The following is a 57,671-nucleotide window of genomic DNA, read 5'->3' as shown; positions in this document are numbered from 1 at the left end:
AGAGAAGCGGCTGCATATAGCCCAGCTGTAGGAGCATATCACGCATCGGTACGTCATAGTCACGATACGCTAGTCGCTGTTCTTCGTATTCAGCCAAGAGAAAGGCATAGTTAGCTCGCTTGAGGTACTTCGTAAGCGATACACCAAGGCCCCACTGCTCTTTGCTGAAGATCTTCGCCCCCTTGATAAGGGGCACGGATGCGATGAGCTCAATCCCCTGTTGCCTCGGGATGAGTCGCTGTGCCTCTACAGAGAAGAACCCACAGACGGCACAAGCGAGGAGTAAACACAACTTCTTCATAGGGCTTACCACTTGAGCTTAAGATTGTCAATCTTCCTGGCAAGTAGAAGGTCTTCCTCATCGAGGTAAAAGGCCAGCGTGCGTCCGCCACCTCGTTCGTAAAGCCTTACCTCAAGCTGTTTGTCCTCCGAGAGGGTAAACTGCTCGAGCACGAAGACCGTGCGCTCGCTCCCTTCTGCACGCACCCGAGTCACCTCGTGGTAGGCTCGTAGCGGTTGCAGGACCTGCTCCTGGATGGCCGTACGTCGAGCCACCTTCTTATCGACGACCTTGAAGCTGATGAAGTCTACCGAGTAAGGGAGGTTCGTCTCATTGTCGATGCGGGTATGTAGGTAGAGCAAGCCATTGTGCGCATAGAGCCCACGCAGGAGGAAGCGGATCCCAAACTGGCGTACCCCGATGTGTTTGACCGTCCGCTCATCATTCTGATGGATGGTCTTCATCATCAGTTTCACGAGGATAGGCGACTCACTCCCCAGCTCCTTAAAGTAGATGTCGGCACGGTTGCTCGGTAGCCTACCCTCCGTGCTTGACAAGAAGTCCGCCATCTCGACGCTGAGCTTCTCGGGCTCTTCGGCATACTTCACATTGAAGGCATAGAAGGAGCCATCCTCACAGATGACACTCATATTCGTCTCCGTCTCAAAGTCACGCACGACGGCCTTGACACGTAGGACATTCTCCGCATCCTCCGCTTTCCCTGCGATGAGTTTGTTGCTCCCGAGATCTACGTAGCGGATAGCGGAGGGGAAGATCAGATGCGAGGTCTTGTCAAAGGTGACCTCAAGACCATAGGGTAAGACCACACGCCCCGAGGGGATGGTCTTGCTCATCCCTTGATAGAGATCACCCGTGGAAAGCGGACGATAGCCCGTCTGAGTCCTCAGACTATCGGTCGTAGTCTGAGCAAGGGCGGTAGTCATACTCGCCCCGAAAAGCAGGGCGGAAAGAATCCATTGCTTCATTGTTATAGTGCTTTTACGGTTTACTTACTGGAAACTAAAAAGAGACGATAGCCGCCTTTGAGGGTCACTTGAAGCGTGCGGAGCTTCTTCTGAAGGAGCTGGCTCGCTCCCTGCATCACGCCACGAGCTGCTTCAGAGATGATCTGATCTTTGGCCGAGCTAGCAAAGGTGAAGGAAGTACCTACCGAGCCCCCTATGTTAGCCCCTACCTCCTTCAGGGCAGAGACCTGCTCTGCCCCCGGGATATAGATCCCCTCCTGCCCATCAAGGTCATAGGCCGAGAGCTTGACGGGAATAATACGCCCACCGATCTCCATGCTCTTGACAAGGAGCTGCAAGCGATTCCCCCCGAGCTTAGCTTGAGCGATTAGCAAGCTCTGCCGTGGGATACGTAGCTCCCCAATACGAGCCGACTCTAAGAGGCGTAAGGCCACATAGTCTCCCTCTCGTAGTATCGTCGTATGATCGACCACCACGGGCAGGGTGTTACGCTGGATAGAAGAGGCTTGAGCAAGCGCCGAGTGAAAGCCTAGATGACGCACCTTACTCCCGTACTCCTGCATGAAGGTTGAATCGGCCATGGGCTGAGCTAGGCTAGAGACCAGGTGCTTGGGATCTGCAAGGACCTCCAGCCTGGGCTCTTGGGGAGTGCTCTCCGCGTCTGGCTCTACGATGGGCCTTTCTTCTGCTCGAAGAAAGGCTTTAGCGGGAAGCTCCCCACCCTTGGGTAGGTACTTGGAGGCCATCTGATAGCTTCGCTCCATCAGGCGAAGCTGCTTTTCCTCATCATCCTCTTCACTCTCCTTCTTACGCAGAGCTTCACGGAGACCTTCGTTCTCGGCTCGCAAAGCATCACGCTCTTCTGCATTTGGATCCGGGGCATAGAAGGAGCTCAAGAGACGCTTATTCTCCTCATAGCGCTGGAGCGAGCCTTCGATCTTCGTTGAGGAAGCCTGCCCCTGCCCTTGGGCCTCGAGGGAGGCGGGCTCTTCGGCAAAGTAATCCGAGAGGCGCCCAATCTCCGCTTGTGTCTCGCTCTCCGAAGCCGACTTGTCGCTGAGCTCATAGCTCTTGAGCTTGTTATCGGTGAGCTGGCGCACTGTTGCCTCAGGGATATCCTTATTGAGACCCTCTTGCTCTGCGGCTTTATCCTTATCTGAGGGGGCAAAGATGAACCAAAGGGAGAGGGCGCAGAGCAGCCCCAGCCCTCCGAAGACGAGCCCCTTACGGAGCTGTTCTTGCTGTTTCTTATCCATAGTGTGCTATCTTTTGATGAGTGATTCTCGAGAGTTCACGCCCGAGGCTATCCAGCTGAGACGGGCGGAGAGGTGCATCCAGATGCTGGCGTCTGGGAATAGGTAGCTGGCGTGCTTCCTGCCTGGGGAAGAAGACCTGGACCAGCATCATAAGGGAGCAGGCTAGGTAGAGCATACTGATACCGTAGACCACATATCGACGAGCCCTAGGACTAAGCCGATCACAGTAAGCCCGAAGCCAGTAGTGCAGCCTGAGATAGTAGCGATAGAGGGAAAAGCGAGTAGACATGGCCTTAGCGTTTATAGCTCCGTAGATCTTGGTTCTCACGTACAAGGAAGTGCTCCATCAGGAAGCCCTGAGGGTTGTCATCCGAGCGGACAGAATTCTGTAGCGTGCAGCTCGTCACCAGGCTTCGCTCGGTGACATTACTCTGCCTTAAGATGAACTGCCTGGCGTAGGTCGTTACCTCATAAGGATAGCTCTCGAAGTTGCAGCGAATCGAGTCAATCACAATACGCTGATTGACATTGCCCGAGATCGCCCTATTGTAGTAACCCTGCTCCGCTAGGTCCTTGTAGTAATCGAAGGCTGACTTATCACAGAGGGCAAAGGCTCGGGACATATTCTCCTCAATAGCATCCTTGTCGGGGGCGATACTGAAGAAGAGCTCATGAAAACGACGGACATGCTCCCTAGCCTCCACAGGGCGATTACGCGAGGCATCTTGGCTAAGGGCCAGCATCAGGGACTTGCCCTGATCTAAGACATAGATCTTCTCCCGCTGCTTCTCGGCAAAGCGGTAAGAGCTATAGAGGGCATAGCCACAGACTCCTGTACAGAGCAAGGCAAAGAGGAGGATGTAGAGACGGATCTGACGGAATGCCGTCTCGATATTCCTTAATGACTGAAATTCCATAGTGTATACTGCACTCTTATGTTACTTTCCTTTAATGAGAGCACCCTTGATACGTCCACCAAGGTTGCCTATACTGGCACCTGCTCCTGCAGCCGCAGCCTTACCTCCAGCATAAGCCCCCTGCATCCCGCGCTGAGCCACCTGATTGACATTACGCCCATAGGAACCAATACCGCCTCCAGCTTCAATAATCCACCCAGCAACAGTAGGCACACAGAAGTAGCCCACCATGCCAATGAGGAAGAAGACGATGTAATACCACGAGCCTGAATCAGGCAGGTAGTTGGGATCGCTCAAGGCAGAGATGTCCTTCTGAATCATCAAGACCTGAATCTTAGTAAGGAGAGCCGTAAGGATAGAACTGACGGGTAGCCAGAGGTAAACCGAGATGTAGCGAGAGAACCACGCCGTCAAAGAGCCCGACAAGCCATCCCACACGGCAATACCAAAGACCACAGGACCCAGGATGGAGAGGACGATCAAGATGAAGGTGCGTAGCGTATCGATGATCAAGCCGGCGGCATGAAAGAGTAGCTCCATCAGATCATGAATCAGGTTCATAAACCACTGCTTCGTCTGATACGCAGCCCGCTCAGCATACATCCCTGCGATAGTGATGGCATCCTCGGGCCCGATAATTCCCATCTCCTCGATCTTCTGATCGAACTTCTCATTGGAGACCAGGTAGGCAGTCTCGGGATTACGGAGATAGGCCTCTTCCTTGAGTTTATCCCGCTTGGCCGTAAGCTCGGCAAGCTGCCCTTCCTGCTTGTTGACCATGGCTTCCGTCCCCTGCACCACGGGAGATAGAACGGTATTCATCGTCCCAAGAACCACCATCGGGAAGAACATGATACAGAAGCCCAGAACAAAGGGACGAAGAAGCGGATAGACATCCACAGGCTCTGCTCGCGCTAGCGAAGACCATACCCGAAGAGCTACATAGAAGAGAGCTCCCAGTCCGGCAATGCCTTTGGCAATCCCCGTCATCTCCCCAGCTAGGGGTAGCATCTCCTGATAGGTCGAGCGGAGCAGCTCGTGCAAACTTGTAAAGTCCATAAGCCCCTCCCTACCAGTAGCGACTTACATCACTGCCATACAGACTACGAACAGCTGAGAGATCCCCCTTCGCTCGTGCACGCACATAGCTGACCGAGATGTTCTTCTGCGTGTAGTACGACACGAGCGAGCGGTACTCTCGGAGCGTCGTATAGATGCGATCGATCATCTGCATACGCTCGCTATCGTTCATCGAGAAGACATTGCTCCCTGCCACAGACTTGAGCTCCTTGAGACTCTCCCCGCTTTGCTCCAGAAGCTTCGTGTAGCCAGAGGCGATGGCAGCCAGCTCAGAGGGTCTGAAGTTCTTATCCTGCAGCATACGCTTGTAGGACTTAACATAGATCTCAGAGATATCACCCACCATCAAGACGCACTCCTTGACCTTGTAGGCATCGCCAATCAGGTTATTGACCTTCTTCAAGGCTTCGTAGTACTTCTTGGTGTCATTGTAGAGCTTCTCAATCTCTTTGAAGCCCGCCAGCGTGTTCTTGACGGTCTTGCCCGCCGTGGCAATCTCTTTGACCGTATTGGCAATATTGCCAGCAAAGTTCATGGGATCACTCACCACCCACTGAGCATGGGCTCGTTGCGTGAAAAGGCTCCCTCCTAAGAGAGCCATCAGAAGGTACTTCTTCATTGTCTCTGTTGTTTTAGCTGCTTATTTCTTCTGCCGTTTTTCTTGAGCAAGGAGCCGTATCGCTCCCTCCATATCACCCCCAAGAAGCTCGGCCCGCTGGAGTACCTCCAGCTTCTCGGTCTCCTCAGTTGTATAGGTGAGGTACTCCTCAAGGGAAACCTCCGTAGCATAGACTGCCGACTGCATCCCGCCTAGACCAATCCATACCTCCTTGTAGAGGCGTCGAGGGTCATTACTCTGATTGATAGAGAGGATTTGGCTCTTCTCCTTATCCGATAAGCCAAGCATCGCCTGTATGCCATCGAACTTGGTCATGTACTTGCGCTGATCCAAGAGGATCTTACAGTCCGAGTTATTGATGATGCTCTCCTTGACGATGGGCGACTGAATGATGTCATCCACCTCCTGCGTCACGACAATAGCCTCGCCAAAGAACTTTCTGACCGTCTTATAGAGGTACTTGATATAGTCCGCCATATTGGCCGAGGCAATCGCCTTCCACGCCTCCTCGATGAGGATCATCTTGCGAATCCCCTTCAAGCGACGCATCTTATTGATGAAGGCTTCCATAATGATGATGGTCACCACAGGGAAGAGATCTTTGTTGTCCTTCACCTGATCAATCTCAAAGACGATGAAGCGCTTAGACAGGAGATCGATGTTCTTATCCGAGTTCAGCAGGAAGTCATAGCGCCCTCCTCGGTAGTACTGCTTAAGCGTTGTAAGCAGGTTATTGATATTGAAGTCGGAGAGCGTGACCTGGATCTCCCGCTGCTGCATATCCTCCCGATACACATCACGCAGATACTCGTAAAAGGTATTGAAGCATGGAGTAATTGTGTGGTCGGCTCTAATCAGCTCGATATAGGCATTGACCGCCGAACCCAATTCACCAGCCTCCGTCTTAGTAATCCGCTCCTCAGAAGACTTCCAGAGGGTAAGCAGGAGCGTGCAGATGCTCTCGCGCTTCTCTACATCGAAGACATAGTCATCGGTATAGAATGGATTGAAAGAGATGGGGCGCTCATCCGAGTAAGTGAAGTACACCCCATCATCCCCCTTGGTCTTGCGGTGTATGAGTTCGCATAAGCCTTGGTATGAGTTACCCGTATCGACGAGCAAGACGTGGGCGCCCTGCTCGTAGTACTGCCGCACCATGTGATTTGTGAAAAAGCTCTTGCCACTACCCGAAGGGCCAAGGATGAATTTGTTGCGGTTGGTGATGATGCCCTTCTTCATCGGCAGGTCAGAGATATCTAGATGAATTGGCTTCCCCGACAGGCGGTCGGCCATCTTGATGCCAAAGGGAGAGAGCGAATCCTTGTAGTTCGTCTCAGCCGTGAAGAAGCAGAGCGCCGGCTCGATGAAGGTATAGAAACTCTCCTCTGAGGGGAAGTCTGCAGCATTCCCGGGAATGCCTGCCCAATAGAGCGTCGCCGTATCGATGGTATTATGCCGGGGCGTACACTCCATCAGGGCCAAAGCTGAGCCGACATCATTCTTGATCTGTCGGAGCTGATCGGCCTCACTGCTCCAGGCTAGCACATTGAAGTGGGCACGAATGGAGGTCAAGCCCTGAGAATGGGCCATATTGAGGTACTCCTGTATCCACTCCTCGTTGATCTGGTTGCTTCGGCTATAGCGTGCCAAAGAGTGCATGTTTCTCGCCTGCTTCTCAAAGCGCTCGAGCGTCGCATCACTATCCTCGATGAAGAGGTACTGATTGTAAATATGGTTGCAGGAAAGGAGTAAGCCCACTGGCGAGGCAAAGCTCAGACGACAGTCACTGCGATCAGTGGATAGCCGCTCATAGCGGCCATCGGTACTGACCCGTGTCGGAAGATCCTCCGTATCACTAAGCGTATGCAAGCAAAGCCGGTGATCCCCGACGCGGACAAGGTCCGCTCCGAGCTGAATATCTTCAAGCGAAGCATGCCCCTCTTCCGAGAGGCTGAAGTAGCGATCCAAAAGCCCAGGAGTGTCTTCCGTTCCCACAAGCTCATCTTCCGTCATCCGCTCCAGACGAAGGAGTAGCGTGTCATTGATGATGCGCTCAAACTGGTCCACCGCCTCCATGAACTTGATGACGGCATCTTTATCTTCGATCTCCTTCGGAACAAGACGCCCTCGGCAGAGCACTGAGAAGTTGCTCTGCTGAGCCATACGCTTCCTATTGCTCTTCGTAAGGAAGAGATAGACCGAGTGCTTGAGATAAGGACGCTCATTGAAGTGGCGCTCCGAGGAGCGTGCGAGAAAGCTAAGCTCTCCCTCAGAGAGCTTGCCCTGATACTCTTCGCTGATGAACCAGTCTTGCTTATGTACGATACTGAAGTTAGGAAGCACCTTGATGGCCTTATGCCAAGCCGAGTGCATCGCTTCATACTCCGCCGAGGTCACGGTGAAGAGCTCGGGTAGCTCCACCCGAAAGGCGACCGTGATATCGGCATCCTTACTGATCAAGCAAGCTTGTTCAACAGCAAGCAGAGGGAACTTGGCCTCCAAGCTACAGGTCTTGCTCTTGTGTCTCATCTTCTGGACGATTTGAGCCGGTAGAATAAGTGTAGGACGCTACGGCGATGAGCCAAGTACCGGGGATGAGAGCGTAGTGCCCCCCGCTTCATCAGTCCATGCTCGCCATACTTGCGGTTCATAGCGAAGGTTTGCCACACCAGAAGCGAGGCACCCAATACGCCTATGCCGAGGCAGAGCAGCTGGCTGACGCCAAGGAGGTAGAGCACGACCACCACGATGAAGGTCGCCAGCAAGCCTCCAGCGAAGAGGAAGAGGTACTGCGCTTTCAGCCCCTTAAACTCCACCGTGCGTCCTACGCCTTTATTGATTTCCCAGCTAGCCATTACTTACAAGAAGAAGGAACGCAGGATCGTAGCCGCCACGATGAGGAAGATACAGGCACCGAACCAAGAGGCCGCCGTCTTACTCGTATCCGGGTCACCCGAGGAGAACTTGTTGTAGACCTTGATGCCCCCGATGAGCCCTACCACAGCTCCGATGGCGTAAATCAGTTTCGTGCCGGGATCAAAGTAGCTCGTCACCATCTTCGTGGCTTCGTTAATCCCTGCCATACCATTGCCTTGGGCATCCGCTACGACGGGTACAAGCAAGAGGGCTAGTAGCAGGAAAGCAAGTTTCTTAGTGTTCATATTCTAGGATCATAAATGATTACTATACCGGAATCACAGGTAATAGTCGAGCCCTTGCATGCCGGCTCTGGCGTCTTGACTTGGAGGAAGAGGAGCTGCCTCTTCCGTCTCAGACTCCGCCTCGCGGATAGCCTGAAGGAGCTTCTTGTGCACAGCTTCCTGTCTCAGGAGCTCCGCTTGGTACTGCGCTAGGAGGTCCGTACCCCGAAGACTTCGGAGCGACAAGGAGACTGTATCGGGTGCTTCTTCATCAAGAAGATCATCCTTCTGGCTCCACTGACTTAGGCGAAGAAGGTCACGGGAAAGGACGCTCGTAGAAGTGAGCTCAGCGCTGCTATCAGCTTCCCACTCCAGCTCCTCCCGAAGGACTTCCTCCTCATCGATCGCCTCCATCGTGTAGTCCACATCCAGCTCTTCATCTTCTAGGCACTCAGCTTCGACGTTCGACATCGCTACCGGTTCTTTGCCTTCCTCCTCAGCGCTTTGCTCCGCAAAAGTAGACGCATTCAGCTTCGATTCTTCAGCCGCAGAAGACCCGGGAAAGGGAGGGATAACATGGGCAGTCAAGCCCTTGCTCCTAGCAACCAGCTCGTGTGCTTCTTCCTCACGCTGCCGGGGCTCTTGTCGCTGACCTATCCTTGGGCGGGATAAGTCTCTCCAGCGCTCGTAGCTGTAGGCAATACCAAGGATAAGCCACACGATGCCCAGCAAGAGGAGCACGCAGAGTAGTATCGTCGTCATCATAGGGGAATCGTCGTTTTACGCCGTTGCTTAGCGCTGGCTTGGTTGAGGAGCTCGCGATGGGCTCTGAGGTGCTCACGGATGATATTGTCGATATAGCTCACCATAGACACGCGCTCATGTAGGTCTTGCAAGACACTGCGAAGGATCTCCAGCGTCTCGGCATTCATCGTAAAGGAGGTCTTCTCGCGGATACGTAAGGGGACAAAGTACCTCGCACGGTATTCCTCGATCGTAAAGACCTCCCCTAAAGGTCTTAAAGCTGCTACTTGCTCCGGGGGCGCCGATAGCACCGTCCTCTCCGGCACACTCCGCTCCTCATCGATGGGATCAAAGTTCGCCGTAGCAGACGAAGGACTTTGAAGCACCCCATCCTCTGCCATCTCTTGGAGCTTAGCATCCAGGCGCCGGCGCTTCTCTTCAATCGTGGCCATCGGTCGTCAGTGTGGGGAGCTGGAGGGCACTGAGAACCCATCCAGCTAGTTCATCGATGTTCGTCCCTGCTCGGAGGGCTTTGTTCGGCGGGAGGTAAGTCGAGCGAAAGACCCCACGTGCCCCGTACATCGACAGCTCATGCGAGAAGCGATGCGTTCTATAAATCGGGAAGGGGACAAGCGTAAGCCCCTCCTCCTGGATATGCTGCGTGTAATGCGTGATAAGTGTATTGCGCACCCGACGATCCACCTTATTCCACAGAAGCCAGATATCCTTGATCCGAGCCGTCTGCATCGAGACACCCAAGTCCTGGATGCTCTTAGCATAGCTCAGGCAGGCGACCATCGACTGGATGTCAGGCTCCAAGGGCGAGAGGATATAATCCATCTCCAGCGAGAGCTCAAGAAGCTCCCTCGTCCCCGCATGACCAGGGAAGTCAAAGACGACCAACTGGTAGCCTTCTTCGGGATACTGCATCGCAAGCGCTTCTGCTCGAGCAACTGCCTCTTCTGGTCGAGCTTTGATGATGCGGTAGGAGCGACGCTCGAGCTGATGGAAGTAAGTCTGCATATAAGCCGTCAGAGCTGGATCCTCTCCTATCGTCCCCTTCTCTCGCTCACGGAGCTTGAAGAAGGAGTCCTGAGTCAAATCACAATCCACGACAAAGAGCGAGATACCCTCCTCATAGTAAAGCATACTGCTGAGGATCTCGGCTAGGGTACTCTTACCCACACCGCCCTTCTGTGAGGAGAAACCGAGATATAAAGGTCGAGGTCGAGAGCTTTGCATAGCAAGCAATTGAGAACTGAATTAATTACCATGATGAGCGAGACAATAAGCGGGAGATCACTTAAGCAATCGCAAGGACTGCATCTCGAGATGTCGAGATCTCGAGATCTCGAGGTCTCGAGAAATTAATTAATCGACATCTCGAGTGCTCTATCGCTCGCTCTGACTGCAAAGTAAGAGCTTAATTTTCCCCTTTCTGGGAGTCAAGGAAGAGACGGGAAAGGCAAGGGGAAAGTGGGCAGTGTGCTTATAGCAAGCCACTTACAATGAGGAAGTAACTTTGCAGCAGAATAGAAACATCGTCTAACACGACCGAAGGAGACAGCCCCCTAAAGGGCTGGATGCTTCATCGCAATCAACTCTTTCTACTGGCAAGGTGTGTCTTTGTCCGACAAACTATCGTTCTGCCGACAAAGACCCTTGCCCCAAGAGGGGAGCGAATCACTCCGAAGTCGTAATTACTACACCAAGAGCTATGTCTGAAAGGATAGAACGCTGGGACCGATGGGATACCCGACTGCCCAGCACCAAAGACCAGGAGAGAGTGATCGCCCTCTTCCATAAATCAGGAGCCAAAACGAAGTCAGACTTCGTGCGTGCTCGCCTCCTTGACGAGAGTTTTAAGGTCATCACCGTAGATAAATCCGCCATCGAATACTACCGGAAACTCTCCCAGCTGACGGCTCAAATACACAAGATAGGCGTCCTCTACAACCAAACAGTAAAGGCTATCAACAGCTATCACTCAGTCAAGGCAGCACAGGTAATGCTTCAACGCTTAGAGCAGTACTCCCAGCAAATAATCACCCTAGAGCAGCAAGCTATCAGCCTAACCCTAGACTACCGAAAGCGATGATTGCTAAGATCTCGAGCTCGGAAAATCTAGCTGGAGCCCTCGGCTACAACTTCAAAAAGGTAGTATCTGGGGACGCGAGCGTTCTCCTAGCTGAGGGCTTGTATGCCAATCCTGAAGGTGGCTATACCATGGAAGAAGTGCTTAGCGATATGCAGGCAGCTATTCCTAAGAAGTGTCGCACGAAGAATGTGGTCTTTCATTGCTCGCTTAATCCGCACCCAGACGAAAAGCTATCCGATGAACAGCTTACACAAATCGCCCAGGAGTATATGCAGGCACTCGGCTATGGCGAGCAGCCCTACATTGTCTTTAAGCATAACGACATCGCCCGTGAGCATATACACATCGTATCACTCCGTGTCAATAGCGCTGGAGAGAAGATTAACGACAAGTTTGAGAACAGACGCAGCAAACGAATCACCGATCTCTTGGAGCGTAAGTATGGACTCATCCCCAGTACACCTAGCAAGGAGCAGAGGACAAATGCCCCCGCCTCCCAAGAGCACTTGCCCCTAGATAATATCCGAAGCGAGATGGCCCAAACTCTTCGTGGGGTATTAATGCACTACCACTTCTGCTCCTTGGGTGAGTTTAATGCCGTTTTGAGGAGGTATAACCTCGCTGTCGAGGAGGTCAAAACCACTTACCTGGGCAAACAATACGATGGCTTGGTCTATGTATCGACCGATGATAAGGGCAACAAAGTGGGTATCCCCATACACGCCTCCAAGATTGGGCGGGGAGTGGGTTACGCTGCCGTTCAGCATAAGATGAAGCAGTCCAAACAAAGCATTAAACCCTTCATCGCTGGTATACGACAAAGAGTATTGGCTGTGATGCGGACTCCTCCCCATAGTGATGCGGATCTCTTAACTCGTTTACAGGAGCAAGGGCTACGTTGTATGATTCGCAAGAACGACAGTGGGCGTATCTATGGCATCACCTTCATCGATGACAACCTTGGTATAGCACTCAATGGCTCGCGCCTGGGAAAGGGCTATGCCGCCAAGCAGTTTGAAGCCTACTTCTCAGCCCCTGAGTCTAATCGCTTCCTAGACGAAAAGCTCTATGGAAACTTATCATCCCCCTGGGAGGCACCGAAGGGCCTCGCCCACAGTATTCCCCTCCTCGCGGAAGGAAGTGATAACCCCATGGAGTCGATATTAGACGAACTTATCGGAGATCTTCCCCTTACAACCGGTAACGACGATTGGAAGGAAGCAAGCTGGCAGCGCAAGCTCCGTAGACGACATCGGCTTAGGCTCAAGAGAAGAAAAGGCTGAACAAACCAACCTCCCTATTCTAACTTTAACAAGATTACAGCTATGGCACAAGAAGACGACCTCAGAGCCCTCGGGAAGATCATGGACTTCATGAGAGCGCTCTCCGTGATATTCCTCCTTATCAATGCGTATTGGTTCTGCTATGGAGCCTTCCTCACCTGGGGCTTCACTCTCGGTATCGTGGACAAGATCCTTATGAACTTCCAGCGAACAACCAGCCTCTTCTCATCCATCCTTTGGACGAAACTCTTCTGCCTCGTCTTCCTTGCGCTATCCTGTCTCGGAACCAAGGGTGTCAAAGAGGAGAGCATTACTTGGCCAAAGATTTGGGCAGTGCTCGCTGTGGGCTTTATTCTCTTCTTTCTCAACTGGTGGCTACTAGCTTTGCCCATCGGCAAGGTAGGTGCTGCCTCACTCTACATCTTTACCCTCTCCGTGGGGTATATCTGCCTCCTCATGGCTGGTGTGTGGATGAGTCGCCTGCTCAAGAACAATCTGATGGACGACGTCTTCAACCTCGAGAATGAGAGCTTCATGCAGGAGACACGCGTCTTGGAGAACGAATACTCCGTGAACCTACCCACCCGATTCTACTACAAGAAACAATGGCACAAGGGATGGATCAACATTGTCAATCCCTTCCGTGCATCCATGGTACTTGGAACCCCTGGCTCGGGGAAGTCCTTCGCCATAGTCAATAACTACATCAAACAGCAGATCGAGAAGGGATTCGCCATGTACATCTACGATTACAAGTTCCCAGACCTCTCGGAGATCGCCTACAACCATCTCTTGACACACCTCGATGCCTATGAGGTAAAGCCTCAGTTCTTCGTCATCAACTTCGACGACCCGCGCAAGTCGCATCGCTGTAATCCCATCAACCCCGCCTTCATGACGGACATCTCCGATGCCTACGAGTCCGCCTACACCATCATGCTCAACCTGAACCGGACATGGATACAGAAGCAGGGAGACTTCTTCGTCGAGTCGCCCATCATCTTACTGGCGGCCATCATCTGGTTCCTCAAGATCTACCAGGGAGGCAGGTACTGTACCTTCCCCCATGCCATCGAGTTCCTCAACCGCCCCTACGCCCAAATCTTCCCTATCCTCACCGCCTACGATGAGCTCGCCAACTACCTGTCCCCCTTCATGGATGCCTGGGAAGGTGGAGCACAAGACCAGCTACAAGGGCAGATCGCCTCGGCAAAGATTCCACTCTCTCGTATGATCTCCCCAGCACTCTACTGGGTAATGACTGGCGATGACTTCTCCCTCGACATCAATAACCCACGTGAGCCCAAGGTCCTCGTCGTGGGGAACAACCCCGACCGACAGAACATCTACTCTGCTGCCCTGGGACTATATAACAGCCGTATCGTCAAGCTCATCAACAAGAAGAAGCAGCTCAAGTCCTCCGTCATCATCGATGAGCTACCAACCATCTACTTCCGTGGCCTAGACAACCTCATCGCAACAGCTCGCTCCAACAAGGTAGCTGTATGTTTAGGTTTTCAGGACTTTTCACAGCTCACACGTGACTACGGAGACAAGGAGAGCAAGGTGATTCAAAACACTGTGGGGAATGTATTCTCAGGACAAGTTGTGGGCGAGACCGCCAAGACCCTCAGTGAACGCTTCGGTAAAGTCCTCCAACAACGGCAATCAATGACTATCAATCGCAACGATAAATCTACATCCATCTCCACGCAGATGGACTCGCTTATTCCAGCGAGCAAAATCAGCAACCTTACCCAAGGTATGTTTGTAGGTGCAGTCTCCGATAACTTCGATGAACGTATCGAGCAGAAAATCTTCCACGCTGAAATCGTTGTCGATGTAGCCAAAGTCTCTGCTGAGAGCAAAGCCTACCTGCCTATACCCACTATCGCCACTTTCCCAAACGAAGATGGCTCCGACAGTCTCACCGAGACCATCGAAACCAACTATAAGCGCGTCAAGCAAGAAATTCTATCCCTTGTAGAGTTAGAGATTGAGCGAATCAAGAGTGACCCTAACCTCGCACACTTATTGAAAGATAACTAGAAAAGATCTCCTAGCACCTTCTGCAAAATATTCCCTGAAGTTCGTACAATCGTAAAGTCCACTTCATGGTTTTGTAAAAGGGAAAGTTCACTTAATAGAAATAAACAGAAGGCTTCCTGCCTACCCAAGCTATCTCTCCATGATGATAGCTTAACGAGTTTACCCTCAACTTCTCCCATTGGAGTATGCAGTGTTATTGGTAGCTTTTCTGTAGGGGACAATGCAGGCCTTCTATCTGAGAACTTGATAAGTACGGCTGTGGGGGAGGCTTCTAATGAGTCAGGGAGCGCTCTAATAACAGCCGTACCGGTATATATCTGCTTGTAAGGAATAGAGTAGCTTACATACACAAGGATAACAAGTGCTGCAAGGATCGCTAGCGCTCCATAGCGAAGCAGCGAAGGAGGGACCTGACCAATGATACTGCGTACCTTCTCGCTACGAAGCTCTAAATCGTGAGCGCTCTTACCAATCTCCTTTTCATAGGTGCCCATATCAATTCCCTAATTCTAGCTGGTTCTTTACGAGCGTATAGTACTTACCTCTTTTAGCTGTGAGCTCCTCATGAGTCCCAACCTCAACGATTTTCCCTGCATCAAGGACTACAATCTGGTCTGCATAGCGTACCGTTGATAGGCGATGAGCTACCACAATAACTGTTTTCCCTTTATAGAAAGAGCTCAAATTTTCTGTTATTCCTCGCTCATTGTTTGCATCAAGTGCATTTGTTGCCTCATCAAGAAAGACAAATTGAGGATTTTTATAAACCACGCGAGCAATGAGAATCCGCTGTCGCTGTCCTTGGCTTACCCCTTGCCCATCCTGTCCTATCATGGTGTTATAGCCTAACGGAAGAGCCTCAATGTAGTCCGCAATATTGGCAACTCGTGCGGCGTGACGGATACGCTCTAGCTCAGGCTCCTCATCACTAACTGCGATGTTTCGGGCTATCGTGTCAGAGAAAAGGAAACTTTCCTGCATAACTGCTCCACACTCGCTGCGCCACCATGTGAGCTTATATTCCTGCAGAGGGACGCCTCCAAGGAGGATTGCGCCCTCAAGCGGAGGGTAATACCCAAGTAAAAGTTTGAGGAGTGTGGTCTTTCCACTTCCACTGGCTCCAACGATTGCTGTTACTTTATCTTGAGGGATAGTTAGCGTGATATGAGAGAGTATATCTTTTCCACTATAGCGATCATACTTAAAGCTTAAGTCCCTGATATGTAAGGATTGCGCTAAAGGAGCTTCTGTACCATATCCAGCTCGTGTACGCGCCTTATCCTCTTCATTCTTTGATTGATGGATCTCATTCATACGCTCCAGACTAATGCTTACCTCTTGCCATGAATACACGAAATGAATAAGCTTATCAACCGGACTATTGAGCTGCCCGATGATATACTGGACAGCAAGCATCATCCCAAGTGTCATCTCTCCATGGATGACAGCGGTAGCAGCAAGGACAGTTATAAGGATGTTTTTTATCTCGTTGATCGTGATACTACCTATTTGCTGGATTTGATCAAGATTCAGGCTCTCAAGGCTGACTTTAAATAAGTCAGCCTGTACATCTTCCCATTCCCAACGCTTACGCTGCTCGCAGCCCTGAAGCTTGATTTCCTGCATCCCAGCGATAAGCTGGTAGGTGACATTGCGATTGCGACCAGCTTGCTCAAAGTATTTATAATCAAGCACCCTGAGCTTTTTGAGGAAGAGTACAATCCAGCCAGCATAAAGTAGAGCCCCAAGAATGAAAATGAGGAAAATACCTAGATTATAGGACGCTAGGACTCCGCCAAAAACAAGAAAAGTGAAGAACGAGAATATGAGGCTCAGGCTATTCGATGTTAAGAAATGCTCTACCCGTCGGTGATCTTCGATACGCTGTAGCAAATCTCCCATAAGCTTTGTGTCAAAGAAAGACATGGGTAGCTTCATCAGCTTAATGAAGAAGTCCGAGATCAGGGAGATGTTAATCCGTGTGGAGATATGAAGTAGCAACTTGGAGCGTATGAAGTCTACGATGGTGCGGCTAAATAGAAGCATCAGCTGTGCCAGAAGTACAAGCCAGATAAAGCTAATCTCCTTGCCTCCAATCCCAGTGTCTACTATCGATTGTGTGAGAAATGGGAAGATGAGCTGCAGCAGAGAAGCCAGGAACAGCCCGAGCATAAGCTGAAAGAAATAGCGGTGGTACTTCTTTAGATAGCCCCAAAGAAAGCTAAGGCGAGAGGGCGTAGCTCCCTTCATTGTCCATCTGTCTATCTTTTGCGCTGCGACAAGGGTATGGAAGAGTGAGGTTGGCTCTAGAAGCAGTGCAATGCCTTTCTCTTCTCCCTGGCTTTGGGTGCTGATCCAATATGCTTGGAGCTCTCGCTTACTGTACTCAAGCAAGCCCATCCCTGGATCTGCAACGTAAAATATAGGATGATGCTTCTTCCTACGTACTTTATAAAGGACTACAAAGTGATTTTGCTTCCAGTGAAGGATGCAGGGTAGCTTAGCCTCTGTGATGAGTGAGTCTAAGGTAAGCCGACCTCCAATTGTATGGAAACCAATTTCTTCAGCAGCTTTACTTATGCCAAGGAGAGAAACGCCACCGATACCTAAAGCACAGGCCTTACGTAATGCCTCAACGTCAGGATGCAATCCATAATGCCCAGCTATCATTGCCAAGCATGAGGGGCCACAATCCATCGCATCTTGTTGTCTGATAAAATAAGTTTTCACATATTTTCTTCTTACCTTGTAAGATGAATGCTACAGATTCTAAAGACGCTGCAACTCACTGCTGGAGTCTTCGCCCTTGAAGCGATTTTTCTTCATGTTGAAGCTGTAGTTTAGCGTCAGCTTGAGTCTGCGACCATCTGGCCGCTGCGCATGGTGTATCTTAAGTTCTCGTGCGCGCAGCGTAACGGAACTATAGCCCGTATTAAAGGCATCATCAAGCGAGAGCGATAGGCGCAGTCGCTGATCGAAGAAGGTCTTATTAATAGATAAGTCCATCTGCCAATAAGCATCCACTTGGCTCAGCTCCTGACTGCCACCAGAGAAGTAACTTGCCTCCATGCTGAAGTTTAGGCCTTGCTTGCGAAAGAGAAAAAAGTTCCTCAGGCTTGCCATCAGACTGGCATCACTAAACTCCTCGCCCTCGAAGCGCAAAAAAGGCTTATGCACAAGCAGCTGCAGACTTGGGCGCCAGAGACCAAAGCGTGGGCTCCACGAAGCACTGAAGTCGAGCGCACCGGAGTGTGGGATGTTATAAGGCTTGGAGAGAGCTACGGCAAGCGCTGGATCATACTTCGTATAGAAATATATAGCATTGTGCAGATGCTGGTACTCCACGGCGGCCTGTAGATCCTGCCACTGTGCCCCAAGGGCGAGAACTTGCGTATTCTGGGGTAGAAGATAGCGGTTACCCCCTTCGTAGAGGTACTCATTATTGTACTGATGGCGGTCACTCAGGAGGTGATACGAGGGGCGCTTGGTCTTAGTCTGGTAGGAGAGGCTCAGAGCAACGGGGGCTTGTAGGGCTACTTGCACCGAGGGCATCAGGTAGTGATACGCCTTACTCTGCTCAGGCTGCAGCACACCCGCCTCATGATAGTCGTACTTATTGTATTCGTAGCGTAAGCCCAGCTCTGCCATAAGACTACCCCAAGCCCTTGTGTAGCTAGCAAAGGCGGCATAAAGCTGGTTCTCAATCTTCGAGTCAGCTTGTCGCAGGGTGCTGAGTGTCGCCACGTGCCGCTGCTTGTTCCTTGTCCATGCAGCCTCATTGCCTAAGGTTAGCTGCCCCTGCCCTAGTTGGATGAAGTGCTGCAGGCGTGCCGAGAGGAGCCGGGAGCGCTGCTCGAGGTCAGAGCGGTGGTGCTTAGGCGTTTGCCCTGCTTGCTCAAGGGAGAATTTATTCTCCGCCTCCTCTCGCTTGAAGAAAAGGTTCATATCATAGCGCAGCTGATAGCTGGGAGTAATTGTCCCCAGGTAATAGGCATTCAGACTATGGTAGTGATCCTTATTGGAGTAGTGCGAGTGCTGCGCCTCTTGTCGGGAGCTTCCTTTGGTCGAGATATGCGACTGTATGTCTGAGTCGATCTCCCACTTGGGCTTTTGTGTAAAGTCATACTGTAGCCCAAGACTATGCTCTTTACTGGGAGTGTAGTTAACCCCCGCAATAAGGTAGCGGGAGCAGCTTTTATCCTCCTGGTCGACTTCCATAGAGATCTTCGTCGCCTGAGCAGTAGGCAGCTCCATCAGGGTACTACTACCGTAGTGGCTGCGCTGCGAGCGGTTACTAAGCGTGAGGAAGTAGTCGAAGGCTCCTTGCTTGTAGACGAGTGAGGCAAACTCTCGCAAGCCGAAGCGCCTGCCCTGACTTGCCTGCAGAGAGACTCTACCGCCAAGCCCATCCTCGGGGTTGCGTGTCTTGATCTCAAGCACTGATCTTGTGGAGGCTCCATAGCGTACCCCTGGGTTAGTGATGATCTTCACAGAGACAATATCCTTACTATCGTAGCGAGAGAGCAGCGAGAGATCCGTCACCTCACGGCCGTTAACGTAGACAAGGGGCGTACCACGCCCGACGACACTGATCGCTTCACCACGAACTGAGAGGCCTGGGAGCATCCCCAAAAGGCTAAAGACGCCCTCGACCTCCTGCAGTCCGAGGAGCTTGACATTGATCACACGCCCATCGGGCACAAGGCGTATGGCCCGTGGAGCCCGAACCCATACCTCCTGCAGCAGGCGTGTCTGCTCACTGAGCTGCACTTGTAGCTGCTCAGGCAGTACTGGCGGGATATGGTGTACGGCGTAGCCTACGCTTCGGACTTCGAGGAAGCAGCGTGTGCGATCTGCCTCGTCGCCCAGCTGCAGTAGAAATTGCCCTGCCTCATCGCTCAGGGTGCCCCCCACATAGGAGCTATCGGAAACAGAGCGCAGGACAATGTTCGCAAAGGGGATATACCCCCCTTTCTCATTGATGACCGTTCCCCGTATTACCTGCCCAATTAATTGTGAGGGAACAAACAGTGAGACAAATAAACATAGGGCCCTCAGTGTTATTATTTTCATCTTTCTGACACCTTAAGTTTGATGTTCTTCAGTTCGCTATTGCCGGGAACAGGCACAAGATGGCACTCCGTAATAATCCCCGCTATGTAACAGTGCTCGGATCCGGCAACTCTGATTCCCACAGACCTTTCTAAAAGAGCAAGAGGGACACGTTGTGAGGTCTCTATAATGAGTCTTCCCTCGCATCATATCCCACTTTGTTGTCTCCCATGCCTTCTTGACTGTCATTTCGGTAATATTTCCAGAACAGAAACTATCCATTCCAAAAGCAAAGGCACACGGATAAATGTCCCCATTGGGGCTAATTGCTACGTGAGATACCGCCCCAGTACAGGATACAATACTATCCATCGAATAATCTACACATCTCTCAGACAATCCAGCCATGGGATCTAAATGATGTATAGCAATTTTTCCCCTATATTTATCTTTGAGTTCCTGGATACGTTTAGAAATATTTCTCCGCTCAAGGGATGTTATATGTAATTCTGGATTTAATGCTGCACGACCTGAATGATCCAAAAGGATAAATGCGATAGCTCTACAGCCAGTGCGAGCTGCATAGGCTGCTATTTCCTCAATCTCCGTGTGATTTTTGGCATGTACTGTTACGGATAGTCCAACTCTAACACCATGTCGTAAGAGCTTTTCTAATCCCTTTTCGAGGTGAAAAAATGCGCCTTTCCCTCTCAAAAAATCATGAGAGGTTGCTGTGACTCCATCCATAGATATTGAAGCGGCTATATTGGGACTACTTAACAACTCTGCTATTTGATCATTAACAAGCATTCCGTTGCTAAGTACATTACAGTGCATTTTTGTTTGGCGAAGAAGCGATAAGACCTCCTCTATCCCATCATATGTAAGGAGTTCCCCACCGGTAAGGGTAACGTTAAACACACGATTATAATCTAACTCTTGGAGGCATTGAATCCAGGAACTGGGCTCTATACATCTTGTTTTCTGTGAACTGTCGCAGGAAACTATACAGTGCTTACAGGCTAAATTGCACCTGTCGGTTATCTGGATTTCTACACTTTTAGGATATTGTAGCTGAAACTGATTGTAGGAATTCTGGAGGTTCACTCTGCTGTATGTAACCCCATTCCCCGTTGCACCTGGACTTATAAGTCCTTCCCAGGATGAGTTTAATCGATTAATTATTGAAAAGATGTCGTATTCTGGTATACCATTCCGAATAGCGATCTCTTCAATAGAAAGGCCATCCTCAATCTGGATCAGAAGTTGCATTATAGACTGGTTTATAGCACACTGCAGCCCTGTATATGCATCAGAGAGCAAATACTCATCCTCCAAAGCAGGCTCATAACGGTACTGCCACCGTTTGCCAATTGAATAGATATTATGATTTACCGTGTTCATATCTCGTTTTAGTGATTTATTTATAATCAGGAAGCAAGGGGGACGAAACACCTCATGGGGTGCACGCCCCCCTTTGCTAAAACCTGAGCTATGCAGGTGCAAGGCGGAGCTATTCAACTTTCCTGTTCATCATCCTTCTTCTTCTTCAAGCTCTCGTCTTTCTTCGAGCTCTCGTCTTTCTTGTGCACACAACCATCATTACAACAGTTGCTCAGACCAAAGCATCCAGATGACGGCTCTGTACCGGCAGCTCCACCTGTTATAGCCTGTAGAGCTTCTTCTGAGAATTCCTTAATATCCATGATCTAACCATAGTTTAGGAAGATTTTAGACAGTTTACCTCCAACCTCTCTATGGTTGGTACAGCAAGGACGACCATATCTCCCTTTGTTTGTCACAAAAGTAGAGCACACCTAATAGCCTCACAATACCCTATTAAGGGTACAAATTGATATGACTGTGTGATTACTAGGTGTTTATGTGTGTTTTCTTGACGAAGTTTTTCTTCTCTTCTTTCTTTCTAACTCCATCACATTATCTACGGTTATGATACCATGTACTTTACAATAAATGACTGCTTGAGGCATGCCATGAACCCCTAGCTTTTCGAATATTCTCTTCCGAATTGTTCCGATAGTCTGAACCTCGTCATTCAGGATAGAAGCGATCTCTTGGCTGGAGTAATTTTGAGAAGCAAGGATAACAACTTCTTGCTCTATAGGTGTAAGTTTGGGTTGCTTATGCCAGTCGCTCTCAGCTTTAATTTTTCCGTTTTTTAGATAGGTTAAGCAAATCTTTCGGCTTGATTTGTCCAAGATATAATTACTCTCAAGGGGAGTATCTTTGGCTGCGAGGTCTAAACGTATTAGGAGTGTTAGAATGTGTTCCTCTTTTACATGAAGGACGTTTGCTCTATAATTTATCGTATGTTCACCATAAGGTGACTTATTGTGTCTGATATTGAAGGAATAAAGGTAAGACTTGAGTGCACTCTTCTTCTCAAGAAAGGATATAAAAAATTTCAGATGAAAAACAATCCTATCTTGCAGCGCATGACATATCTTAGGAGTTCCAGAATTATATTTCTGGTGACATGGAGCATCACAAAACATGCAAGGGGCATCAAGCCGAGGATATGGACTATATGTTTCCAATATGTTAGTTTGGACGTAGTACACGTGATATACCTGCTGAGATATATCTGCAACTAGCTGTACTTGTTGTGCTATAGCATCATCCATAGTGCTATGGTAATAATGATTGGATTATAAAGGAGGAGCATAGATACGTCCCAACTTGCCAGAAAGATAAGGATATTTCTTGAGTTATCATTTTATCCCAGGGCAACCGCATCAAAATTGTCCTTAGCTTTGTCCTGTTAAGCATCACCCTCACTTCCAATGGCCCCCCCCCTTACTTCTCATCCGTCCACGACACACGTGTCGTCGGACGTTGCAAGCACAAACTCAGTGACATCCTCATGGTCGCCCTCATTGCTTATCTCTTTATTGGCGAGGATTATAGCGATATATATCAGCTGTGTCGCCACCGAGGAGAAGAGTTCAAACCTCTGCTCAAATTACCCAATGGTTGCCCCAGCGAAGACACCTTCGAGCGCGTTATGCAAGCCGTACATTCCGATGAGATTTCCGCTTGCCTGGAGGTGTACACTTCTCAGATTATCAAAGATTTATCTGGATTGCACATCGCCATCGATGGCAAGAAAATGCGTGGAACTAATCCTCGAGGGCACGGAGAAAGTAGCTACATCCTCTCCGCTTGGGTCAATGAGCACTCTTTGAGCATTGCGCAAGAAGCTGTAGGTGAGAAGAGTAATGAAATCACCTGTGTACCCAAGCTCCTTGATAAACTTGCCCTTGAGGGGGCGGTTGTTACGATGGATGCCATGGGTACACAGGTAGAAATAGCCGAGCAGAACGTCAAGAAGAAGGGTGATTTTGTCCTTGCGCTCAAGGGTAATCAGCGCCATCTCTTTGAAGATGCCACAGATGCTTTCTCCACACGACAGCTGCACAAGCGACACTTGGAGCAGGTGAAGGGACACGGACGCATTGACAAAAGGAGCTAGAAAATCCTCCCTGCAGAGGGCAATCTTACCGATGCCGTTGCCCAGAGATCGCCGATGTTGAAGAGCTTAATTCGGGTTGAACACGAGGTATCGTTTTACAGCGACCTTTCCCTCTTTAAGTTGCGCTGATAAGCGACGCAATGTCCACTCGTCCTGTTTTGTGGGTAGCCCGAGCAGTAATTGTTTGCGAAAATCTATAGCTATCTGCAACTTTGACTTTTTCACCATATTAGCATCAGGTAGAGTACCATCCTGGCCATAAAGACGACGAATATAATCTTCATTGTGGTGATGCATCCCGATGAGTAAACGACAAGTGCGAAACATATCATCATTACCTTCTTCAACATAATCTCCAGGAAGATTATCGACCTGATCAATGATGAGTTTCCAGCCCCTTAGGTTGAAATATCCAACACAAAAATCGACTCGCTTCACACTGGGGGACTCCATTATATTTCTGAGCCCCTGCTCAAACTTTAGATCTATATTCATCGTATATACGTGCCATAGTATGCTTATTGCAACACTTCCTATTTGCTAGTTATCCGCTTGTCAATTCCTCTTCAGCTAAAGCGACTTCAATTTACGGGTTACTATCACAGAGCGGTTTTCCTTGTCTATAGTACCAATACATCAAAGATAAGCATTAGAGCCGAGTATATAATAAATTATTCTTTTAGTCCTCTCGAGTTCCTGCTTCTTCCTACTTTTTCCAGCCTTATCCTCATTTAATATAGGGCATAACACCTGCCCTTATCTTTGCCTTACATAGTACTATATATCAAACTATTGGCATCATTATGGACAACAACCACACAGAGGACTACGTACTGGTCCTAGAGGACCGTACAGAGGTCCAGAATGCATCCGAGGTAGGCAAACTCTCCATCATCTCGGACATCAACGAAGAGGGCGAGCTCAAGACGACCGCCGCCGAGGCTACCAATCAGAGTAGCTTCCTCAAGTTCAATAACCAAGACGGGCTGCTGAAGAACTTCATGAAGAACTTCCTCAAGCAGTTCAACGACCCAACTCGCTTCGGACTCTACAAGGTCCTTGCAAGCAACGTCGAGCAAGGTGTAGAGAGCCTTCGCTCCTCTTTGCAGAATCGGCACCATCCTGCCTCCGAAGAGCTCATCAAAGCACAGCAAGTGTCCTTCGAGGACTTCCTTCCCATGCAGAAGCGTACTACCGCTATCGATCCCGAGAAGATCGACTGGCGTATGCTCGAGGATCTTGGCCTCAGTCGCGAGAAGCTCGAAGCCAGTGGAGCGCTCGAAAAGATGCTCTCCTGGCAGAAGAGCGACCTCCTCCCCATCGCAGTACCCTACGGCAATAGCTCGATCTACACCGAGGCACGCCTAGCGTTCCGTACCGACGATGATGGCAACATCGGTCTTGCCGTTCATGCCATGCGCAAGGAGCCCCAGCTTGACTTCCCCTACATGGGCTACAAGTTCAGCCCCGAGGATAAGGCACAGCTCCTCAAGACAGGCAACCTAGGCAAGACCATCGAAGTCGTCACCAAGCAGGGAGAGCTCTTCGACGCCTACGTATCCATCGACCCACAGACCAACGAGCTGCTCGCCTTACGTGCTGACCGAGTATCCATCCCCAAGGAAATTAAAGGGGTGACGCTCTCTGACCAGCAGTACAAGGACCTCGTCGAAGGTAAGGCGGTCAAAGTAGAGGGTATGACTTCCAAGAACGGCAAGTCCTTCGACGCTACGCTCCAAGTCAATGCCGATAAGAAGGGCATCGAGTTCATCTTCGGCGACAGCAAGAGCCTCCGGGAGCGCCAGGAACAGTCTCTCTCCCCAGGGCAAAGCCAGGGCGCTCCCCGTAAGCTCTGTGGACTTGAGCTGACCGAGAAGCAGCGCGAGGCTCTTGACTCGGGACGCACCCTCTACCTTAAGAACATGGTCGACAAGGAAGGCAAACACTTCAACGCCTACGTCCGCATGGATAAGGAACAGAGCCGCCCCCGCTTCTTCAAGTACAACCCCGAGAAGAAGCAAGGGAAGCAGGAAGTCGAAGCCGTAGCCGAAGGACACAAGACCCAAGTAGCAGTGAACAACGAAGGCAAAACCAACGAAGCGACCAAGCACCTCAAAGAGCCCCTCAAGTCTGAGCAAACAGAACCCACATCCGATCAGAAGCAGAAGCAAGAGCGTAAGGCTCGTCGTGGACGTAAGCTCTAAGGATGACAGCAAAGACACAAGACCATGACGACCTGTATCATCGCAGAAAAACCCTCTGTAGCTCGTGATATTGCCCGCATCGTCGGGGCTACACACCCACAAGACGGCTTCATCGAAGGCAAGGGCTACCTCGTCACTTGGGCATTCGGTCACCTCATCACCCTAGCCCTGCCCGAACACTACGGACTCGGGACATACAAGGCCGACGAACTCCCCATCCTCCCGCAGCCCTTTCAGCTCATCGTTCGACAAATCCGCAAGGGGAAAGCCTTCGAAGACGACCCAACAGCTCTCAAACAGCTGAAGGTGATCCGCTCCTGCTTCGAGCGCGCCGAGCAGATCATCGTCGCTACCGACGCAGGAAGAGAAGGAGAGCTTATCTTCCGCTACATCTACAGCTACCTCGCCTGCCGAAAGCCCTTCCAACGGTTATGGATCTCCTCCCTCACCGACAAGGCGATTCAGGAGGGGCTCGCCAAGCTCAAACCCGGGGAGCAGTATGATGCACTCTATCTGGCAGGCAAAGCTCGTAGCGAAGCCGACTGGCTCGTCGGCATCAATGCCAGCCGAGCGCTCTCGATAGCTCGCCGTGGTGCCTATTCTCTGGGTCGCGTACAGACCCCGACACTTGCCCTGGTATGTCGTCGCTTCTTAGAGCACCAAGGCTTCTCATCCCGCCTCTACTGGAAGCTCCATGCCACGATTGAGCAAGACGGTATCCTCCTCAAGGCGCTTTGTCAAGAGCACTTCGAGGAGAAGGATGCAGCACAAAGCGCCCTAAGCGAGCTAAGTAGTCAGCCTCATCTGATGGTCCTATCGGTCGATCGGAAGTGCACCGAGACCCCACCTCCGCTCCTCTTTGACCTCACCACGCTTCAGAAAGAGGCCAACCGCAAGCACGGCTTTTCGGCCGACAAGACCCTGTCGCTAGCCCAAGCGCTCTATGAGAAGAAGATCATAAGCTACCCCCGCACCGGGAGTCGCTACATCAGCGAAGATGTCTTCGAGACGATCCCCACGCTACTCCATCAGCTTGGTGTCACACTTAGCCAAGCGCTTAATCGACATGCTGTCGATGATCATCGGGTGACCGACCATCATGCCCTCCTCCCTACAGGTGAGTCCCCCGAGGGACTATCCCCAGAGGAGGCGACGATCTATCAGATGATTCGAAGCCGCTTCATCGAAGCCTTCGCTCCCAACAGCGAAGAAGAGCGCATGCAGGCGGAGCTGAGCGACGGGACCTACCACTACAGCTGGCGGGCTACCCGTAGACTATCGCTGGGCTGGAGAGCTTATTCGCAAGACGGAGGAAAGGACAAAGCGGAGGCAACAGACGACGAGGACGAGCTCCTCGAACAACTCCCCATGCTCGCCGAAGGGGAGCGCTTACCCCTTCGTCACACTGAGATCACGGAGCATCAGACTAAGCCCAAGCCTTTGTTTACCGAAGCCTCCCTGCTCTCCGCCATGGAGCATGCTGGGCGGGAGCTGACCGATGCCGAGAGTCGCAAGGCGATTGCTGAGTGCGGGCTCGGGACACCCGCTACTCGAGCAAGCATCATCGAGACACTCATTCTACGCGAACTCATCCGTCGGGAAAAGAAGACGCTCATCCCCACAGAGAAAGGGCTGTCCATCTATCAGCTCGTCAAGGACCAGGAACTAGCCAATGCCGAACTCACGGCCAACTGGGAGCTCTCCCTCTCAGCTATCGAGGCGGGGAAAGCTTCTGCCGAGGACTTCGCTCTCCGTATCAGAAGCTACACCACAGACATCTGTCACAAGCTCCTGGCCCTGCAGACTGAAGCTCCAGCTTATCCTTCCTATCGCTGTCCGCTCTGCGCCCAGGACTCCGTGGGCATCTTTGCCAAGATCATCAAGTGTCGCAACGAGGCGTGTGGCTTCCACATCTTCCGAGAGATCTGCGGGGTAAAGCTCACAGAAGCACACATCAAGGAGCTCCTTACCAGTAGACGGACCAGCCTTGTCAAAGGCTTTCAGAACAAGGCAGGCAAGAAGTTCAATGCCCATATCACCCTCCGGGAAGATGGCTCAACGGCCTTTGAATTCGCCTCCAAGGGTAGTCCTCAAAGAAGTCGCTAATCTTCCTCGGGAAAGTACCGTATCAATCGAGAAAAAGTGGCTAATCTTTTGGGCAAAAGATTAGCCACTTTTCGGCGGAACTTTAGTGACTTTCCGGACGACCTCTAGAATCCCCCTCAGAAGCACAAACTCAGCTATGCCTTACAACAAGAAAGCCGTACTTGCGGCCAATACCCAAGCGATTCGTATCGTCCTTCGCCTCGAGAAAGAACAAAGGCTAGCCACCGAAGAAGAGCGGGTCATCCTTGGCGCCTACCAAGGCTTCGGAGGGCTCAAATGCGTACTGAATCGCACCGACCAGCCCGAGGATATTCGCTACTGGGCAAAGTCCGAGCAAGAGCTCTTCAAGCCCACCTGCGCCTTGAAGCAGCTCATCTACCGAGAAGCTCCCGATGCTCTGGTCGCCAAGCGCTACTGGGAAAGCATCAAGGCAAGTATCTTGACCTCCTTCTATACCGATACGCGGATAGTCTCCGCTATCGCCACAGCCCTAGCCACGACGGGAGTGGAGTTCCGCTCTTGCCTAGATCCATCATCCGGGATAGGAGCCTTTGCCGATACCTTTGCCCCTTATGCTCGCCGTGTCGACGCACTTGAGAAGGACTTACTCACGGCTCGGATAGCCCAAGCACTCCATCCCCTTGGAGAGAGCAAAGTCACTGTTCGCCAAGCCCCTTTCGAGTCCCTCGGCGAGCTCGCTGAGGCGGACCGGTATGACCTCATCACAAGCAACATCCCCTTCGGCGACTTCATGGTCTATGATCGCACCTACTCCAAAGGGAAGGATAGCATCAAGCGGGAAGCGACACGCACCATCCATAATTACTTCTTCATCAAAGGGCTGGATAGCCTACGAGAGGGTGGCATCCTGGCGTTCATCACGTCGCAGGGATTACTTGATTCCCCGTACAACGAGATCTTCCGACGCTATCTGATGGAGCAGAGCCGACTCATCTCAGCCATTCGCCTACCCTCAGGCATGTTCTCAGAGCATGCCGGGACCGAGGTCGGCAGCGACCTCATCGTCCTGCAAAAGCAAACGGGCAAGGGGATAACGCCTGGTGAAGAAGAGCGCTTCGTACGTACTGCAGCTGTGCCCAGTGGCGATGGCTTCTCCATAGCCTTCACCCACAACTCACTTTTTGAGAGCCCATGGGAAGAGATCCGCTCGCATACGATCGCGACCGAGCGAACCATGGGAACCAACCCCTACGGGAAAGCAGCCTGGATATACCAATTTGATGGGGGCATAGACGAGATGGCTGATAGTCTACGGATACAGCTTGCTCAGGATGTAGCACAGCACTTCGATCGAAAGCTCTACAAAACAGGAGTAGCAACGACTGAAGAAGAGCGCCAAGCAGAAGCCGAGAAGAAGCTACTCGCTCTCGGAGTGACCGTAGGATCCCCGCAGAAGGAGGCTCAGAAGAAAGACAAAGAAAGAGACGATGCCTTTAAGCTGATGCCTAAATCTATCGAGAAGAGCCTCCCCCGGCTCTACACGACAGAGAAAGAACTCCTCGGTGATCGTACCGCCTATGCTCGCTACTTCTTCCCCGCTGGAGCTTACACCGCCTACCTCCTTGAGTACGACCCCAAGGAGCGTATCGGCTTTGGGGCAGTTACCATGGGCTATGGATGGGAGCTCGGGAACATCTCGATCGATGAGATGGAAGAGGTCCAGGTAAGAGGGCTACGCATCGAGCGAGACCTCTACTTCTCTCCCACTAAGCTCCATCAGATAGAAGAGCTGGAAGAGCTCGTACAAGGGCACTTTACTAAGGAAGCTCTACAGGCTGAAGAGAACCCGACAGAGGAGCTAGACAAGGAACAAAGGACACTCTCTAAGGAAGAAATTGCTCCTGAGGGAGTCCCTGCACTCACCCTGTTTCGTCAGTATGAAGCGCCTGAGCGACGACCCGACATGGAAGCTCCCCGAGAGATGAATGGGCAGACCGTGTACTTTGATGACGATCATCACCCCATCATGCAGGCAAGCCACGAGCAGGAGGAGCTACTCTTTGCCCCAGAAGAATACACCCTCTGGACTCTGGAAGTAGGGCGGGTGAGTGCCGAACTCAAGGCTAATACCCCAAAGCATAGCCCCTCCTCACAGAAGGCTCATACGGAAACTAAGACCCAAACATCCCGCAGGCGTAAGCAGCCTGCTCGCGATACGCTCCAAGAGGCTTCTCTCTTCGACTTCACAGATGAAGCGGGACAAGGCCAGGTGGTCCCCACAACCGAGTATCGGGAGGTCTTTGACACATCTCCTCGCCCCTTCCTCTCCGCTCCCGACAGCCACCTTCGCGATGGCTCGATCGTCGCGCAGAAAGGACAGGTAGGCTACCTCTCTGACCTCAAGAGGCGACCAACCTTTCACCCCATGGATCTCCCTCTAGCTCAACTTACTCGCCTAAGAGCCTACATAGAGATCCGCGAGAGCTACCACCGGCTCTATGACTATGAGGCCACCAACCATGCCGAGGACAAAGAGGAACGGGAGAAGCTCAACCGGCTCTACGATGCCTACGTCGCTCGCTGGGGGGAGCTGAACAAGAAAGCCAATACGGACGTCATCAAGATGGATGCCACGGGGCTAGAGATGCTCTTTCTTGAGCGGTCTATCGATGGGCACTTCGTCAAAGCAGATATCTTCGATCATCCGACAGCCTTCTCCTCCGCCGAACTTTCGATAGCTTCCGACCCGATCGAAGCTCTAGGAGCCTCGCTCAACAAGTACGGAAGTGTGGAACTCTCCTACATGGCTTCGCTACTTCCCGAGATGGAGGAGAGTGACATCATCTCTGTCCTCGAGGGACGTATCTACTACAATCCTGAGGTAGGTGGCTATGAGGTAGCCGATAAGTTCATCTCGGGCAACGTAATCGAGAAAGCTGATAGGCTTGCCTCGTGGCTCCTTGACCACCCCGACCACGAAGGAGGGGAAAAGAGTTTGGCGGCTCTTATGGCAGCACGCCCAAGGCCTATCCCCTTTGCCGACCTGGACTTCAACCTCGGGGAGCGCTGGATACCAGCAGCTGTGTATGGCGAGTTTGCTTCCGACTTCTTCGGCACAGAGATCCGTGTGGCATATCACGCCAACATGGATGAGTATACCATCACTTGTGATCGGAAGAATGGTAACATCTGGCATAAATACGCCGTACAAGGGGAATTCCGTCGATACGACGGGCTACACCTACTGAAGCATGCCCTACACAACACCATTCCCGACATCAACAAGAGCAAGGAGGTCATTGATCCCTCCTCGGGAGAAACGAAGTCCATCAAGGTGCGTGATGGCGAGAAAATCCAGCAAGCCAACAGCAAGATCGAGGAGATTAGACAAGCCTTTGTCGATTGGCTCACAAGACGTCCCGAGACCTTCAAAGAGCAGCTCACCGATCGCTACAACGAACTCTTCAATTGCTTCGTGCGCCCGAGCTTCGACGGAGCACATCAGAGCTTCCCCGACCTAGACCTCAAGCGTCTCGGCATCCCTGACCTATACAAGAGTCAGAAAGATGCCGTATGGATGCTGAAAACCAATGGTGGGGGGATATGCGACCATGAAGTAGGGGCGGGGAAGACGCTCATCATGTGTACCGCGGCCTATGAAATGAAGCGACTCGGACTGGCAAATAAGCCCATGATCATAGGGCTCAAGGCTAACGTCTTTGATATCGCTGACACCTTCCGAAAAGCCTATCCTAATGCACGGATACTCTACCCCGGCAAGGATGATTTCACCAAGCAGAACCGCCAGCGCATCTTTGCCGACATCAAGAACAACGACTGGGATTGCATCATCCTGACGCACGAGCAGTTCGGGATGATCCCTCAGGCCCTGGAGATACAAGAAGCCATCCTGCAAAAGGAGATGGACTCCGTAGAAGAGAACCTTGATGTCCTCCGAAGAGAAGGCAAAGACATCTCCCGAGGAATGCTCAAAGGACTCGAGAAGCGCAAGCAAACACTCGAGGTCAAGCTCCGCGACATCCAGGACAGCATCTCCGAGCGTAAGGACGACGCCGTAGACTTCAAGATGATGGGCATAGATCACCTCTTCGTCGATGAGTCACACCAATTCAAGAACCTCATGTTCAATACCCGCCACGACCGCGTATCGGGTCTGGGAAATCCTGATGGCTCACAGCGAGCACTCAACTTGCTCTTTGCCATTCGCACCATCCAAGAGCGTTCGGGCAAAGACCTAGGAGCGACCTTCCTTAGCGGCACGACGATCTCCAATAGCTTGACCGAGCTCTATCTACTCTTCAAGTATCTCCGCCCACAGGCCCTCGAGAAGCAAGGCATCAATAGCTTTGATGCCTGGGCTGCCGTCTTTGCTAAGAAGAGCACAGACTACGAGTTCTCCATCACCAACGAGATCATCCAGAAGGAGCGCTTCCGCACCTTCATCAAGGTCCCTGAGCTTGCAGCTTTCTATGCCGAGATTTGTGATTTCCGCACAGCAAAGGATATCGGGATCGACCGCCCCGACAAGAATGAAATCCTGCACAACATCCCACCAACACCGGAGCAGGAAGATTTTATCAAACGATTGATGGAGTTTGCCAAGACGGGTAATGCCACTGTTTTAGGGCGTGAACCGCTTAGCGAACGTGAAGAAAAGGCCAAGATGCTTATCGCAACAGACTACGCCCGCAAGATGAGCTTAGATCTACGAATGATTGACCCAGCCTACGAAGACCACGTCGACAACAAGGCTTCACACTGCGCTAAGATGCTGGTGAACTACTATCAGAAGTTTGACGTGCAGAAAGGGACGCAGTTTGTATTCTCTGACCTCGGGACGTATAAAGCTGGGGAGTGGAATGTGTATTCGGAGATTAAGCGCAAACTCGTGGAGGATTACCACATTCCCTCCCACGAAATCCGCTTTATTCAAGAGTGCAAAAACGAGCGTGCCAAGAAAGCGATGGTAGAGGCCATGAACCGAGGAGAGATTCGCATCATCTTCGGCTCAACATCTATGCTCGGCACTGGCGTTAACGCGCAGCAGCGAGCCGTGGCCATTCATCACCTCGACACCCCCTGGAGACCATCGGACCTCGAGCAGCGCAACGGGAGAGCCGTGCGTAAGGGCAATCAAGTAGCCAAGGAGTGCGCGAATAACAAGGTCGATGTCATCATCTATGCCGTAGAGCGATCGCTCGACAGCTATAAGTTCAACCTCCTACACAACAAGCAACTCTTCATCAACCAGCTCAAGAGCAATACCCTCGGGGCACGCACCATCGATGAGGGTGCTATGGACGAGGAAAGTGGAATGAACTTCTCCGAATACGTGGCCGTACTCTCAGGTAATACCGACCTCCTGGAGAAGGCAAAACTCGACAAGAAGATCACAGCCCTGGAGTCAGAGCGCAAGAACTTTATGAGGGAGCGAGATTCAGCTGCTGGAAAGCTCTCCGAGCTTCAGCACTCGGTGGAGTTTCATGCTTCTCGTGTCGCAGAAGCCAAGCACGACCTAGCCCAGTTTGAAGCACGTGTTGTCAGAGATAGTGAGGGGAATGCAATTAATAAGCTATCGATAAATGGAGTATCCGATACTCACGATATAAAAGCAGTTGCAGCTCGCTTGCAGGAGATAGCCGAGAAAGCACGCACGAATGGCGAGCACCACAAGATTGGTACGATTTATGGCTTTGACATCTTCGTCAAAACGGAGAGCTCTGCAAAAGATCTCTTCCAAAGCTCCGTCAATCGATTCTTCGTCAAGGGAGAGGGAAGCATCTACTACACGCACAACAATGGCAAGCTCGCCAGCGATCCCAAGCTCGCCTACCAAAACTTCCTCTCTGCCCTCGAGCGCATTCCCAAGGTGATGGCGACCCACGAGAAAGAACGCGCCAGAGCCGCACAAGACATCGAGATCTACAAGGCGATGGCTAGCGGTCAGTGGAACAAGGAGGACGAGCTTCGATCGCTCAAAGCCCAAGCGGCAGAGCTTGACAGAAAGATAGCCTTAACACTTGCCCCCGTGGAGGAAGCCGAGGCAGCGGGAGAAGAAATGAAGCAGAAAGAGAACGTACAGCAGCAACCCAATGGAGGAGACAACACGCGCCCGATATCCACGGAGCGCTTAGCTACACCAGAAGAATCATCCTCCTTGACTCGACCCACGGCTTCCCGCCCCGATGAGAAGGAAGAAGCTGTGAGTAAAGGCGTCTTCGCTAAACCGAAGATAAGATAGAAAGCAAGCGCCCTCCTTTATGCTGATAAAGGAGGGCGCTTGCTTTCTATCGATCATGGAACTTCTTTTCCAGTAGACTTATTCGTTCCAGCAAAGCACCAAAGGGCAAGGATGCTCCATAGATCATAGACTGCTGCATATCCGAATAATCCCGTTCCCAAACCGACCGAACCTCTTCGGGTGGACATAAGACGATACGATCTCGAATGTCAGGAGTATAGTCTACTCCCGAAAGGCTAGTAAACACTTCACGATGGTGGGCAATCGTATCCCATAAATGATCGTCCTTTATGGCTTGGATAGCAAAAGGAGCATCCATCATCTTCTCCAAGTCATATAGATGACGGGACTTACGCTCGGCACTTACCCCTCTTTGGCTCGTGAATAGCTCATGGAGAAGAAAAGCCTTTTCTAAAAAGGTTTTCTGCGGAGCTGCCGTGGCTATACTATGCGCAGAAACGAGCCCAGTATCAATCTGAGGGAATTGAGTAGTGACAAGACTCTGAATCGAGGTATTCACCGTTGGCTCAAACAAAGACCGGGCTCCGATCTCCAGCATCACTCTAGGTTGGAGATACTCGTTGAGAGGGAAGAGAGTTCGATAGTATACTTCGATCTTTCTAGGCTCCGGATAAGTATGATCGCCTTCTCCATCATCCTCGGGAACAACAGAGCAGTACTCATCTAAGCCATAGGACACCATTGTTGCCTTCAGAAGACTTGTCAAGTCATCGCGAACGAAAAGAGAGGACTTCTTGCGTAAGCCCTTGATCTGCTTCTTTGTTAAATTGCCATGAAGATCAAAAAAACTCCGATCAACGACAAGATCAATATCTTCCGAAAACCGCTCGATCAGCCCAAAAGACTTGCTTAGAGAGGTTCCTCCCTTAAACACAAGCTTATCAGAAAAAGGGAGTGTGAAAACAAGTTGTAGGATGATGGATACCCACAAATCCTTTTCTACCGCTTGCTCAGGAAGACCTAGGCGAACGGCCGTCTGTGTGATAAGAGTACGCTGCTGTGAAGGGCTAAGAGAAAAGTAACTATTCATAGGAGCCTTTGACGAGTGTCCTTATCCAAGCTGGCATCAGTGGATAATCTCCCGAGATTTGCTCTTCTCTAAGAGGGGAGAGTATCTTCTTCAGATGTTGCTTATGAGCGTCGGTTATATGGTCTTGACCAATCTCTTGAAGAGCAACAGTAATCAACTGGGATATCTTATTCTGGAAGGATAGTTTCTTCGGAACAGTCTGCTTGAATGTGATTCTATGACCATTAAAGAGTTGTACGCTCCGAGGACTCCCATCGGTTAAGAACACGAGGTTCATGGGAACCTGTGTTGTGAAGCCAAGCACGTTCATAGCATAGGCTCCTGCTGGAGCAATACGAGCTTTGTCTCTTTGAGCAATACTCTGGGCAATCTCTTCATAGGAAGGATAAACAACCCCAAGACCTAAGACCTTGTCCTCCTTGGGGTAACAATAGATCCCTCGAGCAAGACGAATGAGTGTGCCTTTGCTGGCCAACCGCTCCAAGGCTTTTAAGACGCTAGTGTTCTCCCCAAGGGAGACAAAGTTCGCTGGAAAGACGATTGTACCCCTTCCGCGCTTTGATACACTCTTAACGATCTTGTCATCAATACTCTCCATGCATATATAAGCTTTATTCTGTCGCAAAACTACACGTTTTTTGCGACAAAATAGCCCTCGCAGGAGATTCCCATTCACCGAACACCTCATCGCTAACACTCCTCGCGTCGCTTCAGCATCTCATCGACCTCTGCTCTCAAAAAGAGCAAACGACCATTTGCCTTGAGGTAGGGGATCTTCCCTAAGGAGACCCAGTTGTAGATTGTCTTCTGCTCCACCTTGAGGAGCTTAGACACGTCAATAATGTCGAGGTACTCTGCCCGAAGGGGAGGATGAACCCTGAGCTCTTGCTCTTGCCTTTGCAGGCAGAGTAGCTCATCAAGCTTAGCTTCCATCAGCATAAGCTTCTTGAAAAGGCTCTGAAAGCGGGCCTCACTCTGAGGTGATTCTAGATGGGGCATGACTTGTTCTCTTGATAGTTTCCTTGGGCATCCTGCCTAAGGATGCCTTGCTCTTTCATGTAGGCAATGTACTTCTTTGCGGTACGATCTTTGATCTCGAGCTCACGCATCAAGACCTCGCAGAGCTCCTGGTAGGATAGGAGATTCGTCGTACGGAAAAGTTCCCGAACTACAGCAAGCAGCTCGCTACTCTTACGCCGATCTTTGTCCTCCTTCGACTTCTCCCCTCGGTAGACGTGCATATCAAGAGTCTTATCCCAACCGAAGAGCATCATCGGCACATCCAGAGGACTACCATCTCTGACTTTTAAAGCCTTGACGACCGAGTATTCAGGGTGATCATCTTTCTCAATGGAGAGGATACCTGCCGCTTTGCGCTGTAGCTCAGAGCCAATATGCCCTCTGAGCTTTATCCCACTAGGTACAAAGTGAAGGACGCAGATAAGGCAGGTGTTATAGATACCGGCCAAGCGGTAGAGCTCATCGACGATAGCAATGCTCTCCGTCTCATCATTAGCTGAGCGAATGAGGTCGGCAATACCATCAATAACCACGAGGTGAATACCCCCATGCTTATGATGAAAGATGTCCATACTCTCTTGGATAAGCTTCAAGCGATCCTTACGCGAGAGCGAAGCTAGATAGAGCGAATGGTAAAAATCTGGGACAGCCGTGAGTGACGCCCGGCGGAGCGTCTTGCCTAGATTCTTGTGTAGCTGAGCCTCTGACTGCTCCGTATCGTAGTGTAGAACCGCCAGCCCCCTTGGATTCGGCGTAACTTCAAGCCCTAGGGTCAGCTCGGCATCCAGGCGTTGCTGGGCAAGGGCTCCAGCAAGGATAGCAGAGACATAGTTACTCTTACCCGTACCCTCTCCTCCCGTAATGCAGAAGAGGTTGTCCTGTGTCCCAAGAGGTACCCCGTTAACTGCTACGAGCGATTTAGAGGCATCAGGAGGGTTATCATAGTCGATTTCACACGAGCGTAGGAGCATCATCGTTTGCGTGTACATCTGAGAGAGGAGCGTATTCAGTAGCCCTCGGAAGTCGGCCTCCTCATTCCCCAGAGCAAAGTAATCCGAAATATCCTTCTCAGCCTTCGTCCCTTTGAGTGGAAGCTGAAGCTGCTTCACATGATAAGCCGACAAGCGACCTACCTGCCGCTGAGCCTCACGAAGCCCGGTAGCATCCGAATCATAGAGGAGGATGATATGCCGAAAACGTAGCTGTAAACTCTCAATGATCCGCTCGGGAATCTGCGAAGTTTCGCTATTGAAGCAAATCGCATGGAAATGCCGAGCAGAAAGCGAGAGAACGTCTTTCTCTCCTCCCGTAATGAAGAGCATATCGCCTTTATTGGGAAGTTGCTCCATGCCGAAACAATAGGGACTGGGCATTCGGCCTCCATAGAGAAAGCGCATCTTCGAGCTGTTGGGGCGATAAATCTTAATGTAGCCATTACCGATATAAGCATAGATAGGCTCCGTAGGACTAGCTTTCAACTCAAAAGGCTTACCCTCCTTCGTTTGGCTCCTATAGCTCTTCAGCGAGCGCACTCGAAAGCGTCTGAGGGTATCTTCATAGATACCATAATGCGCCCAATAAGCTAAGAGCCCATCATCAAAAGGCTGAATCTCGAAGCTATAGGGGAGCTCATCCTGGACTGGCTCACTCAGCGTAGAAGCACGCTGCCCCTCGGGAGCAATAGGTTTCCTGATCTGCTCTCCCGCAAGGATACGAAGCCCCAGCTCCCCAACAATCAGCTCTAGGAGATCACGAAAGCCCGTTCTCAGATCGATACCTCGTAACTGTGCTACAAACCAAAAGCAATCCCCCGCATAGGAGGGATCGCCATGGTCGTAGTACTTATAGGTCGACGATTTCTTGTCATAGTAGATATGACAAGACGCTCGCCTATCATCATAGAACGGACTCCGGAAATTACGATGCAGATTAACCTCAAACCCCAGATAGTGACTAAAGATAGTGAGGCCTTGATCCGTCAAGGCTAGTACCTGCTCTTTCTCTATCATGATGGGGATCATCGTTCTGAAGCGAGACAGCTCGAGAGGATAAGCTTATCCTTATAGCGCAAAAGACGATCCAGAAGCTCATCATTACGCATACCCGAGATACGCAAGCGGTTACAGCGAGCGCAGATAAGCAGAGACTTGTAGAAGTAGCGCACATCCCCGCTCTCCGTATAGCGGAAGCGAACCAGGTTCTTCTTACGCCAACGATACAGGGTCGACTCAGAGACATTCAAAGTCTCTATGAGATCCTTCGTAGACATCTCGAGCTCATCATCGATGTCTTGTAGAAGGTGTGTGGTACGCTCTACATACTGCTCAATTCGATTAAGCCGGTCTATCAAGTCCTGATAGGCACTGCTCTCCATAGAGATTACTTCCATTACTGCAGTTGCGTTGTGACAAATTTAATGTGGCCATCCTCCTCTTCAAGCAGTTGCTCAACAAGACGCTTGAAGCTCGCTTTATCGTAGGCTGAGATCTCAATCTTGCCCACTGGCTTGGAAACTTCAGTTGGCTCATTTGCGCTGAATGCAAGAACCTCCTGGACAGTGAAGTCCAAGAGTGAGGCATACTCGAAGAGCTTGTCTATACTGGGGAACTTCCCCTTAGACTCCCAGCGTGAAATGGTGCTGGAGGAAACGCCCAGTTTGACAGCAAGATAGTCTTGCGAAATCCCTTTGTCCTGGCGAGTGGATCTTAGGTGCTCGAGTAACTTTTTCATATACTCAAAGTTATAAACGCATCCGAGCTCAACCAACCCGTTTCGTGCAAGTTTCTGCGCCCAATGCAAGAGGTCTTGCATCAGATGCAACGTGATGCTATGTCGGGCTGCAATGGGACCAACATAAGATAGGGACTGGGCAGGTCTTTTCATCATAAGTGCACGTGAATTTTCCCTAGCTACCCAGGAGACACTGGTGCACGGTGCAAGCCCCCTATATATAGGGCTTGCACCGTGCACCAGACTGTGTAGCAGGGATCTGAGTAAATACTTATTATAGAGGAGCTTTGCTTATCGTTCGTTTTTCTGTACCTTTGTAACTAGGAAAAGAGAGCTGTTGCGCTTTCAATAGTCCGTCAGAATGGTAGTCAAGAGTCGGTCAAAAAACTGCTACATTTTTGCTACACTACCGATTGACTGGATTAGATAGACATCTGTGATACAACGAGATAAAGGGGGATGGTACATTTCCCTCTCTCTCCGCAATAAAGGGTGCAAATCAGCAGGTTATGCGATTTGCACCCTTTTCTACGCCCAAGAATACCGATAGCCCATAAGACGATAAACGAGCCCTTGGAGCTTCTTGATAGAGCCCAAAGGGCTCGGCTTGTTTTCCCACATTCTCGTAATACATCCTCTCCTTTCCCTGGCTATTCGGGCATGCTAATTTCGCCTATACATTTGCAGTGTCAGAGCTATTCAAGACCATGCTTGAAAACTCTCAAAGGCTCATAAAGACACATTCAATTGGATTGACACCACAACGTATAAGCAACTATGACACTACACGAACTCCTCGAAAAGCCCGTATGGCAGATGACAGGTGAAGAACTACTCTTCCTCGCCCAACAGGGATCGATGCAACGAGAGGGAGACACACGAGACAAGACTCCCGCCAAAGAAGAAAGACACTTCGTTTATGGGCTATCTGGGCTTGCCCTACTTTTTAGGTGTAGCCTCCCCACAGCCAATCGTATCAAACAGAGTGACAAGATCGATCGAGCTATCACACAGGTCGCTCGGGAGATCATCATCGATGCAGACCTCGCCGTCGAACTAGCCGGACGCAAAACGGAAGGACACAGGTGAACGCTTTCACCCATTCCTGCAATCTATCACCCAATATGTAGGACGTATGGAAACGCTTGCTCATCCGAGTACAGATGAATTCAGCCTCCCTCCCATAGTGCTCGGTGTGGATGGGGCAATCATCGGCACAGAGCTAAACAACAAGGCCGAGAGCGTGCTACTTATTGCCAGGGATAATGCTGACGCTGATAGAAGCATCGTATCCCCCGCGATCATTCGCTCTAAGGCTTTTCATCCATTTGCTTTCAGGCTATCAGAAAACGAAGGCATCTGCTTACCAAAACTGGACAGCGACTATACCGTCCTACACCCACAAGTTGTCGCTTACCAAGAACTCACCTATGAGGAGCACAGCAAAGCCTTACGAGAGGTGTTCGGTCAGTATACCGAATTAGGATATGGCGATCTACTTGCTCAGCTTAGCTCTACTCTGCTGTGGCTAGTCATCCATACCGACAGACCAAGCTCAAAGAGCTCCTTCGCTTCCTTCTTGCCAAAGACATCGTCGTCAAAGAAGGACGAGGACGCTATTGCAACAACTCAGACCGGCACCACTAAGTCCTTCGATTGGTCTGTCGGACGCAGGCTATATATACCTGACCATCCGACCAAGCATAAATAGAGACATAAATAGAGAATGGCCGGACGGAAGAGGAGCCTATAGTAAACGTCCGACCGACCAAAGAAGAACCGCCAAAGAAAAACAGCATGCATCTACACGACATCAAGCAAATCCCCATCGTAGCGTACTTAGCTCGGCTAGCACCGTCTTTTTCTTTTGGAGGAACAACTCCCGTAAGCCTACAAAGATCTTCAATGGAGCTCTTCAGCGTACAAGCTGCGAAGCACCCCAAGCTCTTGCTCTACCTCGCCTAAAGATGGCTACATCAGCTTGTTCTCTTGACTAGAACTTCACCTAGAGGAGTAAGCGAATAGAGTCCTTCTTCATTCGCTCTCCCTGCTTCCGAAACTCATACTCTCGCTTCATCCTTACGCTATGATTGAGAGCCTTCTTGATAAGGACGAGGCTGCTGGATCGGGCTACGAGACATCTTCCTAATTAACGGCGGAACAAAAGCTATATAGCTTTCAGGCTATTCCTATATAGGATTGAGTTGATTACTATATAGCTTTTACCCTATTACTATATAGCTTTCGGAATAATGCCAATTCACTACAAGGTTTATGATGAGAAAGATTGACCTGGCAAGCAAGGACTTCATCAACAAATCCCGTTCCTCAGCACCTCGATCATCCGAGGCCAATGTCGAGATCTCGATGTCTCAAGCTTAAGTTTGCTCGAGCGCTAAAGAAATAGAGTGATCAGTAGAGGCGATGAAGCATCCCTTCTTGATACTGGCAAGGTGTGTCTTTGTACCACAAATTGCCATTTGTACCACAAAGGCCCTTGCCCCAACAGGGGGATCAATCACTCCAAAGTCGTGATAAAAAACAAGTTTTCAATGACTTACTACCAATTGAATCGTGAGTAAAGGTACACAATTGCTCAGCTCCACAAACAGGGTAGATCCCTTCGCTCTATCATCCGCACCATTGAGGTGCATGTTAGCACGGTTAGTCGTGAGCTTCGTCGCAATAGTCACAAGCGAGATTATAGCGCCCAGCACGCTCAGATGCTCTCTGACGAGCGAGTTGCTTGGCTACAACATCCCCGTCGCTTTACCCACTCACTTCAGGAGCGAGTAGCCAGACTTCTTAACCAGGAGCAATGGTCTCCCGAGCAGATCTCGAGTCGTCTTCGTCTGGAAGGGATAGCGATGGTGGGTAAGACCACGATTTATAATTGGCTACACGCCGACAAGCGTAGTGGAGGGGATTTATATAGCTACTGTCGGCATGGTCTGAAGTATCGTTGCAAACGCCTCTCCGAGCCTTGCAATAGCAAGAAGCGAGGGCGGTATAAGAGCATTCTTGATCGTCCAGAAATCATCGACGAGCAGGGGCGTATGGGGGATATGGAGATGGACTTGATCCTAGGGGACTCTGGCAGTGAGGCTATTCTTACGCTGACCGATCGCAAGACGGACTATATCTTCCTCGAAGCTCTTCCTCATAGGCGTAAGGCCAAACCCATAGCTCGGGCGGTGAATAGTCGTTTAGCCTTCCTCAAGTGGCGTGGCCAGCTTCACTCGATCACTACGGATAATGGCCCGGAGTTTAGTGCTTTTAGGAGTATTGAACGAGGTTTAGGGGTGCCGGTCTACTTTGCTCGTGCGTATCGTTCCACCGATAAGCCACACATCGAACACGCCAATGCTTTAATCCGGCAGTACCTGCCTAAGCACAGCTCCTTCGAAGGTCTTACCAAGGGTGACCTCAAAGAGATAGAATTGAGGCTAAATAATCGTCCGCGAAAGAAGCTCGGCTAACGTATATTTTACCTAAATTTTAGCCTATAGTGTTGCACTTCGTAGTGGAAAATACAAGGGAGAGATATGTGCTAATATCCCACAACCAGTCGGATGAGTCCCTGCTCAACCTCTTCTATACTTGGGAGAGAGGAGCAGAGATCTAATCTTCTGGGGGTAAACTGGCAAGACGGACACCTTCTACAAATCCTTTTCTGATGTCATTCTTTATATACTCATTCTCCATATAGTTACTCCAATCATCTAATCCCGGCCAGTCTGACCAAATAACTGACATAATCCCAGAAATTTGATTTGCAAGGTACCTAACATCATCTTTAATCTCTTCCGATATCGCAAGGCATTCTATTCGACTAGGTAAGGTGCTTATCCACTCCTCTAATAGAATACGACCCTGTTTGCTTATTCCTTTTCTCAATAAGATTTCTCTGATTATATAAAGATACGTATGAGTATGTTCATCAATGACATAAGTAATCCTACTTATTATACTTTTGATAACAGATTGATTAACTCTTGCTCCTTGCTGTTGGGCTATATAGACCAGAGCTTCTCCAGCATCACTAACTAATGAACTAGAGCTTGAGAATAAGGCTTCCTTTATGTAGCTCTTGACTGTTGCCTTGTCCCATATCCCCAAATATGATAGAGAAGCGATAATTGTTAATACAGGGTACCCATATTCACGATATCGTTCTATCACACTCCTAAAGCGTTGCCATTTATTATTGCCTTTTGACGGGAGTCCCTCTACCTGAGTATAATAATTCAGAGGACGAAATATCGCCCTCACGCGGGAATGGATCCCTCCAAGGAATTTGTCAGAATCATTCTTCTTAAATATATCTTCATTCTCCGTTAGAATTTGTATAACCTTATCTAAGAAGTCCAAATGCTTTTCCTCTGTAAACCTAGGGTAGCCTATCTGAAGGCGACGAAGTCTGTTTGAAATTGAATCTATGAAAGAAGATGAACTGTCATTTTTGAAGTCTTCACTTAAGAATGAGTTCAATTCTGATGTTCCGATAGAGTTCATAGTTTTCTCCTCTCCAGGAAATATAAAAAAGGAACTCAATTTATCGTCAGATAATGGGGGAGTGGCTCTCCAGATCGCTATACTGGTAGCCAATACTGAAGAAGTCAAATCATCCTTCTTTGTTAGCTTCAAAACTTTTAGCCTTTCATAGGCTGCTTGTTGAATGCTAGCATCAGAAGAACATAATCCTGCTATAGCGATCTCGCCAGCCTCCGGAGAATACTCAATTTCATTGGGAAATAAATCAGGCATTTCAAAGTCGTCCTCTCTAATACCTGATTTTAGTATGGGTTCCTTCAGGGCATTTGCTTGACAGATCTTCAAATTTTCCCCAGATAAATTATTGTAGAGTGTTACTGCCTGTGTCCGTTGATATTTTTGTGGATACTGACGATATACAATACAAAGTAGATTAAATATATGCTCTATGTATTCTTGAGGGAGCAATGTGGAAAGCCTTACCAATATAGGTAGCAGACAAGTCAAAACTCGTGTTTGCAAAATTCGCCCTGCATACGGATCAAGTCCAACTTTACAAGGTTCGATTAAACTATCAAAAAATACGCATGCATCAGGCCTACTAATCTGTAGCAAACTTCCACGAGTTAAAGCATCTAACAATTTAGCGTTGCAACACCGTACAATCCATTGTAGTGCGTACTTAGGATAATAACGCAATAACCGCTCAACCATAAATGTTTTGTCTTTGATATCCGATGAAATAAGATTAGGTCCACCAAATGGAAATCCCAATTTTTCGTACAGTTGAAAATAACGAATCACCCCGTAATAATCACTCTTAAAGCCTCTTCCCCATAAGTGCCATCGTTGACCAATTGACAGAAGGTTGAAGTCATGTGTCGTTTGATAATGTGATGGCTGGTTATCTTCTTTAGTTATTATGTCGCGACAATGTCTCACTATTTCCGTAAAGTCAAAATCTGAGCTTGGTTTATCCATGGAGTGCCTATTATGATCCATTCTCCACAGGAAGAGTTTAATTGCAGATCGAACGGATACCAACTGTGGAGAATACCTTGATGCGAGGATGCTTCTTTTAACCGACTTCAATAAATCTTGAAGCATCACTTCTGCTTCTCTCAATTGACCAATCTCAATGAGTACCCCAGCCTTCCATAAATGGCCTTGATAATCTAATGAGCGAAGGTCCCAGTCATCAACAATTTGTTGAACGTTGCTATAGTCTAATTTGGAGATGGCATATAGACACTTTATGTAAGTCAATAGGCGTTTCTGTTCGTATGTAAGTTCTGGTGTATGGTTCTTGATTCTGCTCAAGAGTTGAGCATAATCTTCATCTTTTCCTTTTATGCGATAAAAGTTGAGAAGGGAAATCTTTAGCCATAATAACTTCTGGTATGTACTATTATCCAATACTTTAGTTTGTTCAAAAGTCAATTGTTCTAATGCTTGCAGATACCATTCTGTATCAAAAGAGCCTAGTGCTGTCTCAATACGCCAATTTATTTCATATAAAAATTTTATTTGTTGAGATGTATCTATACAAACAGAGTACATGCTTGACCAAAAAGGTATGTCTTCTTTTGTATCAGAAAACTCTCCCATGTGAGATATAGGTAGCACTATCCATCCTGGATAAGATTCACGCACCTGCCTCATTTCCGTCATTAGGGCATCAATATCACTACTTTCTGATCTATTGTTGCTGTTGATTCTTCCTGACCATTTCGTTTTGTATTCCTTACCTACATATGTCAAGAAAAAGTCTAGAGCCTCAGGAAAGCCTTTGGCATCCTTAATATCTGCGAGGTTAATGATATCAAGCCCTAAATCATGCGATAGATGAATATTGGAGTCATGTAGTTGTATATTGTACGTAATTTGGTACACAGGAGAAGCCTGTACTCCCATGACATCACGCAACCAGCCTATCCACTTCTGGAAATTGGGGTCGTCTCCAGAGAATCCTACTAGACAAAGGACATTCTCTACAAGGGATTGTCGTACTGTGCTGACGAATTCTGGAAATCGTTGAGGATAAGTACGGTAGTCTTCTTCGGTTATAATAAAAGGGCGTATATCAGGAAAACTACCATGTAACTTAACCAAGCGTGGATGTGGAGCATATAAGAGTGTTTCCTTATTGGTAACTTTATGATAGTAGCGATCTGCTTCTATAAAAGCTTTCTCTAATAATGTATCGTAGTTTGTTGTAAATACGTCAGACCAAGGCAACTTCATCAGGTCTATATGCAGACGCCCTGGATATACACGTTCATCTGGGAGGGAGTTTTGAAGCAACGACTCTAGGGCTCCTCGCCCTTTTGACGCCTCTACTTGAGATGCTAATCTTAGCACACTCTTATACTTTATATCCTGAGGACTAGGCTTTCCACCATAAAGCATTTCATAAAAATCATCTGCTAGTTCAAACCAATCCTTCATGCGAGTCGTATCGTCTATTTCTGCATTCTTACTAAAGCCTGCACCAACCATACAAGATGCCCTGCCCTCATGCAGATGCATACGTATAGTATCTAACTTCATTCTAAGAGAAGGATTAAGGCTCTCAGATAACTCATTATATCTTTCTGGGCTCATATGCTTTCTATTTAGTGTTTATTGTAATCTCACTTAATTCCTTTTTAATTTCTTTTAACTTCGTCCACTGAGGCTGTGTCGATTTCAGGTTATCTGGGATTGCCTTTGTTGGCTGATAGTCGCTGACTCCTGTCGGCTGATCATAACCAGAGAGGGCATATTGCGCCACAACTTTATATCCTCCATTGCAGAGGAGCAATCCAATAGTCTTGTTGTCGTGCTCAAATACCACATCCTGGTACTTCTCCAAGATAGCCTTACTGTACTCGTTGAGCTCGATGACCAGACTGTCAGAAGTCTTAATCGTAGTGACTTCAATATGATCTTCCTTGATATCGCTTCTTCTGAGATTGTAGACATCCGAGTATCGCAGTCCAGTGAAGCATTGGAAGAGGAAGACATCCCGCACACGGTCAAGTGACTGCTTCGCTGGAGGGATCTCGAACCCTCGGAGCTTCGTCAGCTCCTCCCAAGTCAAGAAGATGATCTTCTTCTGCGTATCCTTGAGCTTGGGCCTGAAGGCGCTCCTAACATCTGCAGGGCTTGGCATAACCTCGGCCACCTCAAAACGCTTGAACACCTCTTGCAGCTCGGTATAGTACCCTAGGAGTGCAGCGTTGATCTCCGAGGCTGATTGCTTAAGCTTATTTGTACATCCGTTCTTTACTCGTTGCTTATCTGCATCCCATTTAGCCACCTCAATACGATAGCCCGTAGTGAATTCTATCCGCTGGGAGGCAAAGTTCACACGCATGCGGATAAGGACGTTCTCCGCGATCAGGACACCGTCCTTCTTACGGCTCTCCAGAGCAAAGATGATATTGCGTTTGATATTCAAAACGCTTGGGGGTGTAGTTTATACACCCAAAGATACACCTAAATATGGATATAACAAGGGAGATCCTATGATATTCCACCTTAATCAAAATCCTGTATATATATTGATAAACAGCATATTGATATCAAACAACCATCTATGATAGTTCAAGAGAAAGAGGCTCTCTTCGTAATAAAGGGTGTAAATCAGTAGGCTATCTGATTTACACCCTTTTCTACATTCATTAATGAATTAATTACAAGTTCGCTTCTTACTCAGCTTCGGAGTTCCCGATTGTGGTGTTTGGACTGGCGGTGTGATCCTCAAAAGTAAAGGCATAGGAAAATCTACCCCCATAAGTAAGGCCTCTCCTGCTCTCATAGTGGGCAAGAAAGATAGCATACTCCTGTTTAGAGAGGAGGCAGCACTCTCTATGGCCTTCTTATCCTGTTCGTTTATTAGGCGATGAACAATAAAAGTCCCCATCTGACTAAGCACACCTAATGGAATATCTCTCGGCATCTGGGTCGAAAGACATAGGAATAAACCATATTTCCGTGCTTCTTTTGCTATAAGCTCAATACCTTGAAGATAGAAAGATGTATCATCATCCGCACTTATTCTCTTATTTAGAAACTGGTGAGCTTCATCAATAAACAAAAGAATAGGCTTTCCTTTAAATGTACCCTCTCGCCCTTTTCTCAAGATGTGACAGGCAATAAAATCCACAACGACTTCTCTTATAGCAAAATCATACGATAGTCTCTCAAAGCCGATACGAAGTACAGTTGCTTCACTTCCATGAAAAGAGTCAATCATACCTATAATAGACTTTGCGTCGCTGGCTTTACTCAGTCCAAGAGCGGACTTTACTGTTTCATTATTCAGAAACAGATTAATACGAGCTAGTAGGTGAGCACTGTATCCTAGCTTAAATGGATCTTCAACATACTTACCATTCTGCTCCTTTATACACTCATTTCTAACCTGTTCACATAGATTTGAAAGGTTAAAATCTTGATTTATGCAGGATGGTAGATTCTTAGAGATAGTTGATGATAAATCAGCAACATTCTGTCCAACTTTAACGCCAGATTCTAAGAATCCTTTAGCTACAAGCCTTAACGTATTAATTGCCTCACAGAGAATTGTAGACGTATTTGAAGAGTGTTCACGAAACAAAGAACAAAAATTACTATTTGACAGCTGAGAAGAGGGAAAGTAGGTGTTTTCACCTACAATGCAATGCTCAACATTAGAGAGATTCTGGTATTCACCAGTAGCATCCACTAGAATTATCTTGTTATCCGTCTTAATTTGTACTTGTTCTATCAGTTTAGCCATAGTCCAGCTCTTACCTCCCCCTGTAGTCCCAAGAACTGCACAGTGCCTACCGAATAAAGAATCTAATGAGACTTCGCAAGCTACATCACCTGATGTGAGATTACCCAGAGGAGCGAATATCATCTCTTTATCACCCCCACCAAATTGGCTAACGTAACTCTTTATCTGCTCATTCGAGCAAGCATACACCTTGGACCCTATATGGGGATAACGTCCCACAGTCTTTTCTGTCTTGGATGGATCATAAACATCAAAGGACAAAAGAAGCTCCGCCTTCCCTGAAGGATGGAATGTAGACTCATCCTCTAAGATAGATTTCTCAGTAATACTCTTGCGTTCACTATCAGGGAGAGCGACCTCTGTAATTCTAGCTAAGAAGCCATATTGTTCACCTTCTACCACCACAAAGCAACCTACATGTCCCCCTCCTAATTAGTAGCCTTCATGATAAAAAGATTGGAGCAAACGAGATGAAGGAAAGTGAATACGAATATACTGAGGGGTAACCTCATTTACATAGCCTAGGAAATAATTATGACTGAATAGATTCTTCATTGGTGGAATATGTTTTATTCTCAGGTAGAGATCCAGTGAACCCCTTGAAAGTATCAAATACTATAGACACCTTACGCTTAACTACATCATCATCAAAGTACTCTTTAAGCTCTTCTCGATTAATGGTTCCTCCTCCATTGTAGTTTACTATGACGAGTTGAAAACTTGGATTCTGATTTACTGCTTCAAGGATTACGTTCTGGATATGCTTATCTCTGAAGCCAAAGCCAAGAACAATCAGTAGTGTATTCTCCCTTCTGAGAGCTTGCTGAAAGCGAGACATCATCTCGAAGTAAGGTTGCTCATAAGAGCTTTCATACTTATCTAAAGCTGGATAAACAATAAGGGGTATCTCTGTAGTGTCCATCTGCTGAATCATTCCTTCTTCAGTCCTTTTCCACGTTAAAGAGCCATGCATTTTGTATAAATGGAAAACCTTTGATACAAAGCTTTCTTCATCCTTGAGTCTAGTTCGTTCCCTCTGTACGATATCATAGTCGAAGTACCGCCCAGAGAAAGTCCTAGGAGAAGTGAATGAAAAGCCATCGATCACAGCATAGCCCCCCTTTTGTGCAGCTTGTTCAAAAAGTGTATCGTAGTTGGTAGTGAAAAGTTGAACTCTGGGTTCGCTAGCCTTACGAGCCGTGATTTTATCTAGAAAATCCTTATGGGGACCATTCTTTGCATCTAAAATTAGCTTACAGGCATCTCGTATGATCTTTTCTAATTATTCTCGAAGAGGCTTAAGCTTAAGAGCTTTCTCTTCATCAGCTTTTTCAACGAGTAAGACATGAGACAGTAAAGCTTCTATATCTTTTTCATCTTTTATTCTCTTAGACTTCTCTGTTTCGCTTGTCCATAGAATCTTGCACAGATTTTCTATAGTTTCTTCTCCTTCTTTCCACAAGCCGTCTCTTGTCTTTCCTTTGTTAGAACCATTATCGAGAGATGTACCCGCAGCAGCTAGGACAACGATATGCTTAAAGGGCTGACGAAAAAAGGCATCATAGAAGACTTGCTTCTCTGCCATTACTCTGTCTTCGACACATCTCGTATCGCCTTCCATTTTAGGAATCTTGACACCATTGCAGTATAGGTTATCGTTGTCATAGGAAACGGCTCCTTCTCGTCTTATGAGAATCTCTTTTTGCTTTTTTCCTTCGGAACTCATTGCTTATTTTTTTGACTCGTTTCAAATATATCTTAAGAATATCATACTCCATCTTGGTGTGCTCCATATAGCAAAGTTGAGAGTACTATTGGATAAAGAGGGAAGCATGATGATTTGTTTCTTCATACGCTGAGCATTGAACTTTTAGCCATAGGCATATTTACCTCTTTGTTGTGCGATAGCGGTGTAGAGGAAGAGGAGTGAGGTCGTAGTGTTGACTCTTTCGTCTTGCCATCTTACACGCTTCACATCATCCGAGAATAACACCTCGCAAGCGTAATGCAGCATTGAAACCATAGGTTTGCTTACTCATTGTGTCCTCTAGCAAGGTGCCATCTACATCTCATGAAGTATTCTGAGAGATCTCACTCTTTTGAGCAACGCTATGTACCCATATATCTGTTTACGCTTCTTTTTTGCCATGAATAATCGTCATACTCGGGTATCTCCAAGAGAAGTCCCTATTGTCCTGCAAAGATACAACTAGAAGCATAATTTATGCTCACTCAGATAAGCATTGAAAATTTTATGATTTCCCACAATTCCTTGATCCCCCCCTATTCTGAGCTAATCGTAGGTGCTTATTTAGCCTATATGATTATAGCTTCAGAGTTGTTCATGACAATGCTTGAATGCTCTCGAAGTCTCGTGAAAACTCATGCAATTCGATTGACAACGCAACCCATGAGAAACTACGACATGACACGAGCTCCTCGAAAGGCCCGTGGGCAGAAGACAAGAGAAGAACTACTCTTCCCCGCTCAGCAAAGACCAACTCTATCAGAAGAAGCTACGCCAGAGAAGCCGTCGCCAAAGAAGAAAAATCCTTCGTCAATAGGATCTCTGGATTTGCCTAACTCTTTGGCTGTCGCCTCCCCACTGCCAATGGCAGAGTTAGGCAAGGCAAGTAGCACGGCATGGATAGTCTCCACTATGCGCCCCTTGGCGTCAAGCATTTGCCCCGACACATTCTACCCGTGGGCTACGTAGCAAGATTAAACTAATCTATTGGTTGAGAGCACATGCCTGCAGGTGGTGATTTTCATGCGAATCGTCTTGCGTTTGAGGTCGAACTTCTTCTCTTATCACAGAGAAGCAAATCTATCGATGACATCGTATGGGCTTCATCTTCTCTTGAGAGAGGAGCTCTTCCTCAAAGGAGTACGTTTGCGTCATGTCCCAAGGTTAGAAATATCCTCTTGTACTGAAGCTACCTGCCACTAAGTCCATACACTGGGGGCATCTACCTACAGGCGAAGGAGGCCCGCACAATGGGTAGACAAAAGCCCCCTATCATGGGGCTATGAAGGGACCCATTCATGGGTGACTACGACGACCCATTCATGGGTCGCCTGACCGACCCATGAACGGGGTACTTCTCCGAGCTAAGATGGCTCATCTTGATTCTCTAGCTAGGAGGCTCAAATGGCCTTGCCCTACCCTTCAGGGGCAGGACGTATACGTTTCACGCTCGAAACGTATACGTTTTACTCGCGATACGTATACGTTGCGACCAAGCAGGGTATACGTTGCAGGCGAAAGGCCTTGTCACCTTAATCCTCGTGAGGCTTGTGAAGATGAAGACAAGGCTAGAGAGAACTGGGGCTAAGTAGGTGGTCACTAAAACACAGCGAACTCGGAGAACCAGAAGTGGCGAAGCGTCCTCAACGAATCACCTTCTCTCAGATACCAGACCGTGAGTAGCGTGTCCCGACGTGCGTGCCAGGTGAACTCCAGGATCCAAGTCTTATGCGCCATGCGCTGCTCCATGGGAAACATCCGTTCGACGGGATTACGGAACTCATCATGGAGCTCCTGAAGGATGAAGCTATCCCGATAGAGGGGCTTGAAGAGACTATCGAGCTCCGTCGGCATGTAGCTCACGACACGGAGCGAGTCGGAGAGAGGTATCTCGACCTTCTGTGTCTGCTTCTTCTGGGTACAGGAGCAGAGGCCTCCAAGGAGACTCACTAGGGTGAGGTAAAGGCTAAGTCTTGTCATCATAAGGGGGCATATTTAGGTGTTCAGCTAAGGGTATCTAGGCCCGGAGCGATCGCCGAAGATGTGCGGGGACTTTGCTCGTCTTTTCCTCACCGGAATCCCTACACGCTCTGCTGTAAAAGTACGCTTTCTTACCCATAGAATTAGGTCCGCTCATGGTGGGGCGCTCAAGCATCCTATGGTAGGTCGCTGAGATGACCTGCGGTAGGGTTGCTTTACCCACCTTTTCGCTTTAACTTCGTCCCCGAGAGAAAGGCGGTGGCCATACCCAAAGGAAGGACCTTACTCCACAAACTAAGGGCAAGCACTCAGCACCCCTTTCCTCCTCGACGAAGAAGATAGTGTAGACATGACGAAAGAACTACGATCACGGACGAGCCGGATCCTCGGCTATCTATGGGGTGGAGCTTGCCTTGCCCTCCTCGTGATCGTCGGTGAGGACCTTCACTCGTGCCTCACCAAGCCCGAGGCATATCCCTTCGGAGCGGAGAACGTCTCCATTGTATATAGAGACCTCCCGACGTACGTGGGCGTGAGCGCCCTGCTAGCGCTCTGGCTCGTCATGGGTATCACCCTGGCCTTCTTCGTTCGGCATAGACGTCAGGGCAGTCTAACCTTATTTCACGCCCTGATCACACTGGCGATGCTTCTGGTGAGCGCACTTCCCGAGTAAGACGCACCCAGCACTTCTACCCCAGCTCCGAAGCCTAATTCACTGCAGTAACAGAGTCTTAGCCTACGTTCAGGAAGTAGCATAGCTTTCCTTAATTTTCATAATATATCACAGAGTATAGAGAATTGCTGTAGGATTGAGGAAAAGTTATTTATTTTGTGATGTATCTATCACTTAGACATCATGATAATGAACAGATTCCTACAACGACTACCTCGCTTAGGCTTCCGCCTCAAGGTGGCTCTACTACTCGTAGGTGGGATCGTGCTGGGCTTAGGCGGACTCTTCCTGTATCTGCTGCGGTTCCACACTTATCTAGGCGACGATCCCTCGGCCTGTGTCAACTGCCACATCATGACCCCTTACTACGCCACGTGGATGCATGGCGCGCATGCTCGTAATACCACTTGCAACGACTGCCACGTACCTCATGACAATGTCTTCCGAAAGTATTACTTCAAGGGCAAGGACGGTATGAACCACGTGTATAAGTTCGTCACGCGACAGGAGCGACAGGCTATACAAGCCATCGACGAGAGTGCAGAGGTCATCATGGAGAACTGTGTACGCTGTCATGCTACCCTCAACACCGAAATCGTCAACACCGGACGTATCTCCTACATGGACGTCAAGTGTGGCCAGGGGAAAGCTTGCTGGGATTGCCACCGAGATGTGGCCCATGGCAAGATGAACTCCCTCTCATCCACTCCAGCAGCTCAGGTGCCACTTCCCGAATCACCCGTGCCCGACTGGCTACAGAAGATGGTCAAGTAATCTCCCATCATTCACTACGAAAAACGACAACAGAATAACAACAACGTAAAAGAGACTTAAGAATCATGGCAAAACAGTTGAAACGTTGGCAAGGATGGCTCCTCTTCGGAGGCTCAATGGTCATAGTCTTCGTCCTTGGGCTCATCGTCTCCTCACTCCTCGAGCGTCGTGCTGAGGTGGTGAGCATCTACAACAACCGCAAGCATCTCTTCTCGGACTCGATCGTGTCACAGAACGAGAAGTTCGCCGAAGACTTCCCCCGAGAGTATCAGACGTGGGCTAAGACGGCAGATACCACGTACAAGGGTGAATTCAATAGCTCACAGCGTGTCGACGTACTCGCAGCACGTCCTGAGATGGTCGTACTATGGGCAGGCTACTCCTTCGCTATGGAGTACAATACCCCACGCGGACACAAGCACGCCATCGAAGATATGCGCGAGATCCTTCGCACGGGTGCCCCTGGGGTGAACGGCAATAAGGACATACAGCCAGGTACCTGCTGGACTTGTAAGGGTCCTGATGTCCCCCGCATCATGAAGGAGAAAGGTATCGCAGAGTTCTACAAAGCTCCCTGGAGTCAGTGGGGGAACGAGATCGTGAACACCATCGGCTGCTCCGACTGTCACGACGCCCGGACTATGAACCTCAAGCCTGCGCGCCCTGCGCTCTACGAAGCGTGGGCACGCCGTGGGCAGGATGTCTCCCAGCAGTCGCACCAAGATATGCGCTCGCTCGTCTGTGCTCAGTGCCACACTGAGTACTACTTCAAGGGCGACGGCAAGTACCTCACCTTCCCTCATGACAAGGGCTTCACGGTCGAGGATATCGAAGCCTACTACGATGAGATGGATTACTCCGACTACACGCACAAGCTCTCGCGTGCTCCCATACTCAAGGCTCAGCACCCCGACTACGAACTCTGGCGTATGGGTATCCACGGACAGCGTGGTGTCTCCTGTGCTGACTGTCACATGCCCTACGTGAGTGAGGGTGGAGTGAAGTACTCCGATCACCAGATCGTCAGCCCTCTGGCGAAGATCGATAAGACCTGTCAGACCTGCCACCGTGAGGATGCAGAGACCCTGCGCCAGAACGTCTACGAACGTCAGCGTATGGCCAACGACATCCGCAACCGTGTAGAGAAGGAGCTGGCTAAGGCGCATGTCGAAGCTAAGTACGCATGGGACAAGGGTGCTACCGAGCCCGAGATGAAGTCTGCCCTGCAGTCCATCCGCAAGAGCCAATGGCGTTGGGACTTCGCTGTAGCCAGCCACGGAGCTTCCTTCCACGCTCCACAGGAAGTGACACGCATCCTCGGTCAGAGCCTCGGCTATGCTCAGGAAGCTCGTATCGCTATCGCTAAGGTGCTGGCACGCCACGGCTTCACCGGAGATGTCCCCATGCCTGATATCTCTACTAAGGAGAAGGCTTGGGCCTATATCGGTATCGATGGTAAGAAGCTCCAGGCTGAGAAGGCTGAGTTCATGAAGACGGTCGTACCTAAGTGGGTACAGTCTGCTAAGGCACAAGGCAAGCTCATCGAACTCTAAGCTGAGTCCCCCGAAGCTTGACACACATCTAGAATATCCCCTATGGCGCGGCGACAGACCTCATCGTCTGCCGTCGCGCTTCTTCTCTACTCCAACTCCTTTCCCGTATGTTTAATGCTATCTGGAAAATGAAAGAAGGCTTTGCCACCGGTGCAGGGCTGATCCTCGTGGGGCTAGTGCTCCAGTACAGCGTGGGTCCCATCCACTGGTCAGACTTCGCCTTCCCGATCAACGGCATCTTCCTCATCCTCTACCTACTCACCCTCGTAGTCGTCTACCTGCTACGTCATCGAGTACGCCTCTTCGCCTTCCTCTTCACCGCCGAAGCAGCTGTACCCACACTGATCTACGCTGCCCTACTCACCGTCGTGATGGGGCTCACGCGTCAGGTAGCACCTCACGAACGTGCTATCGATCCCATCGGGCTGACACAGATGCTCTCCTTCTGGCCCTTTGTATTCATCTATGCTCGCCTTGCAGGTATCGTGGGGCTGATCGCACTACGGCAGATCTTACATTTCCGCCTGAGAGAAGTTCCCTCCATGCTTTCGCACATCGGGCTCTTCATCGCTATCGTCTCCGCTACGCTTGGTAGTGCTGATATGGAGCGTGTGAAGCTCACGGCTCAAACAGACATGCCCGAGTGGCGTGCTACCCATGAGCAGGGCTTCATGGAGCTGCCTCTAGCTATCCAGCTGGAGAAGTTCACCATCGACGAGTATCCCCCCAAGCTCCTGGTCATCAACAGCAAGACAGGGAAGTCCATCCCAGCGAAGAACCCTGACATCGTACTTATCGATAAGCACTTCCGTGAAGGTATGCTTCATCAGTGGCGCATCCGTGTTCGTCAGAACCTTCCCCTGGCTGCACCCGTCATCACCTCTGACACGACGAGGTACGTCGCATGGGGGTCGTCAGGTGCTGTGACTGCCCTTCTGGTCGAAGCACAGCCTATGAAGGATGGTAAGGAGGTCGGCAAGCCTCTCGTCGGGTGGGTCACCTGCGGTAGCTACCTCTTCCCCTTCCAGGAACTCAAGCTCACCAAGGATCTAAGCCTTGTCATGGCACGGCGTGAACCCGAGCGCTATGCCTCACGTATCCATGTCTACACCCAGTCGCAGAAGAACATCGTCGCTACCGTCGAAGTCAATAAGCCCGTCACGGTCGATGGATGGAAGATCTACCAGCTTAGCTACGACGAAGCGATGGGTCGATGGAGCGAGACCAGCACCTTCGAGCTCGTCAAGGATCCTTGGCTACCTGCCGTCTATGTAGGGATCTACCTACTGCTGGCTGGTGCTATACTTACCTTCATCGTCTCGCAGAAACGTCGCTAAGTCCTTCCTCCTAGCTTGGGGTAAGGCACCCCTCCACCACGAAGGCGTATAGACAGCGCTCTTGTTACAAGGAGTTCGCCCTACCCTTTTCTGCTTCTCCACTCCAACCCCTATCAATTCTATCCTCATGACTTGGGATTCCTTCATACTCTTCGCTATCCCTGCCCTCCTGCTATGGGCGGGCGGTGCATGGACGGCTTGGCGCAAGCGTCCTCTCCCTACCTATCTACTCACCGCTGCGGGCCTCATCGTCTACTTCGCCTTCATCCTTGGGCTTTGGCTCTCGCTGGAGCGCCCTCCTCTGCGCACCATGGGTGAGACACGCCTGTGGTATGCCTTCTTCCTCCCCACGGCAGGGCTGATCGTCTATTCTCGCTGGCGCTATCCTTGGATCCTAGCCTTCAGCACCGTCCTGGCTGGTGTCTTCACAACAATCAACATCGTCAACCCCGAGATCCACAACAAGACGCTCATGCCTGCGCTCCAAAGCCCTTGGTTCGCACCGCACGTCATCGTCTATATGTTCGCCTACGCTGTGCTCGGTGCCGCAGCGCTGATGTCTGCCTACCTGCTGTGGTTCAAGAAGTCTCCCATCAACGATCACGAGATGGACATCTGTGACAACCTCGTCCAAGTAGGGTGGGCCTTCATGACCGTAGGTATTCTCTTCGGAGCGCTCTGGGCTAAGGAAGCTTGGGGCCACTATTGGGCGTGGGACCCTAAGGAGACATGGGCTGCTGCCACGTGGTTCGCCTATCTGGCTTATATCCATGTACGCATCCGCTCCGACCGCTATCGTCGTGTAGCGCTCTGGGGACTCTTCATCTCCTTCATCCTTCTGCAAATGTGCTGGTGGGGCATCAACTACCTCCCTTCGGCTCAAGGCGTGAGCGTCCACACCTACACCCTCGGCTAAGTACATAGCTATATCTATAAAAGACATCGTCCCCACCTGTAGTCTCTACAGGTGGGGACGATTATTTTACCTGTCCGCTGACTAAATAACGACCAGAGGATCGGCCTTCTTCTTTGTTGCTTTAGCCTTCGTATATGGGAGATTAAGTAGCTTGTATGATCTTAAAAACAGTTCGTTTGTATCCGCATCTTCTTCACCTGCCTTGATAGTTGGATCTAGGATCTGCTCCTTGAACTCATCATTAGAAATATACTTGAGCACTACCTTATCTCCTTTTAGATCTGCTTCTAATAAGGCTTTAAGCTCATTGAAGTATTCACGAATACTCTCATCTCTCTCCCCTACCACTTTCGGGGAGGCAAAGATGATTTCACAGCGTTCCACCTCAGGGGAAGGGCCAGAAAGCGAGGAGGAGAAATAGCGAAGTACTGCTAGATAAGAGCGCACAAACTTCTTCATTATACGCGCTTTTGCCTCCTCTGTTGAACCATACCTAAGTCCCTCCTCATGGTAAGCTATGTCTATGGCATATATCTTGCCTGTTTGATCTATTCCTAGAGCATCTATCTCCGCCTGTTTTAGGAATTGATCAAGCTTTGATTTCTTGAAGATTCCACTAAAAGCTTCCTCTCTGCGTACCTTCTCAAAGATAGTATCAAGCTTTTCCTTGTTATTAATCGTCCAGTGGCTTGATACTTTCCAGTTTGTCTGATAGATGATGCATCCCTTTACGTGCTTGAGGTAGCTCAAGGCTAGGGACTCTCCGATTTCGATTTTCATGAGACTTGTTTGTTTGAGTTTGACGATGTGCAAAGCTAGGAAGAATAAGCCTAGCGAGCAAAGGGTATACCCTTCGTGATCAAGACGTATACGTTTTGCGCACGAAACGTATACGTTTCCAGCCTAAGACGTATACGTTTTGCGCACGAAACGTATACGTTTCCAGCCTAAGACGTATACGTTTCAGGCACAAAACGTATACGTATTGGACCGGGAAGCTTTGGGCTAGGACTCTTGAGGCGTTTCACTGGGGAAAAGGTCACCTCCTTTTACGACCCTTTTACGACCCACGGTAGGTCGCTGAAAAAACCTACGGTAGGT

At 49.5% G+C, this 57,671-nt stretch carries 47 protein-coding genes (1 of these 47 only partly in view); 15 read left to right on the top strand and 32 right to left on the bottom strand.

Annotated elements, in window-relative coordinates; genetic code table 11:
• The 12 genes from HMPREF1556_RS00495 to HMPREF1556_RS00435 all read right to left on the bottom strand — a co-directional run.
• Positions 1-301, bottom strand: partial view of a conjugal transfer protein TraO gene (locus HMPREF1556_RS00495; protein WP_021666199.1) — the 5' portion only. The gene continues 272 nt to the left of window position 1, outside the view; 301 of the gene's 573 nt are visible here — the first part of the coding sequence; it begins with the start codon at positions 299-301; its stop codon lies off the left edge, out of view.
• 5 nt (positions 302-306) lie between these two features.
• On the bottom strand, positions 307-1,266 hold the full coding sequence (gene traN / locus HMPREF1556_RS00490) for a conjugative transposon protein TraN (RefSeq protein ID WP_021666198.1): 960 nt from the start codon (positions 1,264-1,266) through the stop codon (positions 307-309).
• A gap of 20 nt (positions 1,267-1,286) precedes the next feature.
• Complete coding sequence (gene traM / locus HMPREF1556_RS00485; RefSeq protein ID WP_021666197.1) at positions 1,287-2,522, bottom strand: conjugative transposon protein TraM; 1,236 nt, start codon at positions 2,520-2,522, stop codon at positions 1,287-1,289.
• Positions 2,523-2,815: 293 nt separating this feature from the next.
• Positions 2,816-3,439: a conjugative transposon protein TraK gene (gene traK / locus HMPREF1556_RS00475; RefSeq protein WP_021666195.1), complete on the bottom strand. Its 624-nt coding sequence runs from the start codon at positions 3,437-3,439 to the stop codon at positions 2,816-2,818.
• A gap of 21 nt (positions 3,440-3,460) precedes the next feature.
• Positions 3,461-4,498, bottom strand: coding sequence for a conjugative transposon protein TraJ (gene traJ / locus HMPREF1556_RS00470; protein WP_021666194.1), 1,038 nt, complete (start codon positions 4,496-4,498; stop codon positions 3,461-3,463).
• 10 nt (positions 4,499-4,508) lie between these two features.
• Positions 4,509-5,138 carry a DUF4141 domain-containing protein gene (locus HMPREF1556_RS00465; protein WP_021666193.1) on the bottom strand — a complete coding sequence of 210 codons (630 nt, stop codon included), beginning with the start codon at positions 5,136-5,138 and terminating at the stop codon, positions 4,509-4,511.
• Between the two features lie 21 nt (positions 5,139-5,159).
• On the bottom strand, positions 5,160-7,667 hold the full coding sequence (locus tag HMPREF1556_RS00460) for a TraG family conjugative transposon ATPase (RefSeq protein ID WP_021666192.1): 2,508 nt from the start codon (positions 7,665-7,667) through the stop codon (positions 5,160-5,162).
• A complete protein-coding gene (locus tag HMPREF1556_RS00455; RefSeq protein WP_021666191.1) occupies positions 7,664-7,993 on the bottom strand; it encodes a DUF4133 domain-containing protein in 330 nt (109 codons plus the stop codon). The genes HMPREF1556_RS00460 and HMPREF1556_RS00455 overlap by 4 nt, the downstream gene beginning before the upstream one ends.
• Positions 7,994-7,996: 3 nt before the next feature.
• Entirely contained in the window at positions 7,997-8,299 is a 303-nt protein-coding gene (locus tag HMPREF1556_RS00450; RefSeq protein WP_021666190.1) for a DUF4134 domain-containing protein, read from the bottom strand.
• Between the two features lie 33 nt (positions 8,300-8,332).
• Positions 8,333-9,043 carry a hypothetical protein gene (locus HMPREF1556_RS08785; RefSeq protein ID WP_021666189.1) on the bottom strand — a complete coding sequence of 237 codons (711 nt, stop codon included), beginning with the start codon at positions 9,041-9,043 and terminating at the stop codon, positions 8,333-8,335.
• The gene (locus HMPREF1556_RS00440) at positions 9,040-9,474 is read right to left on the bottom strand and encodes a DUF3408 domain-containing protein (RefSeq protein ID WP_021666188.1); all 435 of its coding nucleotides are present in this window, start codon (positions 9,472-9,474) and stop codon (positions 9,040-9,042) included. The genes HMPREF1556_RS08785 and HMPREF1556_RS00440 overlap by 4 nt, the downstream gene beginning before the upstream one ends.
• Positions 9,461-10,264 carry a ParA family protein gene (locus HMPREF1556_RS00435; protein ID WP_044125019.1) on the bottom strand — a complete coding sequence of 268 codons (804 nt, stop codon included), beginning with the start codon at positions 10,262-10,264 and terminating at the stop codon, positions 9,461-9,463. Before HMPREF1556_RS00435 ends, HMPREF1556_RS00440 begins: the two co-directional genes overlap by 14 nt.
• A gap of 475 nt (positions 10,265-10,739) precedes the next feature.
• Here HMPREF1556_RS00435 and HMPREF1556_RS00430 point away from each other — a divergent pair, with 475 nt between their 5' ends.
• The 3 genes from HMPREF1556_RS00430 to mobC are packed head-to-tail and all read left to right on the top strand — an operon-like array spanning position 10,740 to position 14,452.
• Complete coding sequence (locus HMPREF1556_RS00430; RefSeq protein ID WP_021666186.1) at positions 10,740-11,120, top strand: hypothetical protein; 381 nt, start codon at positions 10,740-10,742, stop codon at positions 11,118-11,120.
• Entirely contained in the window at positions 11,117-12,403 is a 1,287-nt protein-coding gene (gene mobB, locus HMPREF1556_RS00425) for a conjugal transfer protein MobB (protein WP_021666185.1), read from the top strand. The genes HMPREF1556_RS00430 and mobB overlap by 4 nt, the downstream gene beginning before the upstream one ends.
• A 42-nt stretch (positions 12,404-12,445) precedes the next feature.
• The gene (gene mobC / locus HMPREF1556_RS00420) at positions 12,446-14,452 is read left to right on the top strand and encodes a conjugal transfer protein MobC (RefSeq protein ID WP_021666184.1); all 2,007 of its coding nucleotides are present in this window, start codon (positions 12,446-12,448) and stop codon (positions 14,450-14,452) included.
• Here the strand turns inward: mobC and HMPREF1556_RS00415 are convergent.
• From HMPREF1556_RS00415 to HMPREF1556_RS00395, 6 genes are all read right to left on the bottom strand, one after another.
• The gene (locus HMPREF1556_RS00415) at positions 14,449-14,946 is read right to left on the bottom strand and encodes a hypothetical protein (RefSeq protein WP_021666183.1); all 498 of its coding nucleotides are present in this window, start codon (positions 14,944-14,946) and stop codon (positions 14,449-14,451) included. The two genes, mobC and HMPREF1556_RS00415, sit on opposite strands and share 4 nt — an antisense overlap.
• Position 14,947: 1 nt before the next feature.
• Positions 14,948-17,122, bottom strand: coding sequence for a peptidase domain-containing ABC transporter (locus HMPREF1556_RS00410; protein ID WP_021666182.1), 2,175 nt, complete (start codon positions 17,120-17,122; stop codon positions 14,948-14,950).
• Between the two features lie 99 nt (positions 17,123-17,221).
• Positions 17,222-19,366 (bottom strand): TonB-dependent receptor domain-containing protein, encoded by a 2,145-nt coding sequence (locus HMPREF1556_RS00405; protein ID WP_044125018.1) that lies wholly within the window; start codon positions 19,364-19,366, stop codon positions 17,222-17,224.
• A 195-nt stretch (positions 19,367-19,561) separates the two neighbouring features.
• Positions 19,562-20,908: a radical SAM protein gene (locus HMPREF1556_RS08575; protein ID WP_083476353.1), complete on the bottom strand. Its 1,347-nt coding sequence runs from the start codon at positions 20,906-20,908 to the stop codon at positions 19,562-19,564.
• A gap of 113 nt (positions 20,909-21,021) precedes the next feature.
• Positions 21,022-21,210 carry a hypothetical protein gene (locus HMPREF1556_RS00400; RefSeq protein ID WP_005467927.1) on the bottom strand — a complete coding sequence of 63 codons (189 nt, stop codon included), beginning with the start codon at positions 21,208-21,210 and terminating at the stop codon, positions 21,022-21,024.
• Positions 21,211-21,384: 174 nt separating this feature from the next.
• Positions 21,385-22,149 carry a helix-turn-helix transcriptional regulator gene (locus HMPREF1556_RS00395; RefSeq protein ID WP_021666179.1) on the bottom strand — a complete coding sequence of 255 codons (765 nt, stop codon included), beginning with the start codon at positions 22,147-22,149 and terminating at the stop codon, positions 21,385-21,387.
• An 86-nt stretch (positions 22,150-22,235) separates the two neighbouring features.
• Here HMPREF1556_RS00395 and HMPREF1556_RS00390 point away from each other — a divergent pair, with 86 nt between their 5' ends.
• Positions 22,236-22,997 carry an ISAs1 family transposase gene (locus tag HMPREF1556_RS00390; protein WP_157047498.1) on the top strand — a complete coding sequence of 254 codons (762 nt, stop codon included), beginning with the start codon at positions 22,236-22,238 and terminating at the stop codon, positions 22,995-22,997.
• A 66-nt stretch (positions 22,998-23,063) separates the two neighbouring features.
• Here HMPREF1556_RS00390 and HMPREF1556_RS00385 read toward each other — a convergent pair whose 3' ends face one another.
• Entirely contained in the window at positions 23,064-23,492 is a 429-nt protein-coding gene (locus HMPREF1556_RS00385; protein WP_005467930.1) for a hypothetical protein, read from the bottom strand.
• 308 nt (positions 23,493-23,800) lie between these two features.
• Between HMPREF1556_RS00385 and HMPREF1556_RS00380 the strand changes: the two genes are divergently transcribed.
• The 3 genes from HMPREF1556_RS00380 (at position 23,801) to HMPREF1556_RS00370 (ending at position 33,530) form a co-directional block, all read left to right on the top strand.
• Entirely contained in the window at positions 23,801-25,201 is a 1,401-nt protein-coding gene (locus tag HMPREF1556_RS00380; protein WP_021666177.1) for a DUF3945 domain-containing protein, read from the top strand.
• A gap of 24 nt (positions 25,202-25,225) precedes the next feature.
• Positions 25,226-27,307 carry a type IA DNA topoisomerase gene (locus HMPREF1556_RS00375; protein ID WP_021666176.1) on the top strand — a complete coding sequence of 694 codons (2,082 nt, stop codon included), beginning with the start codon at positions 25,226-25,228 and terminating at the stop codon, positions 27,305-27,307.
• Positions 27,308-27,443: 136 nt separating this feature from the next.
• Positions 27,444-33,530, top strand: coding sequence for a helicase-related protein (locus tag HMPREF1556_RS00370; protein ID WP_021666175.1), 6,087 nt, complete (start codon positions 27,444-27,446; stop codon positions 33,528-33,530).
• Positions 33,531-33,576: 46 nt separating this feature from the next.
• Here the strand turns inward: HMPREF1556_RS00370 and HMPREF1556_RS00365 are convergent, their stop codons facing one another.
• The 6 genes from HMPREF1556_RS00365 to HMPREF1556_RS00340 form a co-directional block, all read right to left on the bottom strand.
• Positions 33,577-34,581, bottom strand: coding sequence for a nucleotidyl transferase AbiEii/AbiGii toxin family protein (locus HMPREF1556_RS00365; protein WP_021666174.1), 1,005 nt, complete (start codon positions 34,579-34,581; stop codon positions 33,577-33,579).
• Positions 34,574-35,179, bottom strand: a complete 606-nt coding sequence (locus HMPREF1556_RS00360) for a DUF6088 family protein (protein WP_021666173.1) — start codon at positions 35,177-35,179, stop codon at positions 34,574-34,576. The genes HMPREF1556_RS00365 and HMPREF1556_RS00360 overlap by 8 nt, the downstream gene beginning before the upstream one ends.
• Before the next feature lie 92 nt (positions 35,180-35,271).
• Complete coding sequence (locus HMPREF1556_RS00355) at positions 35,272-35,580, bottom strand: helix-turn-helix domain-containing protein (RefSeq protein WP_021666172.1); 309 nt, start codon at positions 35,578-35,580, stop codon at positions 35,272-35,274.
• Positions 35,568-37,610 carry a bifunctional DNA primase/helicase gene (locus HMPREF1556_RS00350; RefSeq protein ID WP_044125050.1) on the bottom strand — a complete coding sequence of 681 codons (2,043 nt, stop codon included), beginning with the start codon at positions 37,608-37,610 and terminating at the stop codon, positions 35,568-35,570. Before HMPREF1556_RS00350 ends, HMPREF1556_RS00355 begins: the two co-directional genes overlap by 13 nt.
• 8 nt (positions 37,611-37,618) lie before the next feature.
• Entirely contained in the window at positions 37,619-37,990 is a 372-nt protein-coding gene (locus tag HMPREF1556_RS00345; protein ID WP_005467170.1) for a MerR family transcriptional regulator, read from the bottom strand.
• The gene (locus tag HMPREF1556_RS00340; protein ID WP_044125048.1) at positions 37,990-38,331 is read right to left on the bottom strand and encodes a helix-turn-helix domain-containing protein; all 342 of its coding nucleotides are present in this window, start codon (positions 38,329-38,331) and stop codon (positions 37,990-37,992) included. Before HMPREF1556_RS00340 ends, HMPREF1556_RS00345 begins: the two co-directional genes overlap by 1 nt.
• A gap of 777 nt (positions 38,332-39,108) precedes the next feature.
• Between HMPREF1556_RS00340 and HMPREF1556_RS00335 the strand changes: the two genes are divergently transcribed.
• The 3 genes from HMPREF1556_RS00335 to HMPREF1556_RS00325 all read left to right on the top strand — a co-directional run bounded on the left by HMPREF1556_RS00335 (position 39,109) and on the right by HMPREF1556_RS00325 (position 41,810).
• Positions 39,109-39,420, top strand: a complete 312-nt coding sequence (locus HMPREF1556_RS00335) for a DUF3853 family protein (protein ID WP_021666169.1) — start codon at positions 39,109-39,111, stop codon at positions 39,418-39,420.
• Between the two features lie 46 nt (positions 39,421-39,466).
• On the top strand, positions 39,467-40,042 hold the full coding sequence (locus HMPREF1556_RS00330) for a hypothetical protein (protein WP_021666168.1): 576 nt from the start codon (positions 39,467-39,469) through the stop codon (positions 40,040-40,042).
• A gap of 880 nt (positions 40,043-40,922) precedes the next feature.
• Positions 40,923-41,810, top strand: coding sequence for an IS30 family transposase (locus tag HMPREF1556_RS00325; protein ID WP_157047497.1), 888 nt, complete (start codon positions 40,923-40,925; stop codon positions 41,808-41,810).
• Between the two features lie 142 nt (positions 41,811-41,952).
• On the opposite strand, the gene HMPREF1556_RS00320 is transcribed toward HMPREF1556_RS00325, so the two are convergent.
• The 6 genes from HMPREF1556_RS00320 to HMPREF1556_RS00295 form a co-directional block, all read right to left on the bottom strand.
• Complete coding sequence (locus tag HMPREF1556_RS00320) at positions 41,953-45,429, bottom strand: SIR2 family protein (protein ID WP_044125017.1); 3,477 nt, start codon at positions 45,427-45,429, stop codon at positions 41,953-41,955.
• A 7-nt stretch (positions 45,430-45,436) separates the two neighbouring features.
• The gene (locus HMPREF1556_RS08565) at positions 45,437-46,267 is read right to left on the bottom strand and encodes a PDDEXK nuclease domain-containing protein (protein ID WP_021666164.1); all 831 of its coding nucleotides are present in this window, start codon (positions 46,265-46,267) and stop codon (positions 45,437-45,439) included.
• 231 nt (positions 46,268-46,498) lie between these two features.
• Positions 46,499-47,995: an ATP-binding protein gene (locus HMPREF1556_RS00310; protein ID WP_021666163.1), complete on the bottom strand. Its 1,497-nt coding sequence runs from the start codon at positions 47,993-47,995 to the stop codon at positions 46,499-46,501.
• A 127-nt stretch (positions 47,996-48,122) separates the two neighbouring features.
• Complete coding sequence (locus HMPREF1556_RS08780; protein ID WP_255352105.1) at positions 48,123-48,794, bottom strand: SIR2 family protein; 672 nt, start codon at positions 48,792-48,794, stop codon at positions 48,123-48,125.
• 78 nt (positions 48,795-48,872) lie between these two features.
• Positions 48,873-49,316 carry a hypothetical protein gene (locus tag HMPREF1556_RS08775; RefSeq protein ID WP_021666161.1) on the bottom strand — a complete coding sequence of 148 codons (444 nt, stop codon included), beginning with the start codon at positions 49,314-49,316 and terminating at the stop codon, positions 48,873-48,875.
• Positions 49,317-50,936: 1,620 nt separating this feature from the next.
• Positions 50,937-51,320 carry a hypothetical protein gene (locus tag HMPREF1556_RS00295; RefSeq protein ID WP_021666159.1) on the bottom strand — a complete coding sequence of 128 codons (384 nt, stop codon included), beginning with the start codon at positions 51,318-51,320 and terminating at the stop codon, positions 50,937-50,939.
• Positions 51,321-51,666: 346 nt separating this feature from the next.
• Between HMPREF1556_RS00295 and HMPREF1556_RS00290 the strand changes: the two genes are divergently transcribed.
• The 5 genes from HMPREF1556_RS00290 to ccsA all read left to right on the top strand — a co-directional run bounded on the left by HMPREF1556_RS00290 (position 51,667) and on the right by ccsA (position 56,570).
• Entirely contained in the window at positions 51,667-51,990 is a 324-nt protein-coding gene (locus HMPREF1556_RS00290; RefSeq protein ID WP_021666158.1) for a hypothetical protein, read from the top strand.
• A gap of 183 nt (positions 51,991-52,173) precedes the next feature.
• Positions 52,174-52,764 carry a cytochrome c nitrite reductase small subunit gene (gene nrfH, locus HMPREF1556_RS00285; RefSeq protein WP_021666157.1) on the top strand — a complete coding sequence of 197 codons (591 nt, stop codon included), beginning with the start codon at positions 52,174-52,176 and terminating at the stop codon, positions 52,762-52,764.
• A gap of 65 nt (positions 52,765-52,829) precedes the next feature.
• Positions 52,830-54,317 (top strand): ammonia-forming cytochrome c nitrite reductase, encoded by a 1,488-nt coding sequence (gene nrfA / locus HMPREF1556_RS00280; RefSeq protein WP_021666156.1) that lies wholly within the window; start codon positions 52,830-52,832, stop codon positions 54,315-54,317.
• A gap of 128 nt (positions 54,318-54,445) precedes the next feature.
• Positions 54,446-55,654 carry a cytochrome c biogenesis protein ResB gene (locus HMPREF1556_RS00275; RefSeq protein ID WP_232299017.1) on the top strand — a complete coding sequence of 403 codons (1,209 nt, stop codon included), beginning with the start codon at positions 54,446-54,448 and terminating at the stop codon, positions 55,652-55,654.
• A 127-nt stretch (positions 55,655-55,781) separates the two neighbouring features.
• The gene (ccsA, locus tag HMPREF1556_RS00270) at positions 55,782-56,570 is read left to right on the top strand and encodes a cytochrome c biogenesis protein CcsA (protein WP_021666154.1); all 789 of its coding nucleotides are present in this window, start codon (positions 55,782-55,784) and stop codon (positions 56,568-56,570) included.
• 81 nt (positions 56,571-56,651) lie between these two features.
• Here the strand turns inward: ccsA and HMPREF1556_RS00265 are convergent, their stop codons facing one another.
• Entirely contained in the window at positions 56,652-57,350 is a 699-nt protein-coding gene (locus HMPREF1556_RS00265; RefSeq protein ID WP_021666153.1) for a hypothetical protein, read from the bottom strand.
• Positions 57,351-57,671 lie beyond the last annotated feature (321 nt).

It is taken from the genome of Porphyromonas sp. oral taxon 278 str. W7784, assembly GCF_000467855.2.
Taxonomy (GTDB): domain Bacteria; phylum Bacteroidota; class Bacteroidia; order Bacteroidales; family Porphyromonadaceae; genus Porphyromonas.
This window is presented reverse-complemented; position numbering and strand designations above follow the sequence as displayed.

Bases quoted from the DNA above. Each gene is read 5' to 3' on its own strand.
- traN (WP_021666198.1), bottom strand. From the start codon at position 1,266: ATGAAGCAATGGATTCTTTCCGCCCTGCTTTTCGGGGCGAGTATGACT.
- traM (WP_021666197.1), bottom strand. From the start codon at position 2,522: ATGGATAAGAAACAGCAAGAACAGCTCCGTAAGGGGCTCGTCTTCGGA.
- traK (WP_021666195.1), bottom strand. From the start codon at position 3,439: ATGGAATTTCAGTCATTAAGGAATATCGAGACGGCATTCCGTCAGATC.
- traJ (WP_021666194.1), bottom strand. From the start codon at position 4,498: ATGGACTTTACAAGTTTGCACGAGCTGCTCCGCTCGACCTATCAGGAG.
- HMPREF1556_RS00465 (WP_021666193.1), bottom strand. From the start codon at position 5,138: ATGAAGAAGTACCTTCTGATGGCTCTCTTAGGAGGGAGCCTTTTCACG.
- HMPREF1556_RS00460 (WP_021666192.1), bottom strand. From the start codon at position 7,667: ATGAGACACAAGAGCAAGACCTGTAGCTTGGAGGCCAAGTTCCCTCTG.
- HMPREF1556_RS00455 (WP_021666191.1), bottom strand. From the start codon at position 7,993: ATGGCTAGCTGGGAAATCAATAAAGGCGTAGGACGCACGGTGGAGTTT.
- HMPREF1556_RS00450 (WP_021666190.1), bottom strand. From the start codon at position 8,299: ATGAACACTAAGAAACTTGCTTTCCTGCTACTAGCCCTCTTGCTTGTA.
- HMPREF1556_RS08785 (WP_021666189.1), bottom strand. From the start codon at position 9,043: ATGATGACGACGATACTACTCTGCGTGCTCCTCTTGCTGGGCATCGTG.
- HMPREF1556_RS00440 (WP_021666188.1), bottom strand. From the start codon at position 9,474: ATGGCCACGATTGAAGAGAAGCGCCGGCGCCTGGATGCTAAGCTCCAA.
- HMPREF1556_RS00435 (WP_044125019.1), bottom strand. From the start codon at position 10,264: ATGCAAAGCTCTCGACCTCGACCTTTATATCTCGGTTTCTCCTCACAG.
- HMPREF1556_RS00430 (WP_021666186.1), top strand. From the start codon at position 10,740: ATGTCTGAAAGGATAGAACGCTGGGACCGATGGGATACCCGACTGCCC.
- mobB (WP_021666185.1), top strand. From the start codon at position 11,117: ATGATTGCTAAGATCTCGAGCTCGGAAAATCTAGCTGGAGCCCTCGGC.
- mobC (WP_021666184.1), top strand. From the start codon at position 12,446: ATGGCACAAGAAGACGACCTCAGAGCCCTCGGGAAGATCATGGACTTC.
- HMPREF1556_RS00415 (WP_021666183.1), bottom strand. From the start codon at position 14,946: ATGGGCACCTATGAAAAGGAGATTGGTAAGAGCGCTCACGATTTAGAG.
- HMPREF1556_RS00410 (WP_021666182.1), bottom strand. From the start codon at position 17,122: ATGATAGCTGGGCATTATGGATTGCATCCTGACGTTGAGGCATTACGT.
- HMPREF1556_RS08575 (WP_083476353.1), bottom strand. From the start codon at position 20,908: ATGAACACGGTAAATCATAATATCTATTCAATTGGCAAACGGTGGCAG.
- HMPREF1556_RS00400 (WP_005467927.1), bottom strand. From the start codon at position 21,210: ATGGATATTAAGGAATTCTCAGAAGAAGCTCTACAGGCTATAACAGGT.
- HMPREF1556_RS00395 (WP_021666179.1), bottom strand. From the start codon at position 22,149: ATGGATGATGCTATAGCACAACAAGTACAGCTAGTTGCAGATATATCT.
- HMPREF1556_RS00385 (WP_005467930.1), bottom strand. From the start codon at position 23,492: ATGAATATAGATCTAAAGTTTGAGCAGGGGCTCAGAAATATAATGGAG.
- HMPREF1556_RS00380 (WP_021666177.1), top strand. From the start codon at position 23,801: ATGGACAACAACCACACAGAGGACTACGTACTGGTCCTAGAGGACCGT.
- HMPREF1556_RS00375 (WP_021666176.1), top strand. From the start codon at position 25,226: ATGACGACCTGTATCATCGCAGAAAAACCCTCTGTAGCTCGTGATATT.
- HMPREF1556_RS00370 (WP_021666175.1), top strand. From the start codon at position 27,444: ATGCCTTACAACAAGAAAGCCGTACTTGCGGCCAATACCCAAGCGATT.
- HMPREF1556_RS00365 (WP_021666174.1), bottom strand. From the start codon at position 34,581: ATGAATAGTTACTTTTCTCTTAGCCCTTCACAGCAGCGTACTCTTATC.
- HMPREF1556_RS00360 (WP_021666173.1), bottom strand. From the start codon at position 35,179: ATGGAGAGTATTGATGACAAGATCGTTAAGAGTGTATCAAAGCGCGGA.
- HMPREF1556_RS00355 (WP_021666172.1), bottom strand. From the start codon at position 35,580: ATGCCCCATCTAGAATCACCTCAGAGTGAGGCCCGCTTTCAGAGCCTT.
- HMPREF1556_RS00350 (WP_044125050.1), bottom strand. From the start codon at position 37,610: ATGATAGAGAAAGAGCAGGTACTAGCCTTGACGGATCAAGGCCTCACT.
- HMPREF1556_RS00345 (WP_005467170.1), bottom strand. From the start codon at position 37,990: ATGGAAGTAATCTCTATGGAGAGCAGTGCCTATCAGGACTTGATAGAC.
- HMPREF1556_RS00340 (WP_044125048.1), bottom strand. From the start codon at position 38,331: ATGAAAAAGTTACTCGAGCACCTAAGATCCACTCGCCAGGACAAAGGG.
- HMPREF1556_RS00335 (WP_021666169.1), top strand. From the start codon at position 39,109: ATGACACTACACGAACTCCTCGAAAAGCCCGTATGGCAGATGACAGGT.
- HMPREF1556_RS00330 (WP_021666168.1), top strand. From the start codon at position 39,467: ATGGAAACGCTTGCTCATCCGAGTACAGATGAATTCAGCCTCCCTCCC.
- HMPREF1556_RS00320 (WP_044125017.1), bottom strand. From the start codon at position 45,429: ATGAGCCCAGAAAGATATAATGAGTTATCTGAGAGCCTTAATCCTTCT.
- HMPREF1556_RS08775 (WP_021666161.1), bottom strand. From the start codon at position 49,316: ATGAGTTCCGAAGGAAAAAAGCAAAAAGAGATTCTCATAAGACGAGAA.
- HMPREF1556_RS00295 (WP_021666159.1), bottom strand. From the start codon at position 51,320: ATGATGACAAGACTTAGCCTTTACCTCACCCTAGTGAGTCTCCTTGGA.
- HMPREF1556_RS00290 (WP_021666158.1), top strand. From the start codon at position 51,667: ATGACGAAAGAACTACGATCACGGACGAGCCGGATCCTCGGCTATCTA.
- nrfH (WP_021666157.1), top strand. From the start codon at position 52,174: ATGATAATGAACAGATTCCTACAACGACTACCTCGCTTAGGCTTCCGC.
- nrfA (WP_021666156.1), top strand. From the start codon at position 52,830: ATGGCAAAACAGTTGAAACGTTGGCAAGGATGGCTCCTCTTCGGAGGC.
- HMPREF1556_RS00275 (WP_232299017.1), top strand. From the start codon at position 54,446: ATGAAAGAAGGCTTTGCCACCGGTGCAGGGCTGATCCTCGTGGGGCTA.
- ccsA (WP_021666154.1), top strand. From the start codon at position 55,782: ATGACTTGGGATTCCTTCATACTCTTCGCTATCCCTGCCCTCCTGCTA.
- HMPREF1556_RS00265 (WP_021666153.1), bottom strand. From the start codon at position 57,350: ATGAAAATCGAAATCGGAGAGTCCCTAGCCTTGAGCTACCTCAAGCAC.